52 protein-coding genes are annotated in these 57500 nt (G+C 64.4%); 25 read left to right on the top strand and 27 right to left on the bottom strand.

From position 1 onward, the window contains the following. Positions 1-52: 52 nt before the first annotated feature. A complete protein-coding gene (locus IP86_RS16400; protein ID WP_054163604.1) occupies positions 53-307 on the top strand; it encodes a GlsB/YeaQ/YmgE family stress response membrane protein in 255 nt (84 codons plus the stop codon). Positions 308-429: 122 nt separating this feature from the next. Then, positions 430-1272 carry an AAA family ATPase gene (locus IP86_RS16395; protein WP_054163603.1) on the top strand — a complete coding sequence of 281 codons (843 nt, stop codon included), beginning with the start codon at positions 430-432 and terminating at the stop codon, positions 1270-1272. A 239-nt stretch (positions 1273-1511) separates the two neighbouring features. On the opposite strand, the gene IP86_RS16390 is transcribed toward IP86_RS16395, so the two are convergent. Further along, a complete protein-coding gene (locus tag IP86_RS16390; RefSeq protein WP_054163602.1) occupies positions 1512-2642 on the bottom strand; it encodes a YwqG family protein in 1131 nt (376 codons plus the stop codon). A 199-nt stretch (positions 2643-2841) separates the two neighbouring features. Here IP86_RS16390 and IP86_RS16385 point away from each other — a divergent pair, with 199 nt between their 5' ends. From IP86_RS16385 to IP86_RS16375, 3 genes are read left to right on the top strand one after another with little or no spacing between them, the layout of a single operon-like run. Further along, a complete protein-coding gene (locus IP86_RS16385) occupies positions 2842-3885 on the top strand; it encodes an aromatic ring-hydroxylating dioxygenase subunit alpha (protein WP_054163601.1) in 1044 nt (347 codons plus the stop codon). Positions 3886-3888: 3 nt separating this feature from the next. After that, a complete protein-coding gene (locus tag IP86_RS16380; RefSeq protein ID WP_054163600.1) occupies positions 3889-4644 on the top strand; it encodes a GntR family transcriptional regulator in 756 nt (251 codons plus the stop codon). A gap of 13 nt (positions 4645-4657) precedes the next feature. Beyond that, positions 4658-5647 (top strand): PDR/VanB family oxidoreductase, encoded by a 990-nt coding sequence (locus IP86_RS16375; protein WP_054163599.1) that lies wholly within the window; start codon positions 4658-4660, stop codon positions 5645-5647. 190 nt (positions 5648-5837) lie between these two features. Here IP86_RS16375 and IP86_RS16370 read toward each other — a convergent pair whose 3' ends face one another. From IP86_RS16370 to IP86_RS16355, 4 genes are all read right to left on the bottom strand, one after another. Beyond that, entirely contained in the window at positions 5838-6170 is a 333-nt protein-coding gene (locus tag IP86_RS16370; protein WP_245290649.1) for a hypothetical protein, read from the bottom strand. Positions 6171-6235: 65 nt separating this feature from the next. Further along, positions 6236-6850, bottom strand: a complete 615-nt coding sequence (locus IP86_RS16365; RefSeq protein WP_054163597.1) for a GNAT family N-acetyltransferase — start codon at positions 6848-6850, stop codon at positions 6236-6238. 126 nt (positions 6851-6976) lie between these two features. Further along, on the bottom strand, positions 6977-7906 hold the full coding sequence (locus IP86_RS16360; RefSeq protein WP_054163596.1) for an SMP-30/gluconolactonase/LRE family protein: 930 nt from the start codon (positions 7904-7906) through the stop codon (positions 6977-6979). Positions 7907-8047: 141 nt separating this feature from the next. Further along, complete coding sequence (locus tag IP86_RS16355; RefSeq protein ID WP_054163595.1) at positions 8048-8416, bottom strand: hypothetical protein; 369 nt, start codon at positions 8414-8416, stop codon at positions 8048-8050. 115 nt (positions 8417-8531) lie between these two features. On the opposite strand from IP86_RS16355, the gene IP86_RS16350 reads away from it, so the two are divergent. Further along, positions 8532-8816 (top strand): GIY-YIG nuclease family protein, encoded by a 285-nt coding sequence (locus tag IP86_RS16350; RefSeq protein WP_054163594.1) that lies wholly within the window; start codon positions 8532-8534, stop codon positions 8814-8816. A 622-nt stretch (positions 8817-9438) separates the two neighbouring features. On the opposite strand, the gene IP86_RS16345 is transcribed toward IP86_RS16350, so the two are convergent. The 4 genes from IP86_RS16345 to IP86_RS16330 form a co-directional block, all read right to left on the bottom strand. Beyond that, positions 9439-9696 carry a DUF3297 family protein gene (locus tag IP86_RS16345; RefSeq protein WP_054163593.1) on the bottom strand — a complete coding sequence of 86 codons (258 nt, stop codon included), beginning with the start codon at positions 9694-9696 and terminating at the stop codon, positions 9439-9441. Further along, on the bottom strand, positions 9693-10169 hold the full coding sequence (locus tag IP86_RS16340; protein ID WP_054163592.1) for a glutathione peroxidase: 477 nt from the start codon (positions 10167-10169) through the stop codon (positions 9693-9695). Before IP86_RS16340 ends, IP86_RS16345 begins: the two co-directional genes overlap by 4 nt. A gap of 22 nt (positions 10170-10191) precedes the next feature. Then, positions 10192-11589, bottom strand: coding sequence for an amidase family protein (locus tag IP86_RS16335; RefSeq protein WP_054163591.1), 1398 nt, complete (start codon positions 11587-11589; stop codon positions 10192-10194). 68 nt (positions 11590-11657) lie between these two features. Further along, complete coding sequence (locus IP86_RS16330; protein ID WP_054163590.1) at positions 11658-11915, bottom strand: DUF6894 family protein; 258 nt, start codon at positions 11913-11915, stop codon at positions 11658-11660. A 136-nt stretch (positions 11916-12051) separates the two neighbouring features. On the opposite strand from IP86_RS16330, the gene pip reads away from it, so the two are divergent. Continuing rightward, positions 12052-13044 carry a prolyl aminopeptidase gene (gene pip, locus IP86_RS16325; RefSeq protein ID WP_054163589.1) on the top strand — a complete coding sequence of 331 codons (993 nt, stop codon included), beginning with the start codon at positions 12052-12054 and terminating at the stop codon, positions 13042-13044. A 3-nt stretch (positions 13045-13047) separates the two neighbouring features. On the opposite strand, the gene IP86_RS16320 is transcribed toward pip, so the two are convergent. Beyond that, the gene (locus IP86_RS16320) at positions 13048-13821 is read right to left on the bottom strand and encodes an SDR family NAD(P)-dependent oxidoreductase (protein ID WP_054163588.1); all 774 of its coding nucleotides are present in this window, start codon (positions 13819-13821) and stop codon (positions 13048-13050) included. Between the two features lie 96 nt (positions 13822-13917). Here IP86_RS16320 and IP86_RS16315 point away from each other — a divergent pair, with 96 nt between their 5' ends. The 8 genes from IP86_RS16315 to IP86_RS16280 all read left to right on the top strand — a co-directional run bounded on the left by IP86_RS16315 (position 13918) and on the right by IP86_RS16280 (position 23000). Continuing rightward, entirely contained in the window at positions 13918-14412 is a 495-nt protein-coding gene (locus IP86_RS16315; RefSeq protein WP_054163587.1) for a winged helix-turn-helix transcriptional regulator, read from the top strand. Between the two features lie 18 nt (positions 14413-14430). After that, positions 14431-15096, top strand: coding sequence for a DUF4286 family protein (locus tag IP86_RS16310; RefSeq protein ID WP_054163586.1), 666 nt, complete (start codon positions 14431-14433; stop codon positions 15094-15096). A gap of 249 nt (positions 15097-15345) precedes the next feature. Next, positions 15346-18198 carry a bifunctional transaldolase/phosoglucose isomerase gene (locus IP86_RS16305; protein ID WP_054163585.1) on the top strand — a complete coding sequence of 951 codons (2853 nt, stop codon included), beginning with the start codon at positions 15346-15348 and terminating at the stop codon, positions 18196-18198. A gap of 160 nt (positions 18199-18358) precedes the next feature. Then, on the top strand, positions 18359-19399 hold the full coding sequence (gene gnd / locus IP86_RS16300) for a phosphogluconate dehydrogenase (NAD(+)-dependent, decarboxylating) (protein WP_054163584.1): 1041 nt from the start codon (positions 18359-18361) through the stop codon (positions 19397-19399). Continuing rightward, complete coding sequence (gene zwf / locus IP86_RS16295; protein ID WP_054163583.1) at positions 19396-20907, top strand: glucose-6-phosphate dehydrogenase; 1512 nt, start codon at positions 19396-19398, stop codon at positions 20905-20907. Before gnd ends, zwf begins: the two co-directional genes overlap by 4 nt. Beyond that, the gene (gene pgl / locus IP86_RS16290) at positions 20907-21650 is read left to right on the top strand and encodes a 6-phosphogluconolactonase (RefSeq protein WP_054163582.1); all 744 of its coding nucleotides are present in this window, start codon (positions 20907-20909) and stop codon (positions 21648-21650) included. The genes zwf and pgl overlap by 1 nt, the downstream gene beginning before the upstream one ends. 25 nt (positions 21651-21675) lie before the next feature. Then, complete coding sequence (locus IP86_RS16285) at positions 21676-22182, top strand: gluconokinase (RefSeq protein ID WP_054163625.1); 507 nt, start codon at positions 21676-21678, stop codon at positions 22180-22182. Between the two features lie 5 nt (positions 22183-22187). Further along, positions 22188-23000, top strand: a complete 813-nt coding sequence (locus IP86_RS16280) for an HAD family hydrolase (protein WP_054163581.1) — start codon at positions 22188-22190, stop codon at positions 22998-23000. A 9-nt stretch (positions 23001-23009) separates the two neighbouring features. Here the strand turns inward: IP86_RS16280 and IP86_RS16275 are convergent, their stop codons facing one another. Together IP86_RS16275 and malQ are read right to left on the bottom strand one after the other, a co-directional pair. Then, entirely contained in the window at positions 23010-24818 is a 1809-nt protein-coding gene (locus IP86_RS16275; RefSeq protein ID WP_054163580.1) for a glycoside hydrolase family 15 protein, read from the bottom strand. After that, positions 24808-26781, bottom strand: coding sequence for a 4-alpha-glucanotransferase (malQ, locus tag IP86_RS16270; RefSeq protein ID WP_054163624.1), 1974 nt, complete (start codon positions 26779-26781; stop codon positions 24808-24810). The genes IP86_RS16275 and malQ overlap by 11 nt, the downstream gene beginning before the upstream one ends. 158 nt (positions 26782-26939) lie before the next feature. On the opposite strand from malQ, the gene IP86_RS16265 reads away from it, so the two are divergent. Genes IP86_RS16265 through treY form a run of 6 tightly spaced genes read left to right on the top strand, consistent with a single transcriptional unit; the run spans position 26940 to position 40997 of the window. Further along, positions 26940-28925: an alpha-1,4-glucan--maltose-1-phosphate maltosyltransferase gene (locus IP86_RS16265; RefSeq protein ID WP_082364055.1), complete on the top strand. Its 1986-nt coding sequence runs from the start codon at positions 26940-26942 to the stop codon at positions 28923-28925. Positions 28926-28935: 10 nt separating this feature from the next. Continuing rightward, positions 28936-32238: a maltose alpha-D-glucosyltransferase gene (gene treS, locus IP86_RS16260; protein WP_054163579.1), complete on the top strand. Its 3303-nt coding sequence runs from the start codon at positions 28936-28938 to the stop codon at positions 32236-32238. After that, the gene (gene glgB, locus IP86_RS16255; RefSeq protein ID WP_054163578.1) at positions 32235-34385 is read left to right on the top strand and encodes a 1,4-alpha-glucan branching protein GlgB; all 2151 of its coding nucleotides are present in this window, start codon (positions 32235-32237) and stop codon (positions 34383-34385) included. Before treS ends, glgB begins: the two co-directional genes overlap by 4 nt. Positions 34386-34387: 2 nt before the next feature. Further along, positions 34388-36466, top strand: coding sequence for a glycogen debranching protein GlgX (gene glgX / locus IP86_RS16250; RefSeq protein ID WP_054163577.1), 2079 nt, complete (start codon positions 34388-34390; stop codon positions 36464-36466). Beyond that, positions 36463-38223 (top strand): malto-oligosyltrehalose trehalohydrolase, encoded by a 1761-nt coding sequence (treZ, locus tag IP86_RS16245; RefSeq protein ID WP_054163576.1) that lies wholly within the window; start codon positions 36463-36465, stop codon positions 38221-38223. Before glgX ends, treZ begins: the two co-directional genes overlap by 4 nt. Beyond that, entirely contained in the window at positions 38223-40997 is a 2775-nt protein-coding gene (gene treY / locus IP86_RS16240; protein ID WP_054163575.1) for a malto-oligosyltrehalose synthase, read from the top strand. The genes treZ and treY overlap by 1 nt, the downstream gene beginning before the upstream one ends. Before the next feature lie 44 nt (positions 40998-41041). Here treY and IP86_RS16235 read toward each other — a convergent pair whose 3' ends face one another. Beyond that, positions 41042-41353 carry a polyhydroxyalkanoic acid system family protein gene (locus IP86_RS16235; RefSeq protein ID WP_054163574.1) on the bottom strand — a complete coding sequence of 104 codons (312 nt, stop codon included), beginning with the start codon at positions 41351-41353 and terminating at the stop codon, positions 41042-41044. A 175-nt stretch (positions 41354-41528) separates the two neighbouring features. Here IP86_RS16235 and IP86_RS28120 point away from each other — a divergent pair, with 175 nt between their 5' ends. Next, positions 41529-41693 carry a DUF3309 family protein gene (locus IP86_RS28120; protein ID WP_082364053.1) on the top strand — a complete coding sequence of 55 codons (165 nt, stop codon included), beginning with the start codon at positions 41529-41531 and terminating at the stop codon, positions 41691-41693. A 16-nt stretch (positions 41694-41709) separates the two neighbouring features. Here the strand turns inward: IP86_RS28120 and ligD are convergent, their stop codons facing one another. Beyond that, positions 41710-44433 carry a DNA ligase D gene (gene ligD, locus IP86_RS16230; protein WP_054163573.1) on the bottom strand — a complete coding sequence of 908 codons (2724 nt, stop codon included), beginning with the start codon at positions 44431-44433 and terminating at the stop codon, positions 41710-41712. A 120-nt stretch (positions 44434-44553) separates the two neighbouring features. On the opposite strand from ligD, the gene ku reads away from it, so the two are divergent. Next, positions 44554-45435: a non-homologous end joining protein Ku gene (ku, locus tag IP86_RS16225; RefSeq protein WP_054163572.1), complete on the top strand. Its 882-nt coding sequence runs from the start codon at positions 44554-44556 to the stop codon at positions 45433-45435. Positions 45436-45684: 249 nt separating this feature from the next. Here the strand turns inward: ku and IP86_RS16220 are convergent, their stop codons facing one another. Together IP86_RS16220 and IP86_RS16215 are read right to left on the bottom strand one after the other, a co-directional pair. Further along, positions 45685-46080: a DUF6496 domain-containing protein gene (locus IP86_RS16220; protein ID WP_054163622.1), complete on the bottom strand. Its 396-nt coding sequence runs from the start codon at positions 46078-46080 to the stop codon at positions 45685-45687. A 142-nt stretch (positions 46081-46222) separates the two neighbouring features. After that, a complete protein-coding gene (locus tag IP86_RS16215; RefSeq protein WP_054163621.1) occupies positions 46223-46486 on the bottom strand; it encodes a sulfurtransferase TusA family protein in 264 nt (87 codons plus the stop codon). Between the two features lie 119 nt (positions 46487-46605). Here IP86_RS16215 and mobA point away from each other — a divergent pair, with 119 nt between their 5' ends. Next, complete coding sequence (gene mobA, locus IP86_RS16210; RefSeq protein ID WP_054163571.1) at positions 46606-47235, top strand: molybdenum cofactor guanylyltransferase MobA; 630 nt, start codon at positions 46606-46608, stop codon at positions 47233-47235. Here mobA and IP86_RS16205 read toward each other — a convergent pair. Together IP86_RS16205 and IP86_RS16200 are read right to left on the bottom strand one after the other, a co-directional pair. Beyond that, on the bottom strand, positions 47232-48284 hold the full coding sequence (locus tag IP86_RS16205) for an alcohol dehydrogenase (protein ID WP_054163570.1): 1053 nt from the start codon (positions 48282-48284) through the stop codon (positions 47232-47234). The genes mobA and IP86_RS16205 overlap by 4 nt on opposite strands. Before the next feature lie 73 nt (positions 48285-48357). Next, positions 48358-49320: an NAD(P)H-dependent flavin oxidoreductase gene (locus tag IP86_RS16200; protein ID WP_054163569.1), complete on the bottom strand. Its 963-nt coding sequence runs from the start codon at positions 49318-49320 to the stop codon at positions 48358-48360. A 112-nt stretch (positions 49321-49432) separates the two neighbouring features. On the opposite strand from IP86_RS16200, the gene IP86_RS16195 reads away from it, so the two are divergent. Then, positions 49433-50995: an AMP-binding protein gene (locus IP86_RS16195; protein ID WP_054163568.1), complete on the top strand. Its 1563-nt coding sequence runs from the start codon at positions 49433-49435 to the stop codon at positions 50993-50995. A 153-nt stretch (positions 50996-51148) separates the two neighbouring features. Here the strand turns inward: IP86_RS16195 and IP86_RS16190 are convergent, their stop codons facing one another. From IP86_RS16190 to IP86_RS16150, 9 genes are all read right to left on the bottom strand, one after another. Continuing rightward, positions 51149-51874, bottom strand: coding sequence for an urease accessory protein UreF (locus IP86_RS16190; protein WP_054163567.1), 726 nt, complete (start codon positions 51872-51874; stop codon positions 51149-51151). Then, positions 51864-52514 carry an urease accessory protein UreE gene (locus tag IP86_RS28115; protein ID WP_082364052.1) on the bottom strand — a complete coding sequence of 217 codons (651 nt, stop codon included), beginning with the start codon at positions 52512-52514 and terminating at the stop codon, positions 51864-51866. The genes IP86_RS16190 and IP86_RS28115 overlap by 11 nt, the downstream gene beginning before the upstream one ends. A gap of 121 nt (positions 52515-52635) precedes the next feature. Then, the gene (locus tag IP86_RS16180) at positions 52636-52935 is read right to left on the bottom strand and encodes a putative quinol monooxygenase (RefSeq protein WP_054163565.1); all 300 of its coding nucleotides are present in this window, start codon (positions 52933-52935) and stop codon (positions 52636-52638) included. Positions 52936-52973: 38 nt separating this feature from the next. Next, positions 52974-53273: a putative quinol monooxygenase gene (locus tag IP86_RS16175; protein WP_054163564.1), complete on the bottom strand. Its 300-nt coding sequence runs from the start codon at positions 53271-53273 to the stop codon at positions 52974-52976. 227 nt (positions 53274-53500) lie between these two features. Further along, a complete protein-coding gene (gene ureC / locus IP86_RS16170) occupies positions 53501-55213 on the bottom strand; it encodes an urease subunit alpha (RefSeq protein ID WP_054163563.1) in 1713 nt (570 codons plus the stop codon). Further along, positions 55210-55746, bottom strand: a complete 537-nt coding sequence (locus tag IP86_RS16165) for an HD domain-containing protein (protein ID WP_054163562.1) — start codon at positions 55744-55746, stop codon at positions 55210-55212. The genes ureC and IP86_RS16165 overlap by 4 nt, the downstream gene beginning before the upstream one ends. A gap of 27 nt (positions 55747-55773) precedes the next feature. Next, positions 55774-56079 carry an urease subunit beta gene (locus IP86_RS16160; RefSeq protein WP_054163561.1) on the bottom strand — a complete coding sequence of 102 codons (306 nt, stop codon included), beginning with the start codon at positions 56077-56079 and terminating at the stop codon, positions 55774-55776. A gap of 135 nt (positions 56080-56214) precedes the next feature. Further along, positions 56215-56517 carry an urease subunit gamma gene (locus tag IP86_RS16155; protein ID WP_054163560.1) on the bottom strand — a complete coding sequence of 101 codons (303 nt, stop codon included), beginning with the start codon at positions 56515-56517 and terminating at the stop codon, positions 56215-56217. Between the two features lie 58 nt (positions 56518-56575). Beyond that, a complete protein-coding gene (locus IP86_RS16150; protein WP_054163559.1) occupies positions 56576-57409 on the bottom strand; it encodes an urease accessory protein UreD in 834 nt (277 codons plus the stop codon). Positions 57410-57500 lie beyond the last annotated feature (91 nt).

Raw genomic sequence — 57500 nt, 5'->3', positions numbered from 1 at the left:
AGTCGCCCGGCCGCGGCCGATCAGTCGCGGCGAGAACAAGCGGGGATCTGGCATGGGTATCGATTCGATCTTGGTCTGGCTTCTGGTCGGCGCGGTCGCGGGCTGGCTCGCAGGGCTGCTGGTGCGCGGCGGCGGCTTTGGCCTGATCGGCAACATCGTCGTCGGCATCGTCGGGGCAGTCGTGGCCGGCTGGCTGCTGCCGTTCCTCGGCGTGTCGTTGGGCGCCGGCATTTTCCGGGCGATCATCAACGCCGCGATCGGCGCGGTGATCGTGCTGGTGTTGCTGGCCATGATCCGCAGAGCCTGATACGCAGGCTGTCGGCGCTGCGGTCCCTCGATCGCAGCCGGATGTGACCTCCACATCCAGAGACGCAACAACAAACAACAAGAATGGCGCGCGCCGCCTGATCACAGACGAGGCAGAAACGCATGAAGTTCACCGGCACCAAGGATTATGTGGCGACCGACGACCTCAAGGTCGCCGTCAATGCGGCGATTGTTCTGGAACGGCCGCTCTTGGTGAAAGGCGAGCCCGGGACCGGCAAGACGGTGCTGGCCGAGGAAGTTGCACGGGCGCTCGGTGCGCCGCTGCTGACCTGGCACATCAAGTCCACCACCAAGGCGCAGCAGGGCCTGTATGAATACGACGCCGTGTCGCGACTGCGCGACAGCCAGCTCGGCGATCCGCGGGTGTCGGACATCAAGAACTACATCAAGCGCGGCAAACTGTGGGAAGCCTTCACCCACGAGCAGCGCCCGGTGCTGCTGATCGACGAAATCGACAAGGCCGACATCGAATTTCCCAACGACCTGCTGCTCGAACTCGACCGGATGGAGTTCCACGTCTACGAGACCGGCGAAACCATCCGCGCCGAGAAGCGCCCGATCGTGGTGATCACCTCCAACAACGAGAAGGAACTGCCCGACGCCTTCCTGCGCCGCTGCTTCTTCCACTACATCAAATTCCCCGACGCCGACACGATGCAGGCGATCGTCGACGTCCACTTCCCCGGCATCAAGCAGCGCCTGGTGGCGGAAGCGCTCAAGATCTTCTTCGAAGTCCGGGACGTACCCGGCCTGAAGAAGAAGCCGTCGACCTCCGAACTGCTCGACTGGCTGAAGCTCCTGCTCAATGAGGAGATGACCCCGGAGCAACTGAAGGAGCGTGATCCGCGCAAGCTGATCCCCCCGCTGCACGGCGCGCTGCTCAAGAACGAGCAGGACGTCCACCTGTTCGAGCGCCTGGCGTTCCTGAGCCGACGGGAAGTGTAACCTCTCTTTTTGTCATTCCGGGTCGCGCGTAGCGCGAACCCGGAATCCATAACCACCGCGCTCGCTTTGCTGCACAGCAACTCGGCCTTCGTGCCTCACAGTTAGTCCAGGGACTATGGATTTCGGGCCTGCGCCGCTGCGCGGCGCATCCCGGAATGACGAACGCGAGGCTCACGACGTAGGTAGTCAGCACCTGCGCGGTGAGCGCCCTCGCCGTCGCAAGGCGATCTGCGCAGCCGCTACGTACACTGCATCGCGAGTTCAGCCGCATCCCACCGCTGATCCGCGAAATCATCCTTGGTAACGAAGTAATAGAGATAACCGCCGGGCCCCCAATCAACGAAATCCTGGCCGTTGGTATAGCTGTCGAGCTGCAGCAGCAGCTGATAGGCGCTAAAAGGCTCGTTGAGGGTTAGGGTGAAGTCCTCGTCCTGCAGCAGATCCGGCCAGCCGAACAGCTTACTGCCGCCCGGACCGTCCCAATCCTCCGGCGATCCGTAGGCGATCATTTCGCGGCGAAACCGTTCGTAGATATCGAGTTGCGCTCGGTCGGGTAGAATCGCGGCGACGATGCTGCTCTTTGGATCGGGAAGATCGAACATCGGCCTGAACAGCAATTCGGCCCGCGCAAACCGCGTCAGGATCTCGAGCGGTGGCTTGGCCGCGACCAGATCGGCGGTGTCGGGCCAGTAGTAAGCAGCGCCACCCTGTCCGGTCAGCAAACAGCCCATCGCCGTGTCGTGATCGGCGAAAAACGACAGCAGCCCGCGATCCGGCAAAGATTCGGCGCCCAGCATCCCGTGCACGTCCGCGCAATTGATCTGGCCGATGAACAGCATCGGTTCGCCGGCCGCGACCGGCCAAGTCCAGTCCGGCGGTGCATAGGGCATTCCTCCCAGCCGGGAGCCGTCCGCCGGCGCATCGGGCCGCTCTCCGTGGGGCCAAAGACCAATCGCAGGTCGTAACCAGCGCAGCAGCGCGTCGGCCTGATCCGGCAGCACCTTGCTGAGCCGATGCGCGATCTCTGCCGCTGACAAGGCCGGCGGTGGCGGATTGCGTATCATCCAGAACGCCGGATGCTCGGGCGGAAGCGTTAGCGTTTGCGCCGGCGGCGCACCGTCAGGCTGCTTCAGCGCTTGCGCGGCCGCCCTGGCGACAGCCGGGTCGGCATGCTCCAGCAACTGTCGCAGCGCCGCCGCCGAACCACCGCCCCGGCGGAGCAGAACCTGCACGATCCTGCTCCGCTCTACGGCTCGTTCGCGGAAGCGGCGATTATACGCGCCGACATGATCGATCTGCTCGTCGCTACGTAGATTGTCGAGCCACACCGCAATGAGCGCGGCGTCGTCCATCGTTTCCAGATCGGCCATGACCGTCTCCCCAGCGCAGAGGCACATCCAACGAACAAATCACGAACAGGCCAAGTCAGGATGTTCCTTTCGACGCTTGGCGACGCATCGGTATACAGAATTGCGAGTTCATCGGCCGTTCTGAGGAGAATTCTTGTCAAATGGCATTTTATGTATACAGTCAGAACTCAGAATAAGAATGACTTTCAGGGAGGCCTTGATGCCCGCTTTTCCGCTCAACGCCTGGTATGCGGCGGCTTGGGACGCCGACATCAAGCACGCGCTGTTGCCGCGCACGATCTGTGGCAAACATGTGGTGATGTTTCGGAAGAGCGACGGCTCGGTCGCGGCGCTCGAAGATGCCTGCTGGCACCGGCTGGTGCCGTTGTCCAAGGGCCGGCTCGAAGGTGACACCGTCGTGTGCGGCTATCACGGGCTCAAGTTCAATGCCCAGGGCCGCTGCACCTACATGCCGTCGCAGGAGACGATCAATCCGTCAGCCTGCGTGCGTAGTTATCCGGTGGTCGAGCGGCATCGCTTCATCTGGCTGTGGATGGGCGATCCGACGCTGGCCGATCCGGCGCTGGTGCCGGACATGCATTGGAACGACGATCCCGCCTGGGCCGGCGACGGCAAGACCATCCACGTCCAATGCGATTGGCGACTGGTGGTCGACAATCTGATGGACCTCACCCACGAGACTTACGTGCACGGCTCGTCGATCGGCAATGAAGCGGTTGCCGAAGCGCCTTTCGACGTCACGCACGGCGATCGCACCGTCACGGTGACGCGCTGGATGCGCGGCATCGAGGCGCCGCCGTTCTGGGCCGCGCAACTGCGCAAGCCCGGTCTGGTCGACCGCTGGCAGATCATCCGCTTCGAGGCACCCGGCACGGTGACGATCGACGTCGGCGTTGCTCCAGCGGGCAGCGGCGCGCCGGAAGGCGACCGCTCTCAGGGCGTCAACGGCTTCGTGCTCAACACCATGACGCCGGAAACCGAAACGACCTGTCACTACTTCTGGGCGTTCGTGCGCAACTATCGGCTGACCGAGCAGCGCCTGACGACGGAGATCCGCGAAGGCGTCGCCGGCATTTTCGGCGAGGACGAAATCATCCTCGAGGCCCAGCAGCGCGCCATCAGTGAGAACCCGGACCGCGTGTTCTACAATCTCAACATCGATGCCGGCGCGATGTGGTCGCGCAAGCTGATCGACCGGATGACGGCGAAGGAAGCTGCGCCGCGGCTGCAGGCTGCGGAGTAAGCGATGAACGACAAGGTCGCAGACCGCTCGATGTCGCAGACCGTGCGCGCGCAGCTGGCGTTGCGCGACATGGTGCTGTCCGGCCAGCTCCGTGCGGGCGAGCGCATCTCGGAGTTACAGGCGGTCGACATCACTGGCGTATCGCGCACGCCGGTGCGGATGGCGCTGGTGCGGCTCGAGGACGAAGGGCTGCTGCAGGCAATTCCGTCCGGCGGTTTCATGGTCAAGGCGTTTTCCGAGCGCGACATCCTCGACTCGATCGAACTGCGCGGCACGATGGAAGGCCTCGCCGCCCGCTTCGCCGCCGAACGCGGCGCCAGCGCACGGCAGATCGAGCCACTGAAAGAGTGCCTCGCCGATATCGATCTCCTGGTAAAGCAGGATCCGATCTCGGTCGAGGCGTTCTCGTCCTACGTGTCGCTGAACGCCCGGTTTCACGCGCTGCTCAACGAGCTGTCCGGCAGCGGCCCGGTGATGCGGCAGATCGACCGCGTCGCCGCCCTGCCCTTCGCGTCGCCGAGCGCTTTCGTGATGGCGCAATCGGCGCTGCCAGAGGCGCATCAGATTCTGATGATCGCTCAGGATCACCACCGTATTGTGGTCGACGCGATCGAGAACCGCGAGGGCGGCCGCGCCGAGGCAGTGATGCGCGAGCACGCGCGCCTCGCCGTGCGCAACCTGCGGCTCGCGCTGCGCAACCGCACCCATCTCGAATTGCTGCCGGCGCTGGCGCTGGTGACGTCCGCAGCGGACAGATAGCACGGAGGCCGATATGCGTTTTGCCGAGCACTGGAGCCACGCCACCGTCGTGGCTACCCGCGATCTCGCGCCGACCATCCGCGAAATCATCTTCAAGCCGGACCTGCCGGCCGGGAGCTGGGCGCCGGGCAGCCACATCAGCGTCGCCGTGCTGATCGATGGCCAGCCGGAGCGGCGCAGCTACTCGCTGATCCCTTGCAGCGACGGGCTGCTGCGCATTGCCGTGCGCCTCGCCGACGACAGCCGCGGCGGCTCGCGCGCGATGTGGGCGCTTCAAGCTGGCAGCGGTTTGGAGATTTCCAATCCGACCTCGCTGTTCGAGATTGACTGGAGCCGCAAGCACTATTGCCTGGTCGCCGGCGGCATCGGCGTGACGCCGATGCTGGGCATCGCCGCGGCTCTCGCGCGCAAGAATGTCGATCTGTCGATGCACTATGCGGTGAAGTCCGACGATGACGCCGCGCTACATGACGAACTGAGCGCGCTGCTCGGCGAGCGGCTCTGGCTGCATCCGAGCGACGCCGGCGTGCGGCTCGACCTTGCCGCAGCGTTCGCGGCCCTTCCCGAGAATGCGATCGCCGTTGTGTGTGGGCCGCTCCGCATGCTTGAAGCGGCGAAGCACGCCTGGGCGGAAGCCGGCCGACCGGGCAGCGACCTTTGCTTCGAGACCTTCGGATCGAGCGGGCGGTTGCCGACCCGCGAATTCCGGGTGCGGATCGAGACCACCGGACAGGAAATCCTGGTGCCACGGTATCGCTCCATGCTCGACGTGCTCAACGCCGCAGGGTTCGAGGTCATCTCGGATTGCCAACGCGGCGAGTGCGGCGTTTGCGCGATCGACGTCGCCCGTGTGGACGGCGAGATCGACCACCGCGACGTGTTCTTCAGCGCCGAGCAGAAGCACGAAAACGAAAAGATCTGCCCATGCGTCTCACGGGCGAATGGAACCGTGACGATAGACACATTGTACCGCGCGGATCAGTTGCCGAGCGCGGCCGCGTAAACCGCGCGTTATCGGAGGAGACTGGCCTGCGAAGTGATCCTGTCCCGCTCACCAAGCCGAACCGCTTCGACGAGCCAGCCATCGCGCGGCGCCTTACGCCGCTCGTTTGGCTCGCAATTGCCTGGCTCGCAATTGCCGGAAAGCCTTAGCCGATCGGGGTGAACGTGAGTCTGGGCGCGGACGAGCAGCCTCAGCGCCAGCTTTCATGGACGTCGGCCGGCTGGTCGCAAACCCATTCCGGCCGCAGCATAACCTGGCAGCCCTTCTCGAACGGCAGCGCGCACACCCGGCGCTGGTCCTGCATGATTTCGATCGACCAGGTCAGCGGAACACTCGGCTGCAGCTGGATGAGCCGCTGGATGACGCCCGCCGCGAACAGCGTGGCGTCGATATCGTCAGCCAGCGCCGCCCCGTCGTGGCCCGGGCCATCGACGCGGTTGATCGGATCGCAGACGTGAAAACGATAGAACGGCATCTCGGCAGCATGGCGGGGTCGGCCCGCCCCCGGAATGATGTAGATCAATCCGCCCCAATCTAATCGATCATTCTTTCGATCAGCAAGCTGTTAGCAGATCCGCCGGGTCCGCATCACGTGAAAACCCGCAGGCCGGGCCTCGGCTTATCGAACAGCTGATAGTTCAGATGCACCTTCACGGTCGGCCATTCGGACGCGATGATCGAGTACACAACCGTATCGCGGAGCGTCCCGTTCGATGCGATCTGGTGACTGCGCAAGATACCATCCTGCTTGGCACCCAGGCGTTCGATGCCACGGCGGGACTGGTGATTGAAGAAATGGGTACGGAACTCGACCGCGATACAGTCCAGTTTCTCGAAGGCGTGCTGCAACAGCAGCAGCTTGCATTGCGTGTTGAGGCCGGTGCGCTGCACGCTGGGCGCGTACCAGGTCGAACCGATCTCGACCCTGCGATTGGCAGCGTCGACGTTCATGTAGGTCGTCACGCCGACGATGCGGCCGTCTGCGTCCTTCACCGTCCACGGCAGCATCGCCCCCTGCACCTGCAGAGCCAGCCGACGCGCAATCTCGGCTTCCATCCGATCAGGCGCCGGGACAGCTGTGTACCAGAGCTTCCACAACTCGCCGTCCTGCACGGCCTCGATCAGCCCGTCGCGATGCGCCGGCTGCAGCGGCTCCAACGTCGCGTGCGGTCCGCTGAGAGTGACGGGTTCGAGCCAGGGCATTGCAGATCCTCTTCGCTTTCGCAGTACGACCTCTCATACGTCATTGCGAGGAGCAAAGCGACGAAGCAATCCGGCTCCGTGCACGGGTTGGATTGCTTCGCCTTCGGCTCGCAATGACGAGGAACGTTACTTGTTCAAGAAATTCAGCGGCAGGCCGCCGCGCGGCCAGTCCATGGCGATCAATTCGCCTTTGCCGGACAGCGTGATGTAGGCGGTCTTCAGCTCTGGCCCGCCGAACGCAATGTTTGTGGTAACGCGATCGCCAGTCTCAACCTGCTCGACCAGTGTGCCATCGGGAGCGATCACCGAGATGCAACCGGAGACCAGGGTCGCGACGCAGACATTGCCGCCGGCCTCCACGGCGAGCGAGTCGAACATCTGGTAGCCGCCCAGTCCGGCGATCGGCTTGCCCTTCTCGCCGCGATAGATCACGTCGCGCGGCTTCACCTCTCCGGGCGCGGAGATCTCGTATGCCCACAGACGAGCGGTCGGGGTCTCCGCCGCGTACATCGTGGTCTCGTCCGGCGACAGCCCGATGCCGTTGAGCGGTAGCGTGCCGAACACCTGTTCGGTGATCTCGCTCATCCCCGGTTTGATGTAGTAAGCGGCGCCGACATCCATGTCGCGCGCGCGCCGCTTGCCGAGGTCGGTGAACCACAACCCGCCGTGCTTGTCGAACACCAGGTCGTTCGGCCCCTTCAGCGGGTGCTCGCCGCACTTGTCGAACAGCGTTTCGACGGCGCCACTTTGCAAATCGACACGCTGGATCGAACCGCCGATATATTCGTGCGCGGCCGGCGCGCCGGGCATCATCGTGCCGCGCGACGGAAACCAGCCGAAGCCACCGTTGTTGCAGATGTACATCTTGCCGTCGGGGCCGAGCGCCGCGCCGTTCGGGCCGCCGGGGATCTTGGCGACGACCTCTTTGCGGCCGTCCGGCCAGACCCGCGTGAGTTGCTGCGCCCGAATCTCGACGAGGACCACCGAGCCGTCGGGCATGACCACCGGCCCTTCGGGAAAGGCGAGATCGGTGGCGAGTACGCGAACGTTGGACATGAATCCTCCCGATGTTTGTTCTTGTTGCAGGGCGGACTTCAAGCCCGTGCGCCGTGACGCACGATGTTAGGCGTCTCGGTGCGCGCTGCCAAGCCGCGCACCTCGTTCGAATTCCGTTCAGCGGCAGGCGAGCAGCCGCTGTTACTTCGCGTCGCTCTTCGTATCGGGTTTTGCGTCGGGCTTTGCTGGCGACGCATCCTTCGCCGGAGCGGCCGGCTCGGGCTTCTTCTGAGCCGCCTGCGATTGTTCGAGCGATTTCTGCAGCGTTGCCACGGACGCTTTCAGCGCCTCGATCTGACGGTTGGCGGCGTCGAGCTTCTGTTGCTGATCGAGCCGCGCCTTGTCGAACGACTTCTGCAGAAATTCGACATTGCTCTGCAGGCAACTGGTGCGCCGTTCCATCGTCTTCTCGGCCGTACAGATCTCAATGCCCGGTACGTCCTGGGCCAGTGTCGCCCCGCCGCCGAGCAGAGTGGCCACCATCGCCCATCCCATCGTCCTGCCGATCATTCTGCGCTCCATCCGCGGTTGCGTGAACAGCAGCCAAGCGGCCTTGGTCCCGCGCTGTCAACGTGCAGGGCCGCGGCTGATTGCCGGACTCGGCCGTCCATGCGAGGCTTGCGCCATGCAAGAAGCTCCCGCCGAAGAAGAGTGTTTCGTCTATGTGCTCGGCTGCGCGAGCCCCAGCCGCTACCTGACCTATGTCGGATGGACGCTCGATCTCGACCGACGGCTGGCGCAGCACAATGCCGGGACCGGCGCGCGCTCGACGCGCGGTCGCAACTGGGTCCTGATCCACAGCGAACGCTTCACTAGCCGGCAGGACGCGATGAGCCGCGAATGGCACCTGAAGCGCGACCGTGCGTTCAGGCGCAGCCTGGTCGCAAAAGCCAGAACTTCCAACATCTAAAACAGCGCCGACGACATGCCCGATGTTCCGATCTGCGACAGCACATCTGCCGCATCTTAACGGTTCGAACGCTTCCGGAACAAAGCGCGGCCGAATCACCGCGAATCACAAATAGCGAATCTTCTCGCCCTACATCTCGCGGCAAGATCCCGGCAGGACGCAATTTGTGCCGCGTTGGTGAAGTTTGCTCGACCCGCTTCATGGACGAATTCGTTAACGTCGGCCCTTAATCATCCCCGCACGAGACACCGGAGCGCTGCCGCGCCATAGCGGACGGAAGCGCGGCCAGCTGTCCCAGCCTGCGACAGCCATGTCCGCTGATCTTAACGGATGGAACGCGATCAGAACAAAGCGCCGACGAATCGGCCGAATCAGCGGTGATTGACACATCGAAAGCAGGATTTAGGCGACCTCGCGGAAGGTCTGGACTAGATCTAGCTACGCTTTCGGAGAGATACCGTCGCAAAGCGCCGCCATTCGTTAACGCCGCGCCACAAGTCGCCGCATTGGCGCAGGCGGCTTTGCGCGGCGACCAGGCAAAGAATGGACAAGGAAGCTGCCGCAGTCGCAGCCTTCGTAGGGCGGCATCGCCGCGCGCGCGGCCACGGCAGCGAGCGGATGCTCAGCTGCGCGGGCGGATAAAGGGCTCGACCGGACCGTGGACCTTGATGGCGAGCTGGTTGCCGAAACGGTCCTTGGCGTTGCCGGCGGCGACGCGGATCCAGCCCTCGCTGACGCAGTACTCGATGACGTTGGTCTTTTCCTGGCCCTTAAAGCGGATGCCGACGTCGAGCGCCAGCACGGCTTCATTGTAGTACGGGCTGGATTCTTCGACCGAAAGGCGATCGGGCAGTTCGATATTCTGAGTCTGGTCGGTCATAGCAACGTCTCGATCTCTTTGCCGAGCGATTCCGGCGTGGTCGTCGGCGCGTGACGCGATACCACGCGGCCGCTGCGGTCGACCAGAAATTTGGTGAAATTCCACTTGATCCCGGAGCCGAGCAACCCGCCCTTCTCACCCTTCAGGAACTTGTAGAGCGGATGGGCCTGCGCGCCGTTGACGTCGATCTTGGCGAACATCGGGAAGCTGACGCCGTAGTTGCGCGAGCAGAACTGCGCGATCTGCGCCTCGTCGCCCGGCTCCTGCGATCCGAACTGATTGCACGGAAAGCCGAGCACCGAGAAGCCGCGCGGCCGGTAGCGCTGCTGCAGCGCTTCGAGGCCCTTGTATTGCGGGGTGAAGCCGCAGGCGCTGGCGGTATTGACGATCAGCAGCACCTGCCCTTCGAACTGCTTCAGCGAGATCTCCTCGCCGGCCAACGTCTTGGCGGAAAAATCATAGATCGAGGTCATCGGCCGGTCCTCTTGCGCGTCGTTACTGCAGCGGATCGATCGGGGACGGCGGCGTGCCGCCCGCCTCGATCGCTTCACCGGCGAGCAGGCACAGATCCTCGCGATAGCGCCCGGCGACGAGTTGCACGCCCACCGGGACGCGCCCGACGAGGCCGGTCGACACAGTCAGGCCGGGCAGCCCCATGAACGGGGTGCCGACCTGCGGCATCTGGGCGGCCCAGACACGCTTGAATGAGGCTTCGTCCTTGAGATCGAGCCGCTGCGGGAACGGCAGCTCACCTGACACCGGCATCAGCAACACCGCGTAACGCTGGAAGAACAATTCCCAGTCTCGCGTCAGCGTCGCCCGGCGCACCAGCAGCCGCGACAGCGTCGCAGCGTCGGTGATCTCGCGCGCGCGATTGCCGTTGAGGCAGGCCAGCGCGCCTTCGTCGCCTTCGCGCTGCGCGGCGTCGAGCATCGCGCGGTAACCATCGCCCAGCCAAAACTGCGCCTGCAATTCGGCCGCTTCGCGCAGCGGCGGGGTCTGATCGATCTGTTCGACCGTCCAGCCAGCGTCCTCCAGCCGGCGTGCGGCATCGAGCACCGCATCTCGTACGTCCGCGACGACCTCGAGATCGTCCGGCGCGACGCACAGCGCCGCCCGCTTGTCGCGCGGCGGCCCTTGCAACGGCGCCGGCACCCACCAGGGATCGCGCGCATCGGCCTGCGACAGCGCCGCGAGCGCGAGCCGAAGATCAGCGATGCTCCGTGCCAGCGGGCCCGAAACCGCACTGATCTGTGGGCAGATCGCGCGCTCGGGCGACGACGCGTTGTAGGCGGCGATGCGGCCCAGCGTCGGGCGCAGGCCGTGCACGCCGCACGCATAAGCCGGATAGCGCACCGAGCCGGCGATGTCGGTGCCGTGCGCGATGTGGCCGATGCCCGCCGCCACCGCGGCCCCCGCACCGCCCGACGAGCCGCCCGGCGTGATCGACGGATCGCGCGGGTTGAGGGTCTCGCCGTGCAGCTTGTTCGACGTGAACCAGCGATACGAAAACGCCGGCGTGTTGGTGCGGCCGACGATCACCGCGCCGGCGTTCAGCAGATTATCGACCACCGGATTGTTCGCCGTCGCGATCAGGTCGCGCTGTAACGTCACGCCGTTGGTGGTGGCGAAGCCCTGCTGATCGACGTTGACCTTGACGGTGACCGGCACACCGGCCAGCGGTCCGACGTCATCGCCGCGGCTCAACGCCGCGTCGACCGCGTCGGCCTGCGCCAGGGCATCTTCGGGGCGATGGTCGATCACCGCGTTGATCGCAGGATTGACCGCATCGAGCCGGTCGAGCGCCGCCTGTGTCGCCTCGCGCGCGGACAGTTGGCGCGCCTTGATCAGGCCGGACAGTTCGGTCGCCGACAGTCGCCAGATGTCTTGCATGTGTCCCCCGATCGATAAGAACTTGATAGCGCGCAGGCAAACGCCGCGCCACCGTCAAATCGGGGTGGTCAATGCCTGTTCCGCGGCAGCGCCGGCATGTCGAGCAAGGCTTCGCTGAAGGGGAAGTCGAGCACCACGTGGCCATCCTCGTCGGTGACTTCGAGGCTGGCGCGGATCAGATCGACCTGCGCGGCCTCTGTCTTGACGATCTCCCTGATGGTGGCGCGGGCCACCTCCCACGCATGATCCGCATCGCGCAGATCCTCGCCCTCGGGATCCGGGATCAGCTCCGCTCCAATCCGTGTGTTGAAATAGTATCGCGGCATCCAAAGTTTCCGTTTCGTCTGGGCTGAAAGTGAGGGGCACGCCGCCGATGCGCAACCCTGTCCGCCGCATGGCGCCGTCCCACGCGCCTGCCTTGCCGTGCTCGCGTTCCGCCGCATTTGGCTGTAACCACATCAGATGACTCCCGAAGCAGAACGCGAGATCCGTCCCGGTCCCACCAGCGCCGCGCAGCCGCTGACGTCGCAGATGCTCGACGTGGGCGACGGCCATGCGCTGTACGTTGAAACCAGCGGCAACGCAGATGGTTCGCCGGCGATCTATCTGCATGGCGGTCCCGGCAGCGGCTGCCAGCCGGATCACCGCCGGCTGTTCGACACGCAACGATTTCGCGCCGTGCTGTTCGACCAACGCGGCGCCGGCCGCAGTCGGCCGAAAGGGGGCCGCCAAGCCAACACGCTGCCTCACCTCATCGCCGACATGGAGACGATCCGCACCACGCTGGGGATCGAACGCTGGCTGGTGGTCGGAGGTTCATGGGGTGCGACGCTGGCGCTGGCCTATGCACAGGCGCATCCGGACCGCGTCAGCGGCATCGTGCTCCGCGCGACGTTCCTCGGCACCCGCGCCGAACTCGAAACAGCCTTCCTTGAGACGCTGCCGAGGTTCTATCCTGGGTTGAACGCGGACTTTCTGTCGCTGCTTCGCGAGGGCGAACGCGCCGCACCGCTGGACGCCTATTGGCGGCGCATTCTCGATCCGGATTCTGCCGTGCACGGCCCCGCCGCGCGAGCCTGGGGAGAGACCGAGTCGATCCTGTCGCAGATCGCGCCGAAGCAGACCCGGCTGGGCCCGCGCGCTGCCGGCGAGACGCGGCCGCTACCGGCTACGCCGTTCATGGAAGCGCACTACTTCGTCCACGACTGCTTCATGCGGCCGGATCAGCTGATTGCCGAGGCGAACAAGCTCGCCGGCATTCCCGGCATCGTCGTGCAGGGCCGTTATGATCTGCTGTGTCCGCCCGCGACCGCCCACCGGCTGATCGCGAGCTGGCCGAACGCGGAGCTGCGTACCGTCGATGCGGCCGGACATCTGCTCTATGACCCGGGCGTCCGCGACGCCGTGATCGCTGCGATCAACGACATCGCGGATCGCCCCCAACATCCGCGCTGATCGTCAGCCGCGATAGATCGGCGCACCTGCTGGAGAGCCGGTGGCGCCGCCATCGACGAAGATTTCGACACCCTGGATATGAGCGGCATCGTCCGACGCCAGGAACAGCACGGTCTTGGCGATGTGCTCCGGCTCGGCGATCCGGCCGAGCGGCGTCGCGGCTGCGATACGGCTTTCGAGCACGGCCATCGCCTCGTCGGTCGGCGCAGCGCCCTTCCAGATTGGTGTGCGCGCACCACCGGGCGCGACCACATTGACGCGAATGTTGCGCGGCGACAGTTCGGACGCCATCACCCGCGCCATGCCGCGCAGCCCGGCCTTGCTGGCCGCATAGGCCGCGTAACCGGGATTGCCCAGCACCGCGATCACCGAACTGTTGAGAATGATCGACGCGCCGTCGTTGAGATGCGGCAATGCGGCCTGCACGGTGAAGAACGGCGCGGTGAGGTTGGTACGGATCACCTGCTCGAACGCAGCCAGCGACGTCGTGCCGAGCGGCGTCGATCCCGGAATGCCCGCATTTGCGAACAGGACGTCCAGCTTGCCGAACGCCTCGGCCGCTTGCGAGGCGGCACGCTCGAGCGCAGCGACGTCGTTGACGTCGGCCTCCACTGCCAGCGCGGCGCTGCCCAACGCGTCGGCGGCCGCCTTCAGCCGTCCCGCGTCGCGCCCGGTGATCGTCACCTTGGCGCCTTCAGCAATGAACAGCTTTGCCGTCGCCAAACCGATGCCGCTGTTGCCACCCGTGATCAATGCCGTCTTTCCCGCCAGCCTCATGGTCGCCTCTTTCTGGTTGCATGATGAAACTGATTGCGATGTACGCCACCAGTTTTATATTGCAACCACACAAGCGCGTGATCGGCGGACGGCGAGATGGTGAAGCGAACGAGTTTCGAGAACGATCCCTGCCCCGTGGCGCGTGCGCTCGAGGTGATCGGCGACTGGTGGTCGCTGTTGATCGTCCGCGAAGCCTTCTTCGGTGTCCGGCGCTTCAACGAGTTTCAGGGCAAGCTGGGATTGGCGAAGAACATCCTCGCCAGTCGCCTGCGCACGCTGGTGGAGCATGGCATTCTCCGCCCGGTGCCGGCAGCGGACGGCAGCGCCTACCACGAATATTTGCTGACGCCGAAGGGCCAGGGGATTTTCCCGATCCTGGTGGCGCTGCGCCAGTGGAGCGAACAATTCGACCCTCGCCCTGAAGAGATCGCCACCGTGCTGGTGGATCGCAACAACGGCCGACCGGTGAGGACTCTCGAACTGCATGCCGAAGACGGACGGCTGCTTAGCCCCGCCGATACCACTTTGCAGCCGAGATCGACTGCCAAATCGAAGAAGGCAGGCACGCGCAGCAGCGCGACCTCCAATTGAACCCAAGGATAGCTTTTCATGCCGCTCGCCGCTCGGGGAATGTTGCTGACCGCGATGGACATCGACGCCGAGGACGAGCCCGACTTCAATCGCTGGTACGATCGCGAACATCTGGCTGAGCGTGTCGCGATCGACGGCTTTCTCGAAGCGCGCCGCTATGTCGCGGAGGACGCCTCGCCGAAGTATCTCGCTCTGTATGCCACCCGGACCTTCGAGGTGCTGAGCAGCCCGGCTTACCGCAAGGCGCTCGCACACCAGACCGAGTGGTCGAACCGTAACATCGCCAAATTCAAGAACATGATCCGCGGCGCGGCACGGATCACCGCAAGCCACGGCGAGGGTCGCGGCGCGCAGCTCGGGCTGGTGCGGCTCCGCCCGCGCGGCGGCAACCATGAGCACCTTCGCGCCATGATCGTCGCTCAGCGCGAACTATTGGCGCAGGACGGCCTCATCTCGATGCACCTGCTGGAGAACGACCCCGCTCTGTCGCGACCGCTGACCGACCCGCCGGGCGTGACCAGCGCCGGAGCATCCGACTGGTTCGTGGTAATCGAGGGCAGCAATCGAACGGCCGTCAGGGCGATGATCGAGCGGTTTGAAGGCCTCATCGGAGCGGAGCTGATCTCGACCTGCCTGTACACGCTGCTCTGGGATCTTGCGCGGAGCGACCTCTCAGGCGCCTGACCTGCTTGCGTCGAGCGGCGCTCTCTGCCGTTGCCCGTAGATCAGGCAGATCGCGACAACCGGCGTGCTTCATCCAGCCATCACAGCTTTGCGATACGGCTTGCTCGGAACCCTTTCGCCTCTAGCGCGTCAGTTCAGCTCGCCGCTGTACGGCCGGCCGCCATGGCAGGCAAGGACGTGTTGACAAGCTTCCGCTCCCGGACGGAAATGCACGCGAGGCTCCCTCGCACCGAATGACAGACAAAGCACATGAACCCCGTCAAAGCGCTCGAACAACACGACCAGGCCGTCTGGCTCGACTTCCTCGCCCGCGGCTTCATCGCCAAAGGCGATCTTAAGAAGCTGATCGACGAAGACGGGGTGAAGGGAGTAACCTCGAACCCCTCGATCTTCGAGAAGGCGATCGGCTCGTCCGACGAATATGACGGCGCGATTGGCACGGCGCTGAAGCACGGCGACCGCTCGGTTGGTGAGTTGTACGAAGCCCTCGCAGTCGAGGACATCCAGCACGCCGCGGACGTGCTTCGCCCCACTTATGACCGGCTCGAGGGCCGCGACGGCTTCGTCAGCCTGGAAGTGTCGCCCTATCTGGCGCTCGACACCAAAGCGACGATCATCGAAGCCGAGCGGCTGTGGGAGACCGTCAAGCGCGAGAACCTGATGATCAAGGTCCCGGCGACCCGCCAGGGCCTCGCGGCGATCAAGCACCTCATTTCCAAGGGCATCAGCGTCAACATCACGCTGCTATTCTCGCAGGACGTCTACCGGCAAGTTGCTGAGGCCTATCTGTCCGGTCTCGAGACGTTGATTGCGAACGGCGGCGACCCTGCCCGTGTTGGTAGCGTCGCGAGCTTCTTCGTCAGCCGTATCGACAGCGCCGTCGACAAGCAGCTCGACGACAAGATCGCGCAGGCCAATGATCCGGAAGAGAAGGCACGGCTAGAAAAGCTGAAGGGCAAAGTGGCGATCGCCAATGCCAAACTTGCTTATCAGGACTACAAGCGTCTGTTCTCCGGCGATCGCTGGGCCAAGCTGGAAGTCTGCGGGGCCAAGCCGCAGCGCCTGCTCTGGGCCTCCACAGGGACCAAGAACAAGGCCTATAGCGACGTGCTCTATGTCGAGGAGCTGATCGGCCCGCACACGGTCAACACCGTGCCGCCCGCAACGCTCGATGCGTTTCGCGATCACGGCAAGCCGCGCGACAGCCTGGAAGAGCATGTCGATGATGCGGTCAAGGTCTTGAAGGATCTGGAGAACGCCGGCATCTCGCTGCAGCAGATCGCCGAAACGCTGGTCACCGAGGGCCTGCAGCTTTTCGCCGATTCTTTCGACAAGCTGCTCGGCGCGGTTGCGTTCAAGCGCAACACCGTGCTGGCTGGCGAAGTGGGTACCCAGACGCTCGCGCTCGCTGCCGATCTCGAAAAATCCTATCAGACGCAAGCCGACGAGTGGCGCAAGGCTGGCAAGATTCGCCGGCTCTGGGACCAGGACAAGGCTGTGTGGACCGGGACCGATGAAGACAAATGGCTCGGCTGGCTGAACAGCGCCAAAGCCGAAGCCGCCAAACTCGCCGACTACGCTGATTTCGCCAAATGGGTGAAGGCGCGCGGCTTCACCGACGCGGTCGTACTCGGCATGGGGGGATCCAGCCTTGGCCCCGAAGTTCTTGCCGAGACGTTTCCGCAGCAAAGCGGCTTCCCCAAACTGCATGTGCTGGACTCGACTGATCCGGCTCAGGTGCGCGCGCTCGAAGCCAGCGTGACGCTCGGCACCACACTCTTCATCGTTTCGTCGAAGTCGGGCGGCACTACCGAGCCCAACGTGATGAAGGACTACTTCCTGTCGCGCGTCGGTGAGACCGTCGGCGCCGACAAGGCCGGCCAGCACTTCGTCGCCGTGACCGATCCTGGCTCGTCGATGGAGAAGGTCGCGACCGAACAGAAGTTCGCCCGCATCTTCCACGGCGATCCGACGATCGGAGGCCGATATTCAGTGCTCTCGCCGTTCGGCATGGTGCCGGCCGCCGCTGCGGGCCTCGACCTCGGCAAGCTGCTCGAGCTGACGCTGAGCATGGTGCGATCTTGCGGACCGGATGTGCCGCCGAGCGAAAACCCCGGGGTTCAGCTCGGTCTGGCGATGGGCTGCGCCGGCCTCGCCGGTCGCGACAAGGTCACGATCAGTTCTTCCAAATCGATCACCGATTTCGGCGCATGGGCCGAACAGCTGATCGCCGAGTCCACCGGCAAGGACGGCAAGGGTCTGATCCCGATCGACGGCGAGCCGCTGGCCGATCCGGCGGCCTACGGCAACGACCGGCTGTTCATCGATCTGCGGGTCAGCGGCGAAAGCGACGCCGCGCATGATGGCAAGCTTGAAGCGCTCGAAGCGGCCGGTCATCCGGTGGTGCGGATCGTGCTGAAGTCGCCCGGCCATATCGGCCAGGAATTCTTCCGCTTCGAACTCGCCACTGCGGTGGCGGGCGCGATCCTGGGGATCAATCCGTTCAATCAACCCGACGTCGAGTCCGCCAAGATCAAGACCCGCGAACTCACCGCGGCGTTCGAGAAGTCCGGCGCGCTACCGGACGAGAAGCCGGCGATGTCGACGGCCGATGTCGATCTCTATACCAGCGAGTCGAACGCGGCGGCGCTGCGCGACTCGGGAGCCAACGGCTCGCTGGATTCGTGGATCAAGGCGCATCTGTCGCGCGCGCAAGCCGGCGACTACGTCGCCCTGCTCGCCTATATCGAGCGCAACACCGCGCATATCGAGAGTTTGCAGAGCATGCGGCTCGCCGTTCGCGACCGCCGCCATGTCGCGACCTGCGCCGAGTTCGGTCCGCGCTTCCTGCACTCGACCGGCCAGGCCTACAAAGGCGGGCCGGACAGCGGCGTGTTCCTGCAGATCACCGCGGAGGATGCGCAGGATCTGCCGGTGCCCGGACAGAAGGCGAGCTTCGGCATCATCAAGGCAGCACAGGCGCGCGGCGATTTCGACGTGCTCACCGAGCGCGGCCGCCGCGCCTTGCGGGTTCACCTCAAGGGCGACCTTGCGAGTGGATTGAAAGCTCTCGACGCCGCCGTCCGCGCGGCGCTGAACTAACTGCAGAGGCTCCGTCATTGCGGGGCGCAGCGAGGCAATCCAGAACGCAGGCACTGGATTGCTTCGTCGCTTCGCTCCTCGCAGTGACGAAGGCTTTCGAAGATTACCAACGAGGCTGCACAATCAAGCGCAGCCCGGACACATAGCTGGAGACCTCGGCATGCAGCTCGGCATGGTCGGCCTCGGACGAATGGGCGGCAACATCGTTCGCCGCCTCCTGAAAGATGGCCACCAGGACGTGGTGTATGACCGGGATCCGGCGGCGGTCGAAGCGCTGGTCAAAGACGGCGCTACGGGAGCCGCCAGCCTGGAGGATCTCGTCAGCAAGCTCGACGCGCCGCGCGCGGTGTGGGTGATGCTGCCCGCCGGCCACATCACCGAGACCACGATTGACCAGCTGGGCAAGTTACTCGGCCCCGACGACGTCATCATCGACGGCGGCAACACGTTCTGGCAGGACGACATCCGCCGCGCCAAGACGCTGCGGGAAAAATCGATCGCCTATGTGGATGTCGGCACCTCCGGCGGCATCTGGGGCTTCGAGCGCGGCTACTGCATGATGATCGGCGGCGACAAGCAAGTCGTCGATCGCCTCGATCCGATCTTTGCGACGCTGGCGCCGGGTATCGGCGACATTCCGCGCACGCCCGGCCGTGAGGATCGCGATCCCCGCGTCGAACAGGGGTATATCCACGCCGGCCCGGTCGGCGCTGGCCATTTCGTCAAGATGGTCCACAACGGCATCGAATACGGCCTGATGCAGGCCTACGCCGAAGGCTTCGATATTCTCAAGAACGCCAATATCGACGCTTTGCCGAGCGAGCATCGCTTCGATCTGGACATCGCCGACATTGCCGAAGTCTGGCGGCGCGGCAGCGTGATCCCGTCCTGGCTGCTCGACCTCACGGCTTCGGCGCTGGCGCGCAATGCCGCGCTCGACAGCTATTCCGGCTTTGTCGAGGATTCCGGCGAGGGCCGCTGGACCATCAACGCCGCGATCGATGAGGCCGTGCCGGCCGAAGTACTGACCTCGGCGCTGTTCGCGCGCTTCCGCTCGCGCAAGGAACACACTTTCGCCGAGCGAATTCTCTCGGCGATGCGCGCCGGCTTCGGCGGCCACAAGGAGCCACAACAGCATCCCGACGCCGCTCATCAGGCTGCCCCGCAACAGAAGATGAAACCGAAATCGGAGAACGTGTGACCAGCCAGCCCAATGCGCAGATCCCGGATGGCTGCGCCTTCGTGATCTTCGGCGTCACCGGCGATCTAACCCACCGGTTGGTGATCCCGGCTTTGTACAATCTGGCGGAAGCCAATCTGCTGCCGGAAAAGTTCTGCGTCGTCGGCATCACCCGCAAGGAGATGTCCAGCGAGGATCTACGCGCCAGCCTGCTGGAAGGCCTGAAGAAGTTCGCGACGCGCCCGGTCAAGGACGATATCGCCGACAAGCTGCTGTACTGCGTCACGGCGGTCAGCGCCGATCCGTCCGATCCCTCCTCGTTCGACAAGTTGCGCGAACGGCTGGAGAAGCTCGAAGCCAACCGCAACACCGGCGGCAACCGGTTGTTCTACCTGGCGACCCCGCCCGACGCGTTCGCACCGATCTCGACCGAGCTCGGCCGGGCCGGCCTGCTCAAAGAAGAAGGCGGCGCGTGGCGACGGCTGGTGGTTGAAAAGCCGTTCGGCACCGACCTCGCTTCCGCCAAGGCGCTCAACGATCATCTACTCGGCATCGTCAGTGAGCACTCGCTGTACCGGATCGATCATTATCTCGGCAAAGAGACGGTGCAGAACATCCTGGTGCTGCGCTTCTCCAACGGCATGTTCGAGCCGATCTGGAATCGCGAGCACATCGACCACATCCAGATCACCGTCGACGAGAAGCTCGGCGTCGCCCACCGCGGCAGCTTCTACGACAAGACTGGCGCGCTGCGCGACATGGTACCGAACCATCTGTTCCAGCTGCTGTCTCTCGTCGCCATGGAGCCGCCGTCGCATTTCAACGCGCATTCCGTGCGCTCGGCCAAAGCCGAAGTGCTGGCGGCGATCCAGCAGCAGAGCGAAGAGGAAGCGCTGCGCAACTCAGTGCGCGGGCAGTACACCGCCGGCAAAGTCGGCGACACCGAGATCGGCGACTATCGCAAGGTGCAGGACGTCGACCCCGCCAGCACGACCGAAACTTACGCAGCGCTGAAGCTGACGATCGACAATTGGCGCTGGGCCGGCGTGCCGTTCTATCTGCGCACCGGCAAGGCACTCGGTGCCAAGCGCACCGAGGTCGCGATAAAGTTCAAACAAGCGCCGTTCGCGATGTTCCGCTGCACGCCGGTCGAGGAGCTCTCGCAGAACTATCTGGTCATCGGCATCGAGCCCGTCGAAGGAATCGCGCTGCAGTTCAACACCAAGATCCCCGGGCCGACGATCGCGATCGACGGCGTCGAGATGACGTTCCGCTACAAGGACTACTTCAAGGTCGCGCCGAGCAACGGCTACGAGACGCTGCTGCACGACTGCATGATCGGCGACAACATCCTGTTCCAGCGCGCCGACGGCGTCGAGGCGGGTTGGCAGGCAGTCCAGCCATTCCTCGATGCGTGGCAGAACGCGGGCGCCGAAGGTCTCGAGAGCTACGCAGCCGGGAGCAACGGCCCCGAGGAGGCCGAGGCTCTGCTCAAGCGCGACGGCCGCAATTGGCGGGAGCCGAGCTAGTGCAGGTCGGAAATCGCCAGATCGTCGTCGCTGCCGATGCAGACGCACAGGCCCGCTTGGCCGCGCAGCGGCTGATCGCACGCATCGCCCTGCACCACGATCGTCCGGCGATTTGTCTGACCGGCGGCTCCGGTCCGCAGCGGATGTTCGAACTGCTGGCCACCGAATTCGAAGATCGGATTCGCTGGGCTCGCGTGCACTGGTTCATCAGCGACGAGCGCGTGGTATCGTTCGACGATCCGCTCAGCAACATGGGTACCGCGAAGCGCGTGCTGCTCGACGGACGTGCGCCCGCCGCGAACATCCATCCGATTCCAACCAGCCAAGGCGCCGATCCCGGCCAGGTCGCGCGTGACTACGAGCGCGAACTGCAATCGTTCTACGGCTCGACCAAGCTCGACACGGCGCGGCCACTGTTCGATCTCGTGCTCGGCGGCGTCGGGCCCGACGGCCACACCGCCTCGCTGTTTCCCGGCTGGCCGCAGCTGGCAATTCGCGACCGCTGGACGGCCGGCGTCGACAAGGCCCATGTCGAGCCCTTCGTGCCGCGCGTCACCCTGACCTTCCCGGCGCTCGCCTCGTGCAGCGAGATGCTGTTTCTGGTTCACGGCGCGAGCAAACGCGGCATCGTCGAGCGCGTGCTTGCCGGTGAGGACCTGCCGGCCGGAAAAGCCCGGTCGAACGGCGAGACAGTCTGGCTGATCACCGAGGATGCGCTGCCGGAGAGCGTTCGTGACCGCTGACGTGGCGCGGCGGGCGCTGATCGTGATGGGCGTGTCGGGCTCCGGCAAGACCTCGGTCGGCAAGGCGCTCGCCAACCGGCTCGGCTGGACCTACGAGGACGCCGACGATTTCCATCCGCCCGCCAACGTCGCGAAGATGAGCGCCGGTCACCCGCTGACCGACGACGATCGCCGGCCGTGGCTGCGCGCCATCGCCGGCGAAATCGATCGGGTGGCCGATGGCGGCGGCCGCGTCGTGTTCGGCTGCTCGGCCCTGAAGCGCAGTTACCGCGACGTGCTGGTCCACGGTCGCTCCGATACGCGGATCATTTATCTCGACGGAAGCCGCGACACGATCGCCGGACGTATCGCCGCGCGCCGGCATCACTTCATGCCGCCAGGCCTGCTCGACAGCCAATTCGCCACGCTCGAGCCGCCCGCCCCCGACGAAAACCCCATCGTGGTCGGCATCGATCATCCCATTGAACAGATCGTCGACGGCATCGTCGCCCAGCTCCCGACAGCTGCAGCGCCCCGATCCGTCGTGGAGTAATCGACATGTCCCGCATCCGCCTGGTCATTTCCGATGTCGACGGCACTCTTGTGACGTCGGACAAGCGTCTGACGGACGCCGCCCGCGCCGCTGTCACCAAATTGCAGGACGCCGGCATCGGCTTCACCCTGACCAGCAGCCGTCCCCCGGTCGGCATGCGGCTCTTCAGCGATGCACTGGGCATCATCCTGCCGATGGGGCCGTTCAACGGCAGCTCCATCGTCGATCCCTCGCTCGCGGTGATCGAACAGCATCTGATCCCCGCGGACGCGGTGGCCAAGAGCATCGCGCTGCTCGACCGCTACGGCATCGACATCTGGATCTTCACCAACGACAATTGGTACATCCGCCGCGACGACGGCAAGTATGTGCCGCACGAGCAGCGCACCATCCAGTTCGACCCGACTCAAATCGACGACTTCGCGCCTTTGATCGGAAAGGCCTGCAAGATCGTGGGGGCCAGTCCCGACTTTGCACTGCTGGAGCGATGCGAGACCGAGCTTCAGGCCGCGCTGGGCGACAGCGCGCTCGCGGTGCGCTCGCAGGACTACTATCTCGACGTCACGCCGCCCGGCCAGAGCAAGGGCACTTTCGTGCAGGCGATGTCGAAGCGCCTTGAAATCCCCGCAGACGCGATCGCCACGCTCGGCGACATGCAGAACGATCTTCCGATGTTCAAGGTCAGCGGCCTGCCGATCGCGATGGGCAATGCCACGGCAGACGTCAAGAAGCTGGCCAAGCACGTCACCCGGACCAACGAACAGGACGGTTTCGCGGCGGCGATCGACTTCATCCTCGCCCGCAACGCCGGAGGCTGACCTGTGCGCCTACTGTGAACGCTGAACGGCGGGCTTCTTGCCGCACTCGGCCATCGCGGTACTGAGATTGTCGGCGGTCACGACGACTGCGATATGGGTCAACGCCTGCGGGAAGTTGCCGGTCTGCCGCCCCGCATCCGGATCGTACTCTTCGGCCAATAGACCGACGTCGTTGGCGACGCCGACGACCCGATCGAACAGCTCCTTCGCATCGTCGATTCGGCCCGCCAGCACATAGGCATCGGCCAGCCAAAGGCTGCAGGCGAGAAACGCGCCTTCGATCGGCAATGGTTGTTCGGGCGTCTCGCGCGGATCGTGGCGCATCACAAAGCCACGGTGCATCAGATGCGTCTCGATCGCCGCAATCGTCCCGCTGATCCGCGGATCGTCCGGCGCCAGAAAGCCGACTGCGGGAAGCAGCAGCAGGCTGGCGTCGAGCACATCGGCGCCGTAGTGCTCGACGAACGAATTCTGCTTCGCGTCAAAGCCCTTGGCGCAGACATCGCGATGGATTTCGTCACGCAGCGCCCGCCATTTGTCGAGCGGCGCCTCCAGTCCGAATTTTTCCGCGCTTTTGATGCCCCGGTCGAACGCGACCCAGCACATCACCTTGGAAAACACGTAGTGCTTGCTGGCTCCGCGTCTCTCCCAAATGCCGCTGTCGGGCTGATTCCAGACTTCAGCGAGATGTTCGAGTACGGCGCGCTCCATCGACCAGGTGTCGCCGTCGAGCTCGAGGCCGCCCATCCGCCACTGATGAAATGCATCGATCAATTCGCCATAGACGTCGAGCTGCAGCTGGCCGTGGGCGGCGTTGCCGATCCGCACTGGCTGCGCTCCCTGATAGCCCGGCAACCAGTCTGCCTGCCATTCCAGCAGCCGACGATGACCGTAGATCGAGTACATGATCTGCATCTCGGCGGGCGCGCCGGCGGCGGCGCGCATCAGCCAGTCGTGCCAGGCGGAGGCTTCGCTGGAGTAGCCGTTGTTCATCAGCGCGAACAGCGTGAAAGTCGCGTCGCGCAGCCAACAGAAGCGATAGTCCCAGTTGCGCGAGCCGCCGAGTTGCTCCGGCAGCGAGGTCGTCGGCGCCGCGACGATGCCGCCGCTCGGCTGGAAGATCAGTGCTTTGAGCGTGATCAGCGAGCGCATCACCAGATCGCGGTGGTCGCCGTCATAGGTGCACCGACCGGCCCAGTCGGCCCAAAAAGCCTCTGTGTCGCGGAGAGCATCGAACGGGTTGACGACCTTCGGCACAGGGAGGTGTGAAGGCCCATAGCTCATGACGAACGGGATCGTCTCCCCCTCGCTGACCGAGAACTCGGCAACCGTCGTCATGGCTTCGCCGTGGGTGAGGATCGGTGAGCGTAAGACCGCCATGTCAGGCCCGCAGATCGCGAGCAACTCGCCTTCCTGTTCGCCGCGCTTCACCCAGGGAATGTTGACCCCGAAGCCGAAGCGCAGCACGAGATGCATCCGCATCTCCACCGTTCCGGCATCGCCTCTGACCATCCGCACGACATCCGACGCTTTGCCGCGCGGCGGCATGAAGTCGATCAGCGTGACCGTCCCGCTCTCGGTTTCGAACCGCGTCTCCAGGATGAGGCTGTCGCCGCGATAGCGCCGCGTCGTTGTCGTGGGGGGTAAGGACGGGCTGATCTGCCAGTGGCCGTGGCTGTCGTCACCGAGCAGCGCGGCGAAGCACGCGTCGGAATCGAAATACGGCCAGCACAGCCAGTCCATCGAGCCGTCATATCCGACCAGGGCCGCAGTTTCGCAGTCCCCGATCAGCGCGTAGTCTTCTATGTCACCCGGCAACGGCGTTCACCGCGTGACGGCGCTCTTCGGTGGCGGCCATCAGCGCCTGGCGATTGATGACGGACGCGATCTCTTCCAGCCCGTTCGGCAGGCGACGACGCCAGTTCGGATGCTCGAACACAGTGCCCGGCACGTTGGGCTGATCGATCACGCCAAGCAGGTCTTCCAGCGAGATCGCCAGCAGCCGCGACGGCGTCCGAGCCAGAAAGGTCAGCACCGCATAGATGTCTTCGTGCTGGATGCCCTGGTGTCGCAGCGCGTCACCGAGCATGTTCAGCGCGTGACGACGTGCGTCATCGCTCTCGCCCGGGTCGACGCCGACCGATCGCTTGAATTGCAGATCGGCGAAGCTGCGCCATCCGGAATAGGTGGCGAGATCGTGCGTGTTGAAGGTCACCAGCGCCTCGGGCAGATAGTGGTCGATGCCGTAGAACCAGCCCTGATGATAATCACGCTCGAACATCATCACGCGATACGACCAGATGCCCCAGCTCGCCAAATGCTCGCGAAATCCCTCCGGCACCGTGCCGAGGTCCTCGCCGATCACGACGCAGCGATTGGCGACGCTCTCCTGGGCGGTGACCGCCAGCAGCGCATCAAACGGCATCGTCACGTAGACGCCGCTGTTGGCCGCATAGCCGTGCGGGACCAGATACAGCCGGTTGAGCCCGAGCACATGATCGAGCCGGATCGCGCCCGCATAGCGCATCGCGGCGCGCAGCATGTCGCGGAACGGGGCGAAACCGGTGAGCTCGAGCCCCGCGGCGTTGAAGCCGGCGAGCCCCCAATTCTGCCCGGCAGAATTGAGCTGATCGGGCGGCGCTCCGACCGAGAGATGTCGCGATATCGCCAGTTGCTCGTTCCAGGCATCGAAGCCGTCGCTCTGCACGCCGACGGCGACGTCGAGATACAGACCGACCTCCATGCCGCGGAGCGCCGCAAGGTCGTGGCAGGCGCGCAGCTGATCGTCCGCGCACCACTGCACGAATTCGACGAATTCGATCTCGGCGCCATCCGGCCCGTCACGCAACTGCGCACAGCGGTCATCGTCAGGATGCTGCCATTCAGCCGGCCATTCCCACCATGGCTTTGCGAACTTATGCCGCAGCGTTTCGAAACAGGCGAACCGCGTCAACAGCGGCGCGCGATCGCGGCGAAAGGCTTCGAAGGCCGCGCGCCGGGTCGCGTCGGGCGCCGCCCGGAAGCGCTCGAAAGCGATCCTCAGGGCGCGCCATTTGAGATCCGCGACGGCATGGTAATCGATAAGCTCGGCATCGCGCAGCAGCGCCGCGGCCTTTTCGACACCCGGCAGGTCGGCCAGCTTGAACTCCGGAAGCTGCTCGACGTCGATATAGAGCGGATTGAGAAACAGCCGGCTGTTCGGCGAATACGGACTGCAATCGCCAGGCCGGTCGTCGAACAGCGCATGCAGCGGATTGAGCCCGATGCCACCGGCGCCGAGGCCGGCCGCGATGTCGATCAGTCGCGCCAGATCGGTAAAATCTCCGATCCCCCAATTGCGCAACGAACGCAGACCGTACAGTTGCACGGCGACGATCCATGAACGCTCGAAGTTGCCGTGATAGGCTGCCGCGGGCGAAACCAGGAGCGGCGTGTTTTCGGTGCGACCGGCGGCATCTGCCAATTGCAGCCGATAACAGCCCGAAGGAAGATCCGATGGAAGCTCAAGGCGGCGCTGGTTGGCCGTGCCTGACGCGAGCGTCGCGCCACCCGAGGTGACCGTCCACGCGACCGGTTCGGCGGCATCCGCCCTGAGCTGTGGCCGCAGGCCATCGCCATCACGGATCACCGCGACGTGTTCGAGCATGGGGTGAACCGCGCCCGCTGGCATTGCGTCGAGAATGATCTGAAGAGCAGCCGGTGGGGTGACGTGACGATGCCCCTGGCCATCAAAAAACTCGGTCTGAATCCCGAGCTCTGCCGCTTTGGTGAATAAATCCATCACGCACGCTGTCTGCGGCGGCGCGGGGAGCGCCGCGAATCCGTCAATCCCGAACAGGATAGTCGTCTGCAACGCGATTGCGTAGGGTGGGTTCCCGGAACCTTGCCGTTCCAGAAGCTTTGTAACAGGACGACGGCCCGTTGTTCGTTTCCAGGGGGATGGGACGCCAGTCCTATTACGGCATCACCGTGAACAAATCGACCCAAGCCATTCAGACCGTCGCGCCAGGCGGCGCTTTCCACATCGAAGACATCTACCCCATCATCGATGGTGGCCGTTTTCCAGTCAAAAGGATCGTCGGCGAGCCTATCGAGGTCTGGGCGGACATCTATCGCGACGGCCACGAAGTGATGGCCGCGGCGCTGATCTGGCGCCGCGAGCAGGATCACGACTGGCAGCGTACGCCGATGCGACATTTTGCCAACGACCGATGGACCGCCACATTCGTGCCGGACGCTATTGGACGATATGTGTATGCGATCGAAGCGTGGACAGACGAGTTCGCCACCTGGCGTCACGGTGTCGAATTGAAGCTCAAGGCCGGCCAGGATATCTCCCTGGATGCGCTGGAAGGCGCCGGGATGCTGACCCGGGCGCTGCATGGTGGCCCCGAGGCTCTGGCGACCGTGCATCGGCAGTGCGAAGACTATCTGCAGACCGGCGATGTCGCTCCCCTGCTCGCGCCCGAATTGCGCGACGCCATGGCGGAAAGCCAGGCGCGCCCCGACCTCACCCGTTCGCCCCTGTTGCCCCTGATGATCGACCGCGACCGCGCGCGCAACGGCGCGTGGTACGAAATGGTCTCCCGCAGCCAGAGCAAGGTGCCGGGCCAGCACGGCACGTTCCGGGACTGCATCGACCGGCTTCCGGATATCGCCGCGATGGGCTTCGACGTACTGTACTTCACGCCGATTCACCCGATCGGCCGCGTCAATCGCAAGGGCCGCAACAACTCGCTCAAGGCCGAGCCGGGCGATCCTGGCAGCCCGTACGCGATCGGCGCAGAGGAAGGCGGCCACGATGCCGTGCATCCCGAACTCGGCACGCTGGAGGATTTCCGCGCCCTGCTGGACGCCTGCAAAACCGTCGGTCTCGAGGTCGCGCTGGATATCGCTGTACAATGTTCGCCCGACCACCCGTGGCTGAAGCAGCATCCGAACTGGTTCAAACGCCGGCCTGACGGCTCGATGAAGTATGCCGAAAATCCGCCGAAACGCTACGAGGACATCGTCAATCCGGACTTCTCCTGCGACGATGCCGGCTCGCTGTGGAATGCGCTGCGCGATGTCATCCTGTTCTGGGTCGATCAGGGCGTGAAAATCTTCCGCGTCGATAATCCCCACACCAAGCCGTTGCGGTTCTGGGAATGGATGATCCGCGAGGTGCAACTTCGCCATCCGGACGTGCTGTTCCTGGCCGAGGCCTTTACCCGCCCGAAGCTGATGAAAGGCCTCGCCAAGCTCGGCTTCAGCCAATCCTACACCTACTTCACCTGGCGCACCCAGAAATGGGAAATCGAAGAGTATCTGCGCGAGCTGACCCGCTATCCCGAACGCGACTTCTACCGGCCGAACTTCTTCGTCAATACACCGGACATCCTGCCTTTCCATCTGCAGGGCGGAGAGGTGTGGATGTTCAAGGCCCGCCTTGCGCTCGCCGCGATGTTGTCATCGACCTATGGCATCTACAACGGGTTCGAGCTGATCGAACATGAGCCGATCCCCGGCAAGGAAGAATACCTCGACTCCGAAAAATACGAGATCAAGGTCCGCGACTGGGACAAGCCCGGCAATATCAAACCATACATCCGCGACATCAATCGTGCCCGCCGCGCCAACCCGGCGCTGCAGCAGACCAGCAACCTTCGCTTCGCCGACATTCAAGATCCCAACGTGACCGGCTTCATCAAAACGTCCGACGACCTCAGCAATGTGGTTGCGATCGCCATCGCGCTTTCGTCCGAGCCGCACGAATTCTGGTTTCCGCTCGGCGACACCCAGGTGGAGGTCGGCGGCGAGCGCCGCCCGGTGGCTGCCGTCGAAAACATCATCACCGGAGAGCGCTTCGGCGTGGAATGGGGCGGACTTCATCTGCGGATCGATCCGCAGCGCGACCCTGCGCTGCTGTTCCGCTGCCTCGCATGAAGGGTGCCGCATGAATCTGATGTCCCCAATCGACGAGACCGCAGACGCGGTCGATCACGAGGCTGCCGACGAGATCTGGTACAAAGATGCAATCATCTACCAGCTTCACGTCAAGGCTTTCGCCGACAGCAACAATGACGGCATCGGCGATTTCGCCGGCCTGACCGAGAAGCTGGACTATCTTCAGGACCTCGGCGTCACCACGCTGTGGCTGCTGCCGTTCTATCCCTCGCCGCAGCGCGACGACGGCTACGACATCGCCGATTACGGCTCCATCAATCCCGACTTCGGCACGATGAAGGATTTTCGCCGCTTCATCGCCGAAGCGAAGCGGCGCGGCCTGCGCGTGATCACCGAGCTGGTGATCAACCATACTTCCGATCAGCACGCCTGGTTCAAGCGCGCCCGGCGCAGCCCGAAGGATTCGAGCGCGCGGGACTGGTACGTCTGGAGCGACACCGACCAGAAGTATCAAGGCACTCGGATCATCTTCACCGACACCGAAAAGTCGAACTGGACCTGGGATCCGGAAGCCGGCCAATACTATTGGCATCGCTTCTTCTCGCATCAGCCGGACCTCAACTTCGACAACCCGCGCGTCGTCAGCGCTGTCGTCAAGGTGATGAAGCGCTGGCTGGACACCGGCGTCGACGGCTTCCGGCTGGATGCCATCCCCTATTTGTGCGAGCGCGACGGGACCAACAACGAGAATCTTCCAGAGACCCATGCGGTCATCAAGAAGTTGCGGGCCGAGCTCGATGCTTACGCCAAGGGCAAGGTGCTGCTGGCGGAAGCCAATCAGTGGCCCGAAGACGTGCAGGAATATTTCGGCCAGGGCGACGAGTGCCACATGGCCTATCACTTCCCGCTGATGCCGCGGATCTACATGGCGATCGCGCAGGAAGATCGTTTCCCGATCACCGACATCATGCGGCAGACTCCGGAAATCCCGGCCAACTGCCAGTGGGCGATGTTCCTGCGCAACCACGACGAGCTGACGCTCGAAATGGTGACGGACGTCGAGCGCGATTATCTCTGGAAGACCTACGCGGCCGATCCCCGCGCCCGCATCAATCTCGGCATCCGCCGCCGCTTGGCGCCGCTGATGGACAACGATCGCCGCAAGATCGAGCTGATGAACTCGCTGCTGCTGTCGTTTCCAGGCACGCCGATCATCTATTACGGCGACGAGATCGGCATGGGCGACAACATCTATCTGGGCGACCGCAACGGCGTGCGGACCCCGATGCAATGGTCTCCAGACCGCAATGGCGGTTTCTCCCGCGCAGACCCGGCACGGCTATATGCGCCGCCGATCATGGATCCGGTTTACGGCTACGCGTCGGTCAACGTCGAAGCGCAGGCACGCAGCCTGTCCTCGCTGCTGAGCGCGACCAAGCGGCTGATCTCGGTGCGCAAGTCCACTCCGGCGTTCGGCCGGGGCTCGATGACGTTCATCCGTCCGAGCAACCGCTCGGTGCTGGCTTACGTCCGGCAATATGAAGACGAAGTGATCCTGTGCGTCGCCAACCTGTCGCGGTCGGCCCAGCCGACCGAACTCGATCTGTCACCGTGGAAGGAACGCATCCCGCAGGAGATGCTTGGACGTACGAAGTTTCCGGCGATCGGCGAACTGCCCTACATGATCACGCTGGCGCCTTACGGCTTCTACTGGTTCAAGCTCGAGGAGCGCGGCATGTCGGAACACGTCGCGCCTGCGGCGACAGCACTGGAGTTCGAAACCCTCGTAGTCCCGGTCGGGGCGACATGGATGTCGCTCGCCCGAACGCGTGGCGTGTTCGAACGCGATGTGCTGCCGGCATTCCTGTCGCGTACACGGTGGTTTCCGGAGCGCTCGATGCGAGCGATCCAGCCGCGAGTCACGTCGGCGATCCCGTTCTCCAACACCCACGACAACCGGCCGTGGCTGGCGTTCTTTGAAGCCAGCGTGCGCGGCGTCGACGCCCGTTACGTGCTGCCGATGCAGATCAATTGGGTGCGGTTCGACCGCGAGCGGTATAATCCGCGCGCCTTCGCGGCCGTGCGGCAGGGCTCGCGCGAAGGCACCTTGCTCGACGTGGCTGGCGACACCGAGTTCACCACCCTGCTGCTCGACAATCTGCGCGAAGGCGTCGTCATCGAGAACGAAGGCGACCGTCTGGAATTCCGTCCCGGCTCCCGCCTGGCGGAGAAGCCGGCCGGTCCCTACGAACAGATCCGCGCCGTCTCGACTGAGCAGTCGAACTCGACCGCACTCGTCGGCGAAGATTACGTCATCAAGCTGTACCGACGTCTGGAGAGCGGCACCAATCCCGAAATCGAGATGGGACGCTTCCTGACCGAAGTCGCCGGTTACGGCAATACGCCCTCCTTGCTCGGCAGCGTCGAGTTGATCGAGGGCGATAAAACCAGCGCGATCGCGGTGGTGCATGAGTTCGTCGCCAACCAGGGCGACGGCTGGGTCATGACCTCCGGCTATCTCGACCGCTACGTCGATGATCAGCGCGTGCTGATGAAGGCCGAGGAAGAGGTCGTCAGCGAGGAGTTGGCGCCGTACCTGCGCTATATGGAACAGACCGGCCGCCGCGTCGCCGAGATGCACATCGCGCTCGCGAACCATCCGGAGGTCGCGGACTTCGCGCCGGAGCCGATCAGCGGCGAGGATGTCCGGCGCTGGACGGAGACCTTGTCGGCCAACGCGACCCGTGTGCTCGACGAACTCGGGCGCAAGCGCGAGAGTCTCAAAGACGGCGATCGTGCGCTGGTCGACGAATTCCTGGCGTTGCGGGATGGGCTCGCTCGACGGCTCCCAGGTCTTCTCGGCGAGAATGGCGGCCTGAAGATCCGTCATCATGGTGACTTCCATCTCGGTCAAATGTTGATCGTGAAAGAGGACGTTTTCATCATCGACTTCGAAGGCGAGCCGCGGCGATCGCAGGCGGAGCGTCGGGCGAAAGCGCCGGCCGCACGGGACGTCGCCGGCTTGGTGCGGTCGATCGATTACTCGACCACCGCTGCGCTCGAGCGGGCGCTGAAGACCCACCCCGAGGAAGCCGGCAAAATCGCCGCCGCGCTGGATGCCTGGCGGGAACGCGCGACCGACGCCTTCCTAACAGCTTACCGCGAGACGATGGCCGGCAGCCCGGTCTGGCCGGCCGATCAGGCCGCCGCCGATCGGCTACTGGACTTCTTTCTGATCGAGAAGGCATTGTACGAGATCGAATACGAGCTCGCCCATCGTCCCGACTGGCTCCGCGTGCCGCTGGCTGGCATCCTTCGCATCCTGACTCGGCAGCCCGAGGAGACGACATGACTGCGCAACTCACGGACGAGGCCTACGCGGTTCTCGAAGGCCGCCACGGCGATCCCTTTCACTATCTCGGACCTCATCCGGAGAACGACCGTGTCGTGGTTCGGGCGCTGTTGCCGGACGCAAGCGCCGTCGAGGCGATCGGTGAACATGGCGAGGCAGCTGCGCTGGAGCGCCTGCACAATGGCGGCTTGTTCGTGGGCACGCTTCCGAACGGCTCCCATCGGTATCGGCTACGCGCCCGCTTCGGAGACGCAGCGGTGGATCTCGAGGATCCCTACCGGTTCCCGCCGATCCTGACCGACTTCGATCTTTATCTGCTCGGGGAAGGCACGGACCAGCGACTATACGACAAGCTCGGCGCCCATCCGACCGTGCTCGAAGGTGTGGCGGGTGTCGCGTTCGTCGTGCTGGCCCCCAACGCGCGTGGCGTCAGCGTCGTCGGTGACTTCAACTTCTGGAATCCGCGTCGCCACCAGATGCGCGTCCGCGGCAATGGCTACTGGGAGCTGTTCATCCCCGGCGCATCCGCTGGCGACCATTACAAGTACAACATCGTCGGTCCGCACGGCGAACAACTGCCGCAGAAGTCCGACCCCCTCGCGTTCGCAGCCGAGCTTCGGCCGAAAACCGCATCGATCGTGATCGACGCAACCACCCTGCCGCATCCTCGCCCGGCTCCGGCGAACATCAACGCGCTGAGCGCGCCGATGTCGATCTACGAGGTACACCTCGGGTCATGGCGCCGGAAGGATGGCGACCAGTGGCTCACTTATCGCGACCTTGCCGAGCAACTGCCGGCATACGTCCGCGACATGGGCTTCACCCACGTCGAGTTCCTGCCTGTGAGTGAGCATCCGTTCGACGGCTCGTGGGGCTATCAGCCGACCGGGCTGTTCGCTCCAACGTCGCGGTTCGGAACGCCGGAAGATTTCTGCGCACTGATCGACGCCTGTCATGCGCAGGGCCTCGGTGTTCTGTTGGATTGGGTACCCGGCCACTTCCCCGATGACCCGCACGGCCTCGGCAATTTCGACGGCACCGCGTTGTACGAACACGCCAACCCGATGCAGGGCCGTCACCTCGACTGGGGCACGCTGATCTACAATTACGGCCGCACCGAAGTCGTCAACTTCCTGGTGTCGAACGCGCTGTTCTGGCTGGAGCGCTACGGCATCGATGGCCTGCGTGTCGATGCGGTGGCCTCGATGCTCTATCTCGACTACAGCCGCCCGGCCGGCGGCTGGATTCCGAACAAATTCGGCGGTCGCGAAAACATCGAGGCGATCGACTTTCTGCGTCGCTTCAATGCCGAGGTCTACGCGAAATTCCCCAACGCCACCACGGCTGCGGAAGAGTCGACCGCCTGGCCGCAGGTGTCACGGCCGGTCGAATTCGGCGGCCTGGGCTTTGGTTACAAGTGGAACATGGGGTGGATGCACGACACGCTGAATTACATCAACAAGGATCCGATCCACCGCAAGTATCACCACGGCCAGATCCTGTTCGGCCTGCACTACGCGTTCTCCGAAAACTTCATTCTGCCGCTGTCTCACGATGAAGTGGTCCACGGCAAGCGCTCGATCCTCGGGCGAATGCCGGGTGACGAGTGGCAGCGCTTCGCCAATCTGCGTGCGTATTACGCCTTCATGTTCGGCCATCCGGGCAAGAAGCTGATGTTCATGGGCTGCGAGTTCGGCCAGGAGCGCGAGTGGAACCACGATCGTTCGCTGGATTGGCACCTGCTCGACTCGCCGAAATACGCCGGCGTCCAGGCGCTGATCCGCGATCTCAACAAGCTGTACCGGGATCTGCCGGCGCTGCACCAACTCGATTGCGATCCCTTCGGCTTCGAGTGGATCATTACCGAGGATGCCGGCCGCAACGTGTTTGCCTGGATGCGCAAGGGCAACGACACCCGCGCGCGGTGCCTCGTGATCTCGAACTTCTCCCCGAATGTCTACCAGGATTATCGGGTCCGGGTGCCCTTCCCGGGCCGTTGGCGTGAAGTGCTGAATTCGGACGCGGGGATCTACGGCGGGAGCAATGTCGGGAACGGCGGCGAAGTGCATACCCTTGACGGGCTGGTTCCCGAGCTTAGTCTCACCATTCCGCCCCTCGCCGCGATCTTTCTGACGCCGGAAGACTAACAATGCGCCTCACTGCTGGAAGCTGCTCTCGTCTCGGGGCGACCTGGGACGGGCGCGGCACCAATTTCGCTTTGTTTTCCGCCAACGCCCATAAGGTCGAACTCTGTCTGTTCGACAGTCAGGGCCGTCGTGAGTTGGAGCGCATCGAGCTCCCGGAGCGCACCGAGGACGTTTGGCACGGCTATCTCAACGACGTCTCGCCCGGGCAGCTTTACGGGTACCGCGTCCACGGTCCATACGATCCCGAACGCGGCCACCGCTTCAATGCCCACAAGCTCCTGCTGGATCCCTACGCCAAGCGATTGTTCGGCCGGCTGGTCTGGAGCGACGCGCATTTTGCGTATCGCACGGGAAGCCCGCGCGAGGACCTGTCGTTCGACAGGCGTGACAACGCGCGCGGCATGCCGAAGGCTATGGTGATCGACGAAACCGGTGGCTTCTCGCGCCACGAGAGCCGCCCCGGCACCCCTTGGGAAGACACCATCATCTATGAAGCCCACGTCAAGGGCCTGACGCAACAGCGCGAAGACGTGCCCCCCGGCTTGCGCGGCACGTTCGGCGGCCTGGCCGCGCCGGCGATGATCGATCATTTCAAAAGGCTGGGCGTCACGGCGATTGAACTTCTCCCCATCCACGCGCTTATCGATGACCGCATGCTGGTCGAGAAGAAGCTGGTGAATTACTGGGGCTACAACACTATCTCGTTCTTTGCTCCGGAGCCCCGCTACGCCGCGGACAATCCGCTCGACGCGTTTCGCACCACCGTGGCGCGTCTGCACGATGCCGGCATCGAGGTTCTGCTCGACGTCGTCTACAACCACACCGCAGAGGGTAATCACCTCGGCCCGACGCTGTCGTTCCGCGGCATCGACAACGCTTCGTACTACTGGCTGTCGCGCGACAATCCGCGTTATTACGACGACTTCACCGGCTGCGGCAGCTCGGTCAATCTGCAGCACCCCCGCGTGCTGCAGATGGTGATGGACAGCTTGCGTTACTGGGTCGAAGTTTGCCATGTCGACGGCTTCCGCTTCGACCTCGCCACCACGCTGGCCCGCGGGCCCAACGGCTTCGAGCGAAACTCAGGCTTCTTCACCGCGATCCGACAGGATCCGGTCCTCGCATCTGTGAAGCTCGTCGCCGAGCCGTGGGATCTCGGCATGGGCGGATATCAGGTCGGCGCGTTTCCGTCGCAATGGTCGGAGTGGAACGACCGTTATCGCAGCGCGATGCGACGCTACTGGAGCGGCGAAGGCAGCCTGATCGGAGAAGTCTCGCGGCGGATGACGGGATCGTCCGACATCTTCAATCACGACAGCCGGATGCCGCGGGCCAGCATCAATCACGTCACTGTCCATGACGGCTTCACTCTGGCGGACCTGTTCAGCTACAACGAGAAGCACAACCTCGCCAACGGCGAGGACAATCGCGACGGCTCGAACGACAACCACAGCAACAATTGCGGCCATGAAGGCCCGACCGACGATCCGGCCATCGTCGCGCTGCGCCGGCAACTCCGCAAAAACCAGCTCGCCTGTCTGTTTTTGGCCCAAGGCGTTCCGCTGCTCCTCGCCGGAGACGAAGTCGGCAACTCGCAGAATGGCAACAACAATGCCTACTGCCAGGACAACGAGATCGGCTGGGTCGATTGGAAAGGCCTGAACAGCGACGGGGACGACATGGTCGACTTCGTGGGTTTGATGGCGGAACTCCGAAGCAATTTTCCGCAATTGCGTTCGCGGCGTTGGCTCGACGGTCGCCGCGCCGACGGCAGCTACGGCGTGTTGTGGCTGACGCCGTCGGCGGCGGAGATGACCGAGCAGGATTGGGCGTTTCCGGACGGCCGCTTCCTCGCTTACGTGCTCAGCCCGTCCCAGCCTGCCACCGACGCGATCTTCATCGTCCTGAACTCCGGCGTCGAAACCATCCCGTTCCTTCTGCCGAAGCTGCCCGAATATGAGAGCTGGCATCAGCTGTTCGACACCACCAAGGATACGGTGCAGGTGGCGCCCCTGGCGTCGGGCAGCGCCTCATCCGCCCCACCCCGATCCGTCATGGCGTTTTCTGGAGCCCCTGCATGAATAGTCGAATCCACGGCCCTCGCCTCACTGCGAAGGGAGTCGAATTCCGGCTGTGGGCTCCGAATGCCGAACGCGTGGACGTCGTGCTCGATCGCGCGTATCCGATGCAGCAGGACAAGGATGGCTGGTTCAGGGCGGAAATCGAAGGGATCGGCGGCGGTGCGCGCTATCGATTTCGAATCGACGGCGACAACGAGGTCCCCGATCCCGCCTCTGCATTCCAGCCGGAAGATATAACGGGACCGAGCGAGGTCGTCGACCACGCCTCCTACACTTGGCGTTCCGCCGAATGGCGCGGCCGCCCGTGGGAAGAAACCGTCGTGCTCGAGGCGCATGTCGGCACCTTCACGCCTCAGGGCAACTACAGGGCCATCATCGACAAGCTCGACGATCTGGTCGCCACCGGCATCACCGCGCTGGAATTGATGCCGCTCGCAGACTTCCCCGGCAAGCGCAATTGGGGCTATGACGGCGTGCTGTGGTACGCGCCCGACAGTGTCTATGGCCGACCCGAAGATCTCAAGGCGCTGATCGACGCGGCGCATGAGCGCGGCCTGATGGTGTTCCTCGACGTGGTCTACAATCACTTCGGACCAGAGGGCAATCATATCGGCCAATACGCCTCGACGTTCTTCTCGGACTCGCACACGCCGTGGGGCAACGCGATCAATTATTATGTCGAGCAGGTTCGCGCCTTCGCGATCGACAATGCGGTGTATTGGCTGCGTGAGTATCGCTTCGATGGTCTGCGGCTCGATGCCGTCCACGCCATTCCCGACCAGGGCGAAATCCCGATGCTGTATGAGCTCAGCCGCGAGGTCGGCAAGCTCGCGGCCGAGACCGGACGGCATCTGCACCTCGTGCTGGAAAATGACGACAATATCGCCGCCCAGCTCGACCCGACGATCGATCCACATCGCGGCCAGTATCGCGCCCAGTGGAACGACGACTACCACCACGCCTGGCACGTCGCTCTGACGAGCGAGACCCAGGGCTACTACTCCGACTACGCCAAAGGACCGCTGCAGCATATCGCCCGCTCGCTCGGATCTGGATTCGTCTATCAGGGCGAACCGTCCGAACATCGCGGCGGCACGCCGCGCGGTGAGCCCAGTGGCGAACTCCCGCCGCTCGCCTTCATCAATTTCCTTCAGAACCACGACCAGATTGGCAATCGCGCGCTGGGCGACCGGCTGGAAAGCCTGGCCACCCCCGAGGCGGTCGAGGCCGCGCTGGCGATCACACTGCTGGCGCCGACCGTGCCGATGCTGTTCATGGGCGAGGAATGGGGCTCGCAGGCGCCGTTCCCGTTCTTCTGCGACTTCCACGGCGACCTCGCCGAAGCTGTCCGCCAGGGTCGCCGCAAGGAATTCGCCGGTGCCTACGAAAAGTATGGCGACGATGTCCCGGACCCGCTCGATCACTCGACCTTCACGAGTGCTGTGCTGAACTGGGGCGAGCGCGACAGCGGCGCCGGTGCAAAGCGTCTGGCGCTGGTCAGGCGGTTGCTTGCCGTCCGCCGCGAGACGCTCGTGCCGCGCCTGCGCGGCGCCAAGTTCGGCGATGCAAGCGCCACTGAACAGGGCCTTCTGACCGCCGACTGGCGTCTCGGAGACGGCAGCACGCTTCGGCTTGCGGCCAATCTGTCGGGCCAGCAACTGAATGCTGAAGCGCCCCTTGGAACCAAAGTGTGGGGCGAAGATTGGGACGGGATCATTCCGCCGTGGGCGGTTTCCTGGCGCCTCGAAGAGTCCTGATGTCCCCCGCAATCCCGACTGCCACCTATCGCATTCAATTCACCGCCGATTTTGGCTTCGACGACGCGGCGGCGATCGTTCCCTATATCAAGGCACTCGGCATTTCGCATCTCTATGCGTCGCCTTTCACCAAGGCGCGCAAGGGGTCGAGCCACGGCTACGATATCGTCGACCACACCAAGCTGAATCCTGAACTCGGTGGTGAAGAAGGCTTCGCGCGGCTGTCGGCGGCGCTGAAGCAGAATGATCTCGGTCTGATCCTCGATTTCGTCCCCAACCATGTCGGCGTGCATTTCGCCGATAACCCCTGGTGGCTCGACGTGCTGGAATGGGGCCCCGCCTCACCGCATGCCGCTTCGTTCGATATCGACTGGGAGATGCTGCCGTTTCGCGGCCGCGGCGGCGTGCTGTTGCCGATCATCGGCTCGTCCTACGGCAAGGCGCTCGAGGCCGGCGAGATCGAGCTGCGCTACGATGCCGACGAAGGCAGCTTCTCGGCCTGGTACTTCGAACATCGCCTGCCGATTGCGCCACAGCGCTACGGCGAGATTTTACGCGCGATCGTGCGCGAAGCCGATGCAGCCGAGAGCGAAGCTGGTAAAGCGCTGCTTGAGCTTGCTGCGCAATATCGCGGCGTCAGCCATCCAGATCGCAGGGAAGCGCCGGCCTTCAAGGCAGCGCTAAAAGCGATCGACGGCGGGGCGGCCCTGATCGAGAGGGGGCTCGACGCCTATCGGGCCGGTGAGGGTCGCGCAGCGCAGATTCAGACGCTGCACAATCTGCTCGAGCGCCAGCACTATCGGCTCGGACACTGGCAACTCGCCACCAGCGAGATCAACTATCGCCGCTTCTTCGACGTCAATACGCTCGCCGGTCTTCGTGTCGAGGATGCCGGCACGTTCGATGCGATCCATCAGTTGGTGAAGCGCCTGGTCGCCGATGGGCAGTTGCAGGGGCTCCGGCTCGATCATATCGATGGACTGCGCGACCCGGCGCAATATTTTCAGCGCCTGCGCAAATTGACACGAGACGCCCAGGGGCCTGCGGCCGCACCACTCTACATGGTGATCGAGAAGATTCTCGGCGAAGGCGAAAAATTGCCGCGCTTCGCCGGCGTACACGGCACCACCGGCTACGAGTGGCTGAACGTGATCACCCAGGCCCTCGTCGACGGCGCAGGCTTGGAGCCCCTCGACGAGATCTGGCGACAGATCAGCAATCGCTCGCCGGACTTCGAGCCGGTGCTGATGCGCGCCAAGCGCCGCGTGCTGGAAACGCTGCTACTCAGCGAGTTCACGGTGCTGACGCGGCTGCTGGCGCGGATCGCCAACGGCCACTATTCGACCCGCGACTTCTCGGCCGACAATCTGCGACAGGTTTTCGAGCTCTACGTCCTGCACTTTCCGGTGTATCGCACCTACATCACCGGCAACGGTCCAACCGAACCCGACCGAGCCTTGATCGAGCAGACGATCGAGAAAGCACGCGCCGACTGGTACGGGGCCGATGACGGCATCTTCGACTTCCTGCGCGATGCGCTGACGATGGACCTGCTGAAGCCCGGCCATGGTGCGCACAGCAAGCCGCGCGTGCGCCGCTTCGCCCTCAAGGTTCAGCAGTTCACCGGGCCGACGATGGCGAAGTCGCTAGAGGACACGGCGTTTTATCGCTATCACCGCCTGCTCGCGCTCAACGAGGTCGGGGGCGAGCCGGCCGCGCACGCGATCCCGCCCGAGGCGTTCCACATGCTGATGACCGAGCGCGCCAGGGACTGGCCGCACGGCATGACCGCCACCATGACCCATGACGCCAAGCGCGGCGAGGACGCACGGACGCGACTGCTGGGGCTGGCGGAGATGCCCGGCGAATGGGCCGCGACCGTCTCGAAATGGAAGGTGATGAACGCGCCGCATCTGGTGATGGACGGCGGCCTGCGCGCGCCTTCGGCGACGTTCGAATACATGCTGTATCAGGCCCTGCTTGGTGCTTGGCCACTCGAACCCGATCCCGACTTCACGGCGCGGATGCAGGCGTTCGCCTTGAAGGCCGCCCGGGAGGGCAAGGAAGATACCAACTGGATCAATCCTCATCCGGCCTATGAAGACGGCGTCAAAACCTTCATTGATCGGATCCTCGATCCTGCCAAATCCGGTCCGTTCCTGGATTCCGTGCAGACCCTCTCGCGGCGGCTCTCGGTGATCGGAGCGCTGAACTCGGTCAGCCAGGTGACCCTCAAGGCGACGATGCCGGGCGTGCCGGACTTCTACCAGGGAACAGAGTTCTGGGACTTCTCGCTGGTCGATCCCGACAATCGGCGCCCTGTCGACTTCACCGCGCGCGCCAAAGCGTTGGAGGGGCTGATCGACCCGGATTGGTCGGCGCTGGCCGAGAACTGGCACGACGGCCGGCTGAAGCTCGCATGGACCCGGCAACTGCTGAAGCTGCGCGGCGAGTATCCGCAGGTGTTCACCGATGGCGACTATCGCCCGCTCAAGGTCAGCGGCCCTCATGCCGACCACGTGATCGCATTCGCCCGTACTCACGGCACGGACGCGGTGATCGTCGCGGTCGGCAAAACCTTCGCACCGCTGTCGGACAATGGACGGCAATGGCCGCGCGGCGAAGCGTGGGACGCGACGATCGAAATCGACGGTCTCGTGCTCGGTGACGACGTCGGGGATAGCTTGCCGATCCGCGACTTGTTCGGTGAGCTGCCGGTCGCGGTTCGGCTGGCGCGCGTGGCTGACACCCGTTCGGTACGCCGCAAGGCCTGAGGTCGCGGCTGCGCAGCAAAGGTGCAGCCTGCAGAGCGTGTCCGCTACCTCTTCTTTTCGAGCAGCAGGTGGCCGCGATCCTTGATGGCCCGCTGAGCGACGTCGGCGAACTTCTGCAGCAGCCACGGCAGCCGAACCTCGACCACGACGTGATCGTCCGCGACATCGACCTGGCCCGCGGCGACCTGCCCGAGCGCCCGCACCCTGAACATCATTCGGTCGCCGTCCCAGTGCTCGTGGTCCACTTTCATGATCGGCACCGACACGGCCGCACGGCTGAGCCCTGCGCGCAGGCGGCGGATCGCCTCCTCGCGGCCGAGCCTGTGTGGGATCGATACGACAAGCGGAGCTGACATCGCGGGCTTCCTTCCGTCCGGACTAACTAACCTTGGTCATGTAGGCGAGCTACGAAGAAATAACAGGGCGCAGTGCACACGCTTGGGTTCAGTCATCGGAACCTTCACCCTCGCCGCGGGTTTCTGCTGCGACAGGCGGAGCATTCGGGCGGTCCGTCGCGACAAGGAGAGCGAGATGTCTATCGGCACAATCATCCTGATCATTCTGATCATCGCACTGCTGGGCGGCTTCAGCGGCATCGGCGGCGGCCCGTTCTACGGCACCGGTTATTACGGCGGCGGCGGCCTCGGTCTGGTGATCATCATCCTGGTGATCCTGCTGCTGCTCGGCAAGATCTAAACGCCGTTCTCCAACGTCAGCCCCCGCTCGAAGCCAGCGATTTGATCGCCGGCTTCAGCGGGGTTTCGGCTTTGTCATAGTCCGCCCACGCCTTGGTCTTGCGCAGCAGAGCCGGTACGGTCTCAACCGTGTAGCGCTTCGGATCCAGCCCGGATTTCACCTGCGTCCAGGTGAGCGGCATCGACACCGTGGCGCCTTCTCGCGCCCGGGGCGACAGCGGCGCCACTGCCGTCGACATGCGGTCGTTGCGCAAGTAATCGAGGAAGATTCGTCCCTCGCGCTGCTTCTTGGACATGTTCAGCAGATAGCGATCCGGGCTGTCGTCGGCCATCTGCGCGCACACCGTCTGGGCAAACGTCTTGGCCTGCTTCCAATCGACATCGTCCTTCGGCGTCAGTGGCACCACCACGTGGAGCCCCTTGCCGCCCGTGCTCTTGCAGAACGTCGACAGCCCGAGCACTTCCAGCCTCTCCTTCATTTCTCGCGCCGCGCCAATCACCTCGTCGAATCCGACCTCCGGAGCCGGGTCGAGATCGAACACCAGCCGGCCGGGCACGTCATAGCGATCCGGCGCGCAATTCCACGGGTGCAACTCCAGGCCGCCGATCTGCGCGGCGGCGATCAATCCTTCGACGCGATCGATCTGGACATAGGGTTTGCGATCGCCCGAGACTTTCGCGAGTTCGATCAGATTCGACATGCCGGGCATCGCATGACGCTGGAAGAAATGCTCGCCATTGATGCCGTCCGGAGCCCGCACGATCGAACACGGCCGACCTTTGATGTGGCCGATCATCCAGTCGCCAACGGCTTCGTAATAACCGGCGAGATCGGCCTTGGTGATCGCTCCGCCGATTTTGCTGGCCGGCCATAGCTCCTTCTCGGGCTTGGAGATGACGACGCCCATCACCTCCGCGCGGCCTTTTGGTGCTGGGGCCCGCTTGGCGGCGGCGGGCGTCGGTTTCCGTTTCGCAGCCGCCTTCGCGGCCTTGGCCGACGTGCCTTTCGGCTTGGGCTCGGCGATTTCGACGTTGGCGGGTACTTCGGCCTCGACCTCCGAGGCCGGCTTATCGGCGCGCAGGCCCTTGAAGGCGGCCTGCCGCACCATGCCAGCACCGGTGAAGCCGGCGAATTCGATTTCGGCCACAAGCTCCGGCGTCACCCAATGCACGTCGCGGGTCTTGCGCGGCGCGTTAGTGCCGGTGAACGGATTGTTGTTGCTCTCCCGCGCCTTCAGCTCCGGCAGGATGCGCTTGACCACGTCCTGGCCATAGCCGGTCCCCACGATGCCGACATAAGCGAGCTGGCCCTGCCGATGCACGCCGACCATCAGCGAGCGAAATTTCCCCGCGGTGGTCTTCCAACCGCCGATCACCACCTCGTGGCCAGCCCGGCACTTCGCCTTGGTCCAGCTTTCGCTGCGCCCGGAGCGATACGGCGCGTCGAGCTTCTTGGAGACGATGCCTTCGAGCGACAACTTGCAGGCCGATTGCAGGATCGCATCACCGCCGGTCTCGAAATGATCGACGTAGCGGATCAGACCTTCCTTGCGTCGGCCGCGTGCCGCCTTGAGCAGCGCCGCCAGTCTCGCCTTGCGTTCGCTGAGCGGCAGGCCGCGTAGATCCTCGCCCTCCGCATAAAGTACATCGAAGGCGAAGCAGATCAGATTGCTGGTGTCGCCATCGGACAACGCCGCCTGCAGCGCGGCAAAGTCTGGATGGCCGTGGTGATCGAGCGCGACGATCTCGGTGTCGATCAGCGCGTCCGGCAGCTCGGCGGCTTCCTCGGCAATCGCCTTGAACTTCGCAGTCCAATCCAGCCCCTTGCGCGTCAAGAGCCGCGCCTCGCCATCCGCAACGCGCAGCTGCATCCGATAGCCGTCGAATTTGATCTCGTGCCCCCAGCCTTCCCCGCCCGGCGGTCGATCGACCGAGACACAGAGTTGCGGCGGCACGAAATCCGGCATCGAGGTACGCTTGGCGGCAGCGCGCTTTGCCGCCTTCCTTGCAGCCTTCTTCGCCGGCGCCGGCTTCGCTTTGGATCTGCCGGTGCCGTTCGTGGGACGCGCGTCTGCCGCCAGCCCCTTGTTCGAATCCCACACTGCGTCGGCCTTCACCCGCGCGGCCTTGCCGGTCATGAACGGCTTTGGCGCACGTCCCTTGCCCTCCGCGATCTGCTCCATCGCGCGGCCGGAGGCGACCGAGCGGTCCTCGTCCAGCACGCTTTCGCCGTTGCCGTCCTGCGCGTACTCGTCGCGATGCTTGATCAGCAGCCAGTTGGTGCGCTTGCCGCCGCTGCGGTCGTGGCGCATCCGCACCAACACCCAGCTGCCATGGAGCTTCTCGCCCTCTAGCGTGAACTTCAGATCGCCTTTCTTGAAGCCGCGCTCCGGATCGTCGCAATCCCAAAAGCCGCGGTCCCACAGCAGCACCGTGCCGCCGCCATACTGCCCTTCCGGAATCGTCCCTTCGAAATCGCCATAATCGAGCGGATGATCCTCGACCTCGATGGCGAGGCGCTTATCGTGAGGATCGAGCGACGGACCTTTGGTCACGGCCCAAGACTTGAACACCCCATCGTACTCGAGGCGGAGATCGTAGTGCAGCCGCGTGGCATCGTGCTTCTGAATCACGAAACGGCGCCGCTGCGACGGCGCGACCGCGACGTCGCCCGACGGCTCCGCCGTCTGCTCGAAGTCGCGTTTCTTGCGATACAGCGCGAGGTTCTTGTTGGCTGCCATGGTGATCTCCGGATCGACGCGACTTGCGAATGCGGAACCAAAACCCTAGCGTTCGGTTGAAGTTCCCGACCGTCTCTAGCTGGTCATCGCCCGTCCCGCATTCCCGCCTCGGAGAGCATCATGGCCCCGCGCCGCGCCTACTGGAAGGGCTCGCTCAAGCTGTCCCTCGTCACCTGCCCGGTCGCGCTCTACCCTGCCTCGACCAGCGTCGAGAAGACCCGCTTCCACATGATCAACACCGAGACCGGTAACCGGCTCAAACAACAGATGATCGATGAGGAGACCGGCGAGGTCGTCGAGAAGGACCAGAAGGGCCGCGGCTATGAAGTGCGTAAGGGCAAGTACGTCGAAATCGAGAAGGAGGAGCTCGAAGCCGTGCAGATCGAGAGCACCCACACTATCGACATCGACAGCTTCGTGCCGGCCGACGAAATAGACAAGCGCTACCTCAACCACCCTTATTACATCGTGCCGGAAGGCAAAGCTGCAATCGATGCTTTTGCGGTGATCCGCGACGCGATGAAGGACAAAGGGCGCGTCGCCCTGGCGCGGATCGTGCTGACCAATCGTGAGCACGTGTTGGCGATCGAACCGCTCGGCAAGGGCCTGCTCGCCACCACGCTGCGCTATCCTTACGAGCTGCGCGATGCCGATGAATATTTCGACGATATCAAGAGCCCGAAGATCTCCAAGGACATGGTCGAACTCGCCGGCCACATCCTCGATACCAAGGCGGCGCATTTCGATCCGTCGAAATTCAAGGACGACTATGAAACGGCTTTGAAGGCCCTGGTGAAGCGCAAGGCTGCCGGCAAATCGATCAAGCTGCCGGAGCCGGAAGAGAAGTCCGACAACGTCGTCGACCTCATGGAGGCCCTGCGCCAGAGCCTCGGCAGTAAGAAGGGCGGCAAACCAGCCGCACGACGCGCTTCATCACGCGGCGGCGGGCGCGCCGGCAAGAAGGCACACCGCTCTGCGGCGCGAGCCCGCAAGGCAAGCTGAGTGCCGCAGCTCGGCGCTGAGGTCTGACGGCTCGCCACCTGCGGCTGCCCAGCGTGGCGGTGTGGCCTTCAATCTCCACGAGTCATTCCGGGGTGCGAGCATAGCTCGCAAACCCGGAATCTTGGCGCGGATGACAAGGCGCGCCGAAGAGGTGCGCCGCCGTTCATCTCTCCAGCCGCCGAGTGGCCTCCGCAGAAAGTCCGTCCGCCGCTACGCGACGCCGCGAAATGCTATGCGTAGGGGGTGACCTCACGACTTCTTTTTCGACGCCTTCTTTCCGGACGTCTTCGTCGATTTCCGGCCGGATGATTTGCGCGCGGACGCTGTCTTTTTCGACGATTTTCCGGGCGACTTCGAGCTGCGCTTCGCCGAGCTCTTGGCAGCCTTCTTGGTCGCCGATTTGGTGGTCTTCTTGGTCGAGCTCTTGGCGGCTTTCTTTGTCGCCTTCTTACCGGACTTTTTCGCCGACTTCTTGCTCGGCACCTTCTTGCCCTCGGCGCGGGCTTCGGACAGACCGATCGCGATCGCCTGCTTGCGGCTCTTCACCGTTTTGCCGGAGCGACCGCTCTTCAGTGTGCCGGCATTTTTCTTCTTCACTGCGCGCTCCACATCAGCCGACGCGCCTTTCGAGTATTTCCGGGCCATCAGAATCTCCTTGGTCATACCGAGACCTAATTGTTCCGGATGATAATTAGTTCCCATGAGGAAAGATCAGCATCATCGATGGCGGCAAATCCGCCTGTGCAGCATAGAATTCGCATCAGCGTGTTGCAGCTTCAATGCCACGTCAATCGGCGTCGGCACCGCTTTCGCGCCCACCGGCCGCGCGCATCTTCTCGATAACGAACACGATCGACGCGGCACTGCGGGTGGTACTTTCCAGACGGTCGCCGGTCTGCTGAATCAGCACCGGAATATCCACGAGGGACATCGGATCGGTGCAACGCACTTCGAGCCGCGCACCGACGGCCAGATCGGTCAATGCCTTGCGCGTCTTCAACGCCGGCAGCGGGCATTTCAGCCCCGTGAGGTCGAGCACGATGGAGGTCATCGCCGCGACGATGGCGAAGCTCGGCGACCGCGTCAATCGTTCCGTGTTCCACCTTATTGCCGAGATGCGTCGCCGCGGGCTATGACGCGGCCGTGCCGAAACTTGCCGAAAGACCACCAATGCCCGACCCGCTCGCCACGTCCGCAGTCATTCTCGCCGGTGGTTTGGCGCGGCGTATGGGCGGCGGCGACAAGGCGCTGCGGGAGATCGCCGGACGCAGCCTGCTGGCGCGCGTCATCGTCCGGTTGGCGCCGCAATGCGAGCGGCTCGTGGTCAACGCCAATGGCGATCCGGCGCGGTTCGCAGCGTACCGTCTGCCGGTCGTGAGCGATCCGGTCGCGGATTTTCCGGGACCGCTCGCCGGCGTACTCGCCGGGCTCGACTGGCTCGACGCGCATCATCCAGAAACGCAGTGGATGCTGAGCGCGCCGGCGGATTGTCCATTTCTGCCGCTCGATTTGGTCGCCCGGCTGCATCAGGCGCGAATCGATCAGCAGGCTCAAATTGCCGTCGCCGCATCGGCCGGCCGCACGCATCCGATTGTCGCGCTGTGGCCGCTCGACATGCGCGGCGATTTGCGCCGCGCGCTGCTCGCCGACGACATCCGCAAGGTCGATCGCTTCACCGCCTGCTACGCGCGGGCGGTGGTCGATTGGCCGACCGATCCGTTCGATCCTTTCCTCAACGTCAACACGCCGGAAGACGTCGCCGAGGCCGAACGGATCGCCCGTTCCGGAAGCGATTACTAAGGCGTCAACACCGCGCGGCCGATCAGCTTGCCCTGCTGCAGATCGCGCAACGCGTCGTTGGCCTTCGGCAACGGCAGCGGCGTCACCGGAATCGGCGCGATCTTCTTGGCGCGCACGAGATCGAGCAGTTCCTGCGTTTCCGCGAGATTGCCGACATAGCTGCCCTGGATGGTGATCGCCTTCATCGGAATGAACGGCAGCGCCCACGGCGCGCCGCCGCCGAACAGGCCGACGATCACCAGCTTGCCGCCCTTGGTGAGACAATCGAATCCCAGCTGCGCGGTCTGCGCATTGCCGACCAGATCCAGCGCGCCGCGGATCGGCATGCCGGCCTTTGCCATGATCTGCTCCAGCGCATCCGGCGCCGCGCCGTCGACGGAGGCAAGCGCGCCAGCCTTCTCGGCCGCCTCGCGCTTGCTCGCATCGATATCCACCATGATGGCGCCCTTGCCGCCCATGGCCTTGAGCAGCGACAGCGCCATCAGCCCGAGACCGCCGGCACCAAAGATCACGATCGGCTCGTCCAGGCAAAATTCAAGCTTCTTCAGCGCGCTGAAGGTGGTGATGCCGGAGCAGGCATAAGGCGCCGCCGTCACCGGATCGAGGCCGTCGAGGCTGAGCAGATAGCGCGGATGCGGCATGATCAGCTCGTCGGAGTAGCCACCGTCGCAATACACGCCGAGGAAGCGCGGCTTCAGGCACATGTTCTCGTCTCCGGCCTTGCATACCGCGCACTGGCCGCAGCCAATCCACGGATAGACCAGCGCGACCTCGCCGATCTTTGCGTCCTTGGCGTCAGGCCCGGCCGCGACGATCTCGCCGACCGTTTCGTGGCCCATCGTCAGCGGCAGCGCGACGCCGCGATCAGCAAGCGACAGCTTCTTGCGGCCGTGGCCGAGTTCGTAGCCGCCTTCCCAGATATGCAAATCGCTGTGGCAGACGCCGGCAGCCTTGACGCGGACCAGAACCTGCGTGCCGGTCAATTCCGGCGTCGGCCGGTTTTCTTCGCTGAGCGGCTGGCCGAAGCCGGTGACGCGAAAACTCTTCATGGCGCATTCTCCCCGATGTTCGTTGCGGCAAAATATGGCATGCGGCTGCGAGGCCGTCGACCCGCGCGTGCGCTCAGGCTGCCGAGCGAAATTCGTCCACGGTTTGCTGCACCAGCTCAGCGACCGTGACGACGCGGCCGACCCCCGATGCTGAATGGCCCGCGCTCCAGATGTCGCGCCAGCGCTTCGGACGCTGCTCGCGCGCACCGACGTCGATGTCCTTGCCGATATCGATCGCGCCCCGCTCCGGAAGATCGTCCGGATCGAGGCCGGCCGCGACGATGGACGGCCGCAGCATATTGGTCTGTAGTCCGGTGAACGCCTTGGTGAGCAGGATGTCGTCGGCGGACGACTCGACCACCATCGCCTTGTAGCGCGGATCGGCGAGGCTCTCCTGCGTGGCGATGAACTTGGTGCCCATATAGGCGAGATCACAGCCGAGCGTCGTCGCTGCGCGCAATGCCACGCCGTCGCTAATTCCGCCAGCCAGCACGATCACGCCATCATAGAATTTGCGCACCGCGCGAACGAAGGCGAACGGGGTCAGCCAGCCGGTCTGACCGCCCGCACCGGCTGTCAGCAGCACGAGACCATCCGCGCCCGCGGCCGCCGCGCGCTCGGCATGGCGGATACTCGCGACGTCGGCCAGCACCATCGCGCCCGCGTCATGCAGCGGCTTGATCACCGGCTCGGGCGAGCCGACACTGGTGATCACGATCTCCGGCTTGTGCGCCAGCAGCACCGCCAGATCGTCGGTCAGCCGGGCATTGGAGCGGTGGACGATGAGGTTTGGGCACCACGGCGCGGCGCGCCGTCCCATCGCGTCCGCATGCGCGCGGGCGCGCTGTTCGATCGTAGTGATCCAGTCCTCGAGTTGTTCCGTGCTGCGGCAATTCACCGTCGGAAACGATCCGATCACGCCGCTCGCGCAGGCCGCCGTGACGAGATCGACGCCCGACACCAGAAACATCGGCGCCGCGATCAACGGCAATTCGAGCCGGTCGCGGAATGTGCTGAGACGATCGGCTGCAGCCAAAGTCGTTTCTCCCTCATCATCTTTGGTGTTTCGCCGACGCGTCGGCGTGCTACTCTTGTGCCGAACATTGGCACGCGCAAAAGCCGATGACAAACATTCGGGAGCAAGCCCCATGACCGACGCCCTTAACGCATTCCCCACCGCCGGCACGCAGACCCTGCGCGCGCTGTCCCGCTATCCGACGCGCACCGCGTTCAGCTGGCCGGGCGGGACGCTGAGCTACCGCGGCGCCGTCGACATGATCGGCAGCATCCAGAAGGTGTTCATGGGCCTGGGCGCGCAGCCCGGCACGCGGGTCGCGATGCTCACTGCAAACCGCGCTGAGACTTGGTGCGCCGGCGTCGCCGCGCAGCTCTGCCGTTTCGCCATCACCTGGCTGCATCCGCTCGGCTCGCGCGATGATCAGATCGATCAGATCGAGGATTCCGGCGCCGAGATCCTGGTGATCGACGCTGCCGCCTTTCTGCAACGTGGTGGCGAACTCGCGATGCAGGCGCGCGGCCTGCGCCACGTGTTTACTGTCGGCAAGGCCGATTACGGCCTCGACCTGCTGGTCGCACTCGACAAGGCCGGCAGCGCCACGCCAAAGGATTTCGCGCAGCTCGACGATGTCGCCGTGCTGAACTACACCGGCGGAACGACGGGAAAATCGAAGGGCGCGCTGCGCCGGCATCGCGAGAACGCCGGCTTCGCCAGCGCCATCCTGGCCGATTTCGAAATCCCGATGGACCCGCGCTATCTCACCGTGGCGCCGATCAGTCACGTTGCCGGCACCAAGGTGCTGCCGGCGCTGATGCGCGGCGGCACCATCCACATGATGAAGGGCTTCGATCCCGAAGCCGTGCTGCAGACCATCCAGCGGGAGAAGATCAATTTCACGTTGTTCGTGCCGACGATGATCTACGTGCTGCTCGATCATCCGGCGTTGGCGAAGACCGACCTCAGCTCACTCGACCTCGTGCTCTACGGCGCTTCGCCGATGTCGCCGACGCGGCTGGTCGAAGGCATCGAGCGGATCGGTCCGGTGTTTTCGCAGCTTTACGGCCAGACCGAGTGCTACCCGGTGTCGGTGCTGCGCAAGGCCGATCACGATCCGAAGCAGCCCGATCTGTTCTTGTCCTGCGGCTTCCCGATCGCGGCCTGCGACGCGCGCATTCTCGATGAGAACGATCAGGAAGTGCCCGACGGCGAAGCCGGCGAGATCTGCGTGCGCGCGCCGCATGTGATGAAGGAATATTGGAAGCGGCCGGAGCAGACCGCCGAGACGCTGAAGAGCGGCTGGCTGCACACCGGCGACATCGCCAAGCGCGACGACCGCGGCTACATGTACATCCTCGACCGCAAGAAGGACATGATCGTCTCCGGCGGCTTCAACATCTTCCCGCGTGAAGTGGAGGATGTGTTGTCGACCCACAGCGGCGTCGCGATGGTCGCCGTCGTCGGCGTGCCCGACGACAAATGGGGCGAAGCCGTCACCGCAGTGGTCGTCAGCAAACCCGGCGCGGAGCCGGACGAGCGTGAACTGATCGAGCTGGTCAAAACCCGCAAGGGCTCGGCGCACGCGCCCAAGCAGATCAAGTTCGTCAGCGAAATGCCGATGACCGGGGTCGGCAAGATCGACAAGAAGGTCCTGCGCGCCCAGTTCTGGCAGGGCCGCGATCGCATGGTGGGGTGACACGTGTCCCGGGCGCGATGCGGCACGCAGTGCCGCTTCGCAGACCCGGGACCCCGGTTGACCACGGGGTGAACCGGGGCCCCGGATCAGCAGTGCACCACGCCGCTGCGCGGCGCGCTGCACTGCATCCGGGGCACGCTGCGGGTGTGACGACTACGACCTGAACAGCCGGGTGTACTGCGTTTCGTGGCGCAGGCCGGCGAGGTCGGCGCGGAAGGTGGCGCTGCCGAGATCGTCGAGCGAGGCGACGAGCGCGCGTTCGCCGGTGCTGATGACCACGGGTTCGAGCGCTGCGAGCACGCGCTGGCTGTCGGTCTGACCGAGCGGTACCAGCCTGGCGCCCGCTGAGATCCAGTTCGACACCACCGCGTGCAGGAATGCATGCAGCGTGGCGGCAAGCGCCACGCCGTGGACGGCGCTGATGAGGCCGACCGCGACCGGATAAGCCAGCGCACCGTCGCAAGCCGTGACCGCGCGCTCAAGGCCCTCGCTCGCCCACGCGTTGCGGACGATCTCGATGAAGGCTCGCCCCTGCGTGGTGGTCTCGAGATGGCGCTCAGCCGACGCCACGAAGGCGACGGAGAGTTCGGCGATCTCACGCAGCCCCCGCTCGTCGTTGTTAGCGACGGCGCGATAAGCGTGGGCGAGAAACACGCCGTCGCAAAAGCCGGCGCCGTATTCGAGCATCGCGGCGAGCCAGTCTCGCAAGCTTGCGGCATCGGTGACGTCGCCCGCTTCCACCGCCCATTCCAGGCCGCTGGAATACGAGAACGCCCCGACTGGAAACGAAGGCGACAGCCAGGTCATCAGCCGATACAGCGCAGCGCCCTGCTGCGCCGACAGCGGTTCGCTCGGCGAGGCGGCCGGCTCAGTGCTCATGCTTGTGGGAATGGCCGTGGGCGTGGCCATGATCGTGACCGCAGTGCTCATCGTGCACGTGGTGATCATGACCATGGGAATGATCATGGCCAGGATGCTGATGCGCGTGACCGTGATCATCATGCCCGTGATGAGCGTGATTGTGGTGGTCATGGTGATCGTGGCCATGATGGCCGTGATCGTGATGGCTGTGCGCGCCGCTGTCGTGCGCCGGCGCATAGGCACCGCCTTCCGGATCGAATGGCGCATCGATCTCAAGGACCTTGCCACCAAGCCCCTTCACCATATCGGCGATGACGTGATCGCGGCGGATGCGGAGCGCCTTGGCCATGATCTGGGTCGGCAGATGCCGGTTGCCGAGATGCCAGGCCAGTCGCACCAGATGCAACGGATCGCGACCGCGGATCTCCAGCAGCGGCTCCGGCGCGGCAACCACTTCGATCAGCCGGCCATCGTCGAGCACCAGCGCGTCGCCGCCGCGCAGCGCAACGGCGTGTTCTAGATCGAGCAGGAACTCGAGGCCGCGCGTCCCGGTCATCGCCATCCGCCGCCGATGCCGATCGTCGAACGCCAGCACGACGCTGTCGGCCGCCGGCTCCTTGAAATGATACTGTCCGTAGACTTTGCTGGCTCGGATCATGCGGGGCTCTTCGCATTGGGATCAATCAGGCGAACCCAAAGCTCTAGAGCATTTCCCGGGCGAGGGAAATCCGGATCGCGCCGGACCGCCCTCGCCTTTATGTCCGACTAGCGGCAGAGGCTCAGAACGTCTCGACCTTGCCGTCGCTGATGATCTCGATCACGGTCGGCGACGCCTTCAACGGCGTCGACAGCTCGCGCCACACCTTCATGTGAGGCGCGCGGGCATGCGCGTTGAGATCCTCGCGGCTCTCCCAGCGCTCGACCACCACGAAGGTGTTCGGATCGTTGATCGAGATGTGGTTCTCGTAGGAGATGCAGCCCTTCTCCTTGCGGGTCTCGGCGATGCACGCCTTGGCGCCGGCGATGAAGGCCTCACGCGCCTCCGGCTTCACCTGCGTGGTGGCAACGACGTAGATCATGGGGGATTGTCCCTTCTCGTTAGCGTCCGCGAAGCCGCTTACTTCACGTCGACCTTGGCAGGCGTGATGATTTCGATCTTCGGAGGCGCCGCCAGGCACTTCGCCGCGGCGCGGCCGAACGCCTTGAAGTGCTCGGTCTTGCTGTGCGGGCCGAGCGCCTCGGCGTTCTCCCACTGCTCGACGAACACCATCTGGGTCGGATCGGTGACGCTCTCGTGCAGATCGTAGGCGACATTGCCGGGCTCTTGTCGGGTGCCGGCAATGCATTCCTTGGCGGCAGCGATCAGCTCGGCCCGCATCTCGGGCTTCACGGTGAGTGTGGCGACGACATAGATCACGAAAATTCCTCCCGGCGGGTTATCGTTGTGGCGCGAACGCCGTGCGCGACCATAGGCGGATGGAAGCGGTCATGCAAAGGGGGCTGCGCTCGTGTCCCGCGCGCGGTGCAGCGCGCAGCGGTGCGCCGCAGATGCGGGACCCCGGTTGAATGGAGCCCCTGAAGCGGGGCCCCGGATCTGCGCAGCGGCACTACGTGCCGCGGCGCGTCCGGGGCACAGCGATCGCCTCAAAACATGAAGTATCTTTGCGCCAAGGGCAGCACCTCTGCCGGCGCGCAGGTCAACAGTTCGCCGTCGGCGCGGACCTCGTAGGTTTCAGGATCGACGTCGAGCTTCGGCGTGGCGTCGTTGTGGATCATGCTCTTTTTGGAGATGCCGCCGCGGACGTTGCTGATCGGAACCAGCTTCTTGGCGATACCGAGGTCGCGGGCGAGATTGCCGGCGGCTGCGGCCTGCGAGGTGAACACCACCGACGACGCGGTCAGCGCCTTGCCGAAGGCGCCGAACATCGGCTGGTAGTGCACCGGCTGCGGTGTCGGGATCGAGGCGTTGGGATCGCCCATCGGCGCCGCGACGATGCTGCCGCCCTTGATGATGCAATCGGGCTTGACGCCGAAGAACGCCGGCGACCACAGCACCAGGTCGGCCATCTTCCCCTTCTCGACCGAGCCGATCAGCTTCGAGACGCCATGGGCGATCGCCGGGTTGATCGTGTACTTGGCGATGTAGCGCTTGACGCGGAAATTGTCGTTGCGCGACGAGTCCTGCGACAGTGCCCCGCGCTGCTTCTTCATCTTGTCGGCGGTCTGCCAGGTGCGGATGATCACCTCGCCGAGGCGGCCCATCGCCTGACTATCCGACGACATCATCGACAGCGCGCCGAGGTCGTGCAGGATGTCTTCAGCCGCGATCGTCTCCTTGCGGATGCGGCTCTCGGCGAACGCCAGATCCTCGGCAATCGACGGATCGAGATGGTGGCACACCATCAGCATGTCGAGATGCTCGTCGATCGTATTGCGGGTGAACGGCCGCGTCGGATTGGTCGACGACGGCAGCACGTTTTCGAGGCCCGCGACCTTGATGATATCCGGCGCGTGGCCGCCGCCGGCGCCTTCGGTGTGGAAAGCGTGAATGGTACGGCCCTTGAAGGCCTTCACAGTGTCTTCGACGAAACCCGACTCGTTGAGCGTGTCGGTGTGGATCATCACCTGGATGTCGTATTCGTCCGCGACGGTGAGGCAGTTGTCGATCGCCGCTGGCGTCGTGCCCCAGTCCTCGTGCAGCTTCAGCGCGCAGGCCCCGCCTTCGATCATTTCCTTCAGCGGCCCCGGCAGCGCGGCGTTGCCCTTGCCGGAGATGCCGAGATTGACCGGGAAGGCATCGAACGACTGAATCATCCGGCCAATGTGCCACGGCCCCGGCGTACAGGTCGTCGCAAACGTGCCGTGCGACGGGCCGGTTCCGCCGCCCAGCATCGTGGTGACGCCGCTCATCAGCGCGTGCTCGATCTGTTGCGGGCAGATGAAATGGATATGGCTGTCGAAGCCGCCGGCGGTGAGGATCTTGCCCTCGCCGGCGATCACGTCGGTGCCGGGGCCGATGATGATATCGACATTCGGCTGGATATCCGGATTGCCAGCCTTGCCGATCGCGGTGATGACCCCGGCGGTGATGGCGACGTCGGCTTTGACGATGCCCCAGTGATCGACGATCAGCGCGTTGGTGATCACCGTGTCGGCGGCGCCGTCAGCGTTGGTCACTTGCGACTGTCCCATGCCGTCTCGGATCACCTTGCCGCCGCCGAACTTCACCTCCTCGCCATAGGTGGTGAGATCCTTCTCGACCTCGATGATCAGATCGGTATCGGCAAGCCGAATGCGGTCGCCGGTGGTCGGGCCGAACATGTCGGCATAGACGGAACGTGCAATCCTGGTGCTCACAACACAGCCCTCGCGCGTGCGGCGGTTTCATTGAAGAGACGATCGAGCCGCTCGCTGACGCCGCGGCAGCCGGCGGCGACGTCAATGGCCCAATCGAGATAATCGACCAGCCGCTCGCGCTCCCATTCGTCCGGCGGCGAGAAGATCAGCGAACGGACATTGCTGATCTTGTCGGCGAGCTTGATCATGCGGGCGCGCGGCGTCAAATGCGGTGCGTGTTCGACCTGATGGCGCTTGCGCTGCGCGCGCGGCAGCGACATGTCGTCGGTGCATTCGACGACGAGCGACGCGACGTCTTCGTTGAAGCGATCGACCAGATCGTCGCGGCTTGTATCCGAGTCCTCGATGCTGTCGTGCAGCCATCCCGCCGCGACCAACGCGGCGTCGCCACCGTCGGTGGCGAACGCCAACATCTCGGCGACTTCGGCGAGGTGATTGAGATAGGGCTCGCGCGACGAGCCCTTGCGCCGCTGCCCGGCATGGCAGCGCGCAGCGAAATCGGCGGCTCGCGACACCAGCACGAGATCGGTCATGGCGCAGCCCGGCTTGGGATGGCCATTCTACAGCTTGCCCATGACGTCGCCGCGGAAGCCGTAGATGGTGCGACTGCCGGCGAGCGCGACGAGTTGGACCTCGCGGCTCTGACCTGGCTCGAAGCGCACGGCAGTGCCGGCCGCGATGTCGAGCCGCATGCCCCGGGCCTTGTCGCGCTCGAATTTCAGCGCCGGATTGGTTTCGAAAAAATGATAGTGCGAGCCGACCTGGATCGGCCGGTCGCCACTGTTGGCCACCGTCAGCGTCACCGTGCCGCGCCCGGCATTGAGCTCGATCTCGCCGTCTTCGATGAAGAGTTCACCGGGGATCATGATGGGTCTCCGCAGCAGTCGTCATTGCGACGAGGCGTAGCCGACGAAGCAATCCAGCTCCGTGCACTGCGCTGGATTGCTTCGGTTCGCTCGCAATGACGGAGAGAGGGCGTTCGAGATATGTCTTCATCGCCGTTACCTAATCGGCTGGTGCACGGTGACGAGCTTGGTGCCGTCGGGGAATGTGGCTTCGACCTGGATGTCGTGGATCATCTCGGCGATGCCGTCCATGCACTGGGCGCGGGTGATGACTTCGGCGCCGGCCTTCATCAGCTCGGCGACGCTGCGGCCGTCGCGGGCGCCTTCGACGATGAAGTCGGTGATTAGCGCGATCGCCTCGGGGTGGTTGAGCTTGACGCCGCGCTCCAGCCTTCGGCGCGCCACCATCGCGGCCATCGAGACCAGCAGCTTGTCCTTTTCGCGGGGGGAGAGATTCATGCAGGTACTCGGTCGATTGCGATAGTTCGTGGGTGCACGTGAACGCTACCGGGTGGACTCAGCTGAACCACAGTCGCGGCAGTGCGCGGCCGGCGGCGCGGCGCAGCACCGCCACCATGTCGGCGCGCAGCTTCGCCGCATCTTGAGCGCAGAACCGCGCCATTGCAATTCCATTCCAGGCCGTGATGCCGACCTCGGCGCCGAATGCCTCGGCGTCTTCGCGCAGCCGCTCCACCAAGGCCGCATCACCCGGCACGATCAGCGCGGTGGCAACCGCGACGCCACCTTTGGCAACCGCCGGCCGCGCCAGCAGCGCGGCGATGTCGCCGTCGAGCCGGACCGTTTCGGCGAACACCAGCTTGCCGCCGACCCGCAGCCGCCAGCGGTCGACGAAGCGGCCGGTCCGCATCGTCTCGCCCATCGCCGAACGGCCGAAGACCACGGATTCGCACAGCAGCAGCGAAGCGCCGGTAGCGAGGTTGATCTCGATCCGGCGTTCGGCGCGGGCCTGGTCGAACAGGATGGTCTCCTGCGGCAGCCACGCCAGGTGCCCGCCGGCCGCGACCTTCAGCGCGATGTCGAGCTCGGCCGCGGGCCCATGCGAGCGATAGACCTTTTCGGCGGCAGCGGTGGTCAGCGTCAGCCGCGCGCCTTCGCGGACATCGAGGGCGACGCTGAAGCGGTCGCCGCCGGCGACGCCACCTGCGGTATTGACCAACACCGCCGACAGCCCCTGTTGCTCCGGCGAGGGAAAGCGGACGCGGAGCGAGCCGGCCTCGTGCACGGCGCCGCGCCTGGTCACGCCATCGACCACGCGGACCGCGACCGCGACTTCACCCACCGCGCGATTGGCGGCGAAGGTTTGGGAAGCAAGGCTGTCCGTTGCAGTCACAAGCGCTGTCCGCTCCCTCTCCCCGCCTGCGGGGAGAGGGCTGGGGTGAGGGGGCGTATCCGCGAGTCGCAAAGGCTCGGCATCGTGGAGG

This window comes from Rhodopseudomonas sp. AAP120, from assembly GCF_001295845.1.
Lineage (GTDB): Bacteria > Pseudomonadota > Alphaproteobacteria > Rhizobiales > Xanthobacteraceae > Rhodopseudomonas.
Note: the sequence above shows the minus strand (reverse complement) of the source record. Positions and strands in the feature narration are given on the sequence as shown.

Coding starts and splice junctions, on each gene's coding strand:
- IP86_RS16310 (WP_054163586.1), top strand. CDS start 14,431: ATGCCGCTCGCCGCTCGGGGAATGTTGCTGACCGCGATGGACATCGAC.
- IP86_RS16160 (WP_054163561.1), bottom strand. CDS start 56,079: ATGATCCCCGGTGAACTCTTCATCGAAGACGGCGAGATCGAGCTCAAT.
- IP86_RS16320 (WP_054163588.1), bottom strand. CDS start 13,821: ATGAGGCTGGCGGGAAAGACGGCATTGATCACGGGTGGCAACAGCGGC.
- malQ (WP_054163624.1), bottom strand. CDS start 26,781: ATGGATTTATTCACCAAAGCGGCAGAGCTCGGGATTCAGACCGAGTTT.
- IP86_RS16385 (WP_054163601.1), top strand. CDS start 2,842: ATGCCCGCTTTTCCGCTCAACGCCTGGTATGCGGCGGCTTGGGACGCC.
- IP86_RS16375 (WP_054163599.1), top strand. CDS start 4,658: ATGCGTTTTGCCGAGCACTGGAGCCACGCCACCGTCGTGGCTACCCGC.
- IP86_RS16345 (WP_054163593.1), bottom strand. CDS start 9,696: ATGACCGACCAGACTCAGAATATCGAACTGCCCGATCGCCTTTCGGTC.
- mobA (WP_054163571.1), top strand. CDS start 46,606: ATGCCCGACCCGCTCGCCACGTCCGCAGTCATTCTCGCCGGTGGTTTG.
- IP86_RS16390 (WP_054163602.1), bottom strand. CDS start 2,642: ATGGCCGATCTGGAAACGATGGACGACGCCGCGCTCATTGCGGTGTGG.
- IP86_RS16335 (WP_054163591.1), bottom strand. CDS start 11,589: ATGCAAGACATCTGGCGACTGTCGGCGACCGAACTGTCCGGCCTGATC.
- IP86_RS16190 (WP_054163567.1), bottom strand. CDS start 51,874: ATGAGCACTGAGCCGGCCGCCTCGCCGAGCGAACCGCTGTCGGCGCAG.
- IP86_RS16315 (WP_054163587.1), top strand. CDS start 13,918: ATGGTGAAGCGAACGAGTTTCGAGAACGATCCCTGCCCCGTGGCGCGT.
- IP86_RS16355 (WP_054163595.1), bottom strand. CDS start 8,416: ATGATCGGCAGGACGATGGGATGGGCGATGGTGGCCACTCTGCTCGGC.
- treZ (WP_054163576.1), top strand. CDS start 36,463: ATGAATAGTCGAATCCACGGCCCTCGCCTCACTGCGAAGGGAGTCGAA.
- treS (WP_054163579.1), top strand. CDS start 28,936: ATGAATCTGATGTCCCCAATCGACGAGACCGCAGACGCGGTCGATCAC.
- IP86_RS16395 (WP_054163603.1), top strand. CDS start 430: ATGAAGTTCACCGGCACCAAGGATTATGTGGCGACCGACGACCTCAAG.
- pip (WP_054163589.1), top strand. CDS start 12,052: ATGACTCCCGAAGCAGAACGCGAGATCCGTCCCGGTCCCACCAGCGCC.
- IP86_RS16360 (WP_054163596.1), bottom strand. CDS start 7,906: ATGTCCAACGTTCGCGTACTCGCCACCGATCTCGCCTTTCCCGAAGGG.
- glgB (WP_054163578.1), top strand. CDS start 32,235: ATGACTGCGCAACTCACGGACGAGGCCTACGCGGTTCTCGAAGGCCGC.
- IP86_RS16285 (WP_054163625.1), top strand. CDS start 21,676: ATGGGCGTGTCGGGCTCCGGCAAGACCTCGGTCGGCAAGGCGCTCGCC.
- IP86_RS16340 (WP_054163592.1), bottom strand. CDS start 10,169: ATGACCTCGATCTATGATTTTTCCGCCAAGACGTTGGCCGGCGAGGAG.
- IP86_RS16330 (WP_054163590.1), bottom strand. CDS start 11,915: ATGCCGCGATACTATTTCAACACACGGATTGGAGCGGAGCTGATCCCG.
- IP86_RS16155 (WP_054163560.1), bottom strand. CDS start 56,517: ATGAATCTCTCCCCCCGCGAAAAGGACAAGCTGCTGGTCTCGATGGCC.
- IP86_RS16265 (WP_082364055.1), top strand. CDS start 26,940: ATGGGACGCCAGTCCTATTACGGCATCACCGTGAACAAATCGACCCAA.
- IP86_RS28120 (WP_082364053.1), top strand. CDS start 41,529: ATGTCTATCGGCACAATCATCCTGATCATTCTGATCATCGCACTGCTG.
- IP86_RS16380 (WP_054163600.1), top strand. CDS start 3,889: ATGAACGACAAGGTCGCAGACCGCTCGATGTCGCAGACCGTGCGCGCG.
- treY (WP_054163575.1), top strand. CDS start 38,223: ATGTCCCCCGCAATCCCGACTGCCACCTATCGCATTCAATTCACCGCC.
- IP86_RS16280 (WP_054163581.1), top strand. CDS start 22,188: ATGTCCCGCATCCGCCTGGTCATTTCCGATGTCGACGGCACTCTTGTG.
- IP86_RS28115 (WP_082364052.1), bottom strand. CDS start 52,514: ATGATCCGAGCCAGCAAAGTCTACGGACAGTATCATTTCAAGGAGCCG.
- IP86_RS16180 (WP_054163565.1), bottom strand. CDS start 52,935: ATGATCTACGTCGTTGCCACCACGCAGGTGAAGCCGGAGGCGCGTGAG.
- IP86_RS16215 (WP_054163621.1), bottom strand. CDS start 46,486: ATGACCTCCATCGTGCTCGACCTCACGGGGCTGAAATGCCCGCTGCCG.
- IP86_RS16305 (WP_054163585.1), top strand. CDS start 15,346: ATGAACCCCGTCAAAGCGCTCGAACAACACGACCAGGCCGTCTGGCTC.
- IP86_RS16365 (WP_054163597.1), bottom strand. CDS start 6,850: ATGCCCTGGCTCGAACCCGTCACTCTCAGCGGACCGCACGCGACGTTG.
- ku (WP_054163572.1), top strand. CDS start 44,554: ATGGCCCCGCGCCGCGCCTACTGGAAGGGCTCGCTCAAGCTGTCCCTC.
- IP86_RS16205 (WP_054163570.1), bottom strand. CDS start 48,284: ATGAAGAGTTTTCGCGTCACCGGCTTCGGCCAGCCGCTCAGCGAAGAA.
- IP86_RS16195 (WP_054163568.1), top strand. CDS start 49,433: ATGACCGACGCCCTTAACGCATTCCCCACCGCCGGCACGCAGACCCTG.
- ligD (WP_054163573.1), bottom strand. CDS start 44,433: ATGGCAGCCAACAAGAACCTCGCGCTGTATCGCAAGAAACGCGACTTC.
- IP86_RS16220 (WP_054163622.1), bottom strand. CDS start 46,080: ATGGCCCGGAAATACTCGAAAGGCGCGTCGGCTGATGTGGAGCGCGCA.
- IP86_RS16235 (WP_054163574.1), bottom strand. CDS start 41,353: ATGTCAGCTCCGCTTGTCGTATCGATCCCACACAGGCTCGGCCGCGAG.
- IP86_RS16400 (WP_054163604.1), top strand. CDS start 53: ATGGGTATCGATTCGATCTTGGTCTGGCTTCTGGTCGGCGCGGTCGCG.
- IP86_RS16350 (WP_054163594.1), top strand. CDS start 8,532: ATGCAAGAAGCTCCCGCCGAAGAAGAGTGTTTCGTCTATGTGCTCGGC.
- gnd (WP_054163584.1), top strand. CDS start 18,359: ATGCAGCTCGGCATGGTCGGCCTCGGACGAATGGGCGGCAACATCGTT.
- glgX (WP_054163577.1), top strand. CDS start 34,388: ATGCGCCTCACTGCTGGAAGCTGCTCTCGTCTCGGGGCGACCTGGGAC.
- IP86_RS16165 (WP_054163562.1), bottom strand. CDS start 55,746: ATGACCGATCTCGTGCTGGTGTCGCGAGCCGCCGATTTCGCTGCGCGC.